51 protein-coding genes and 2 pseudogenes (2 of these 53 cut by a window edge) are annotated in these 57,671 nt (G+C 33.6%); 20 read left to right on the top strand and 33 right to left on the bottom strand.

Annotation, left to right across the window (positions count from 1 at the left end; all coding sequences use genetic code 11):
* The 4 genes in view from JZO69_RS13645 to JZO69_RS13660 are tightly spaced (at most 23 nt apart) and all read right to left on the bottom strand, a layout consistent with a single transcriptional unit that may run on beyond the window.
* Positions 1-500: the 5' portion of a beta-N-acetylhexosaminidase gene (locus JZO69_RS13645; protein ID WP_347401597.1), read on the bottom strand. The gene continues 559 nt to the left of window position 1, outside the view; 500 of the gene's 1,059 nt are visible here — the first part of the coding sequence; its start codon is at positions 498-500; its stop codon lies off the left edge, out of view.
* Positions 454-1,317 carry an ROK family protein gene (locus tag JZO69_RS13650; RefSeq protein ID WP_207113396.1) on the bottom strand — a complete coding sequence of 288 codons (864 nt, stop codon included), beginning with the start codon at positions 1,315-1,317 and terminating at the stop codon, positions 454-456. Before JZO69_RS13650 ends, JZO69_RS13645 begins: the two co-directional genes overlap by 47 nt.
* Before the next feature lie 17 nt (positions 1,318-1,334).
* On the bottom strand, positions 1,335-4,025 hold the full coding sequence (locus JZO69_RS13655) for an alpha-mannosidase (RefSeq protein ID WP_207113397.1): 2,691 nt from the start codon (positions 4,023-4,025) through the stop codon (positions 1,335-1,337).
* 23 nt (positions 4,026-4,048) lie between these two features.
* Positions 4,049-5,338: a glycoside hydrolase family 125 protein gene (locus tag JZO69_RS13660; protein WP_207113398.1), complete on the bottom strand. Its 1,290-nt coding sequence runs from the start codon at positions 5,336-5,338 to the stop codon at positions 4,049-4,051.
* A gap of 160 nt (positions 5,339-5,498) precedes the next feature.
* Between JZO69_RS13660 and JZO69_RS13665 the strand changes: the two genes are divergently transcribed.
* On the top strand, positions 5,499-6,533 hold the full coding sequence (locus JZO69_RS13665; RefSeq protein ID WP_207113399.1) for a GntR family transcriptional regulator: 1,035 nt from the start codon (positions 5,499-5,501) through the stop codon (positions 6,531-6,533).
* A gap of 3 nt (positions 6,534-6,536) precedes the next feature.
* On the top strand, positions 6,537-8,678 hold the full coding sequence (locus tag JZO69_RS13670) for a GH92 family glycosyl hydrolase (RefSeq protein WP_207113400.1): 2,142 nt from the start codon (positions 6,537-6,539) through the stop codon (positions 8,676-8,678).
* A 55-nt stretch (positions 8,679-8,733) separates the two neighbouring features.
* Here JZO69_RS13670 and JZO69_RS13675 read toward each other — a convergent pair whose 3' ends face one another.
* The 6 genes from JZO69_RS13675 to JZO69_RS13700 form a co-directional block, all read right to left on the bottom strand.
* Positions 8,734-10,230: a response regulator transcription factor gene (locus JZO69_RS13675; RefSeq protein WP_207113401.1), complete on the bottom strand. Its 1,497-nt coding sequence runs from the start codon at positions 10,228-10,230 to the stop codon at positions 8,734-8,736.
* Positions 10,231-10,277: 47 nt separating this feature from the next.
* Positions 10,278-12,008, bottom strand: coding sequence for a sensor histidine kinase (locus JZO69_RS13680; protein ID WP_207113402.1), 1,731 nt, complete (start codon positions 12,006-12,008; stop codon positions 10,278-10,280).
* Positions 12,001-12,615, bottom strand: a complete 615-nt coding sequence (locus JZO69_RS13685) for a YesL family protein (protein WP_207113403.1) — start codon at positions 12,613-12,615, stop codon at positions 12,001-12,003. Before JZO69_RS13685 ends, JZO69_RS13680 begins: the two co-directional genes overlap by 8 nt.
* 180 nt (positions 12,616-12,795) lie before the next feature.
* Entirely contained in the window at positions 12,796-14,259 is a 1,464-nt protein-coding gene (locus JZO69_RS13690) for an ABC transporter substrate-binding protein (protein ID WP_207113404.1), read from the bottom strand.
* Between the two features lie 26 nt (positions 14,260-14,285).
* Complete coding sequence (locus JZO69_RS13695; RefSeq protein ID WP_207113405.1) at positions 14,286-15,206, bottom strand: carbohydrate ABC transporter permease; 921 nt, start codon at positions 15,204-15,206, stop codon at positions 14,286-14,288.
* Between the two features lie 15 nt (positions 15,207-15,221).
* Positions 15,222-16,187: an ABC transporter permease gene (locus tag JZO69_RS13700; protein WP_430733262.1), complete on the bottom strand. Its 966-nt coding sequence runs from the start codon at positions 16,185-16,187 to the stop codon at positions 15,222-15,224.
* Between the two features lie 176 nt (positions 16,188-16,363).
* Here JZO69_RS13700 and JZO69_RS13705 point away from each other — a divergent pair, with 176 nt between their 5' ends.
* Positions 16,364-16,699 carry a RidA family protein gene (locus JZO69_RS13705; protein ID WP_207113407.1) on the top strand — a complete coding sequence of 112 codons (336 nt, stop codon included), beginning with the start codon at positions 16,364-16,366 and terminating at the stop codon, positions 16,697-16,699.
* Between the two features lie 213 nt (positions 16,700-16,912).
* Here JZO69_RS13705 and JZO69_RS13710 read toward each other — a convergent pair whose 3' ends face one another.
* The 3 genes from JZO69_RS13710 to JZO69_RS13720 form a co-directional block, all read right to left on the bottom strand.
* A complete protein-coding gene (locus JZO69_RS13710) occupies positions 16,913-17,935 on the bottom strand; it encodes a WxLIP family cell surface protein (protein ID WP_207113408.1) in 1,023 nt (340 codons plus the stop codon).
* A 135-nt stretch (positions 17,936-18,070) separates the two neighbouring features.
* Entirely contained in the window at positions 18,071-18,697 is a 627-nt protein-coding gene (locus JZO69_RS13715) for a WxL domain-containing protein (protein WP_207113409.1), read from the bottom strand.
* A gap of 98 nt (positions 18,698-18,795) precedes the next feature.
* Positions 18,796-21,900 (bottom strand): hypothetical protein, encoded by a 3,105-nt coding sequence (locus JZO69_RS13720; RefSeq protein WP_207113410.1) that lies wholly within the window; start codon positions 21,898-21,900, stop codon positions 18,796-18,798.
* A 164-nt stretch (positions 21,901-22,064) separates the two neighbouring features.
* Here JZO69_RS13720 and JZO69_RS13725 point away from each other — a divergent pair, with 164 nt between their 5' ends.
* Complete coding sequence (locus tag JZO69_RS13725; RefSeq protein ID WP_207113411.1) at positions 22,065-23,504, top strand: helix-turn-helix domain-containing protein; 1,440 nt, start codon at positions 22,065-22,067, stop codon at positions 23,502-23,504.
* A 60-nt stretch (positions 23,505-23,564) separates the two neighbouring features.
* On the opposite strand, the gene JZO69_RS13730 is transcribed toward JZO69_RS13725, so the two are convergent.
* Together JZO69_RS13730 and JZO69_RS13735 are read right to left on the bottom strand one after the other, a co-directional pair.
* Entirely contained in the window at positions 23,565-24,170 is a 606-nt protein-coding gene (locus JZO69_RS13730; protein WP_207113412.1) for a class I SAM-dependent methyltransferase, read from the bottom strand.
* Positions 24,171-24,180: 10 nt separating this feature from the next.
* Positions 24,181-24,771: a GDSL-type esterase/lipase family protein gene (locus tag JZO69_RS13735; RefSeq protein WP_207113413.1), complete on the bottom strand. Its 591-nt coding sequence runs from the start codon at positions 24,769-24,771 to the stop codon at positions 24,181-24,183.
* 268 nt (positions 24,772-25,039) lie between these two features.
* Here JZO69_RS13735 and JZO69_RS13740 point away from each other — a divergent pair, with 268 nt between their 5' ends.
* The 4 genes from JZO69_RS13740 to guaA all read left to right on the top strand — a co-directional run bounded on the left by JZO69_RS13740 (position 25,040) and on the right by guaA (position 29,614).
* Positions 25,040-25,723, top strand: coding sequence for a YiiX/YebB-like N1pC/P60 family cysteine hydrolase (locus tag JZO69_RS13740; RefSeq protein WP_242586838.1), 684 nt, complete (start codon positions 25,040-25,042; stop codon positions 25,721-25,723).
* 2 nt (positions 25,724-25,725) lie between these two features.
* Entirely contained in the window at positions 25,726-26,817 is a 1,092-nt protein-coding gene (locus JZO69_RS13745) for a hypothetical protein (RefSeq protein WP_207113414.1), read from the top strand.
* A 106-nt stretch (positions 26,818-26,923) separates the two neighbouring features.
* Complete coding sequence (gene coaA, locus JZO69_RS13750; protein WP_086315709.1) at positions 26,924-27,847, top strand: type I pantothenate kinase; 924 nt, start codon at positions 26,924-26,926, stop codon at positions 27,845-27,847.
* A 210-nt stretch (positions 27,848-28,057) separates the two neighbouring features.
* Positions 28,058-29,614, top strand: a complete 1,557-nt coding sequence (gene guaA, locus JZO69_RS13755; protein ID WP_207113415.1) for a glutamine-hydrolyzing GMP synthase — start codon at positions 28,058-28,060, stop codon at positions 29,612-29,614.
* Positions 29,615-29,732: 118 nt separating this feature from the next.
* On the opposite strand, the gene JZO69_RS13760 is transcribed toward guaA, so the two are convergent.
* Genes JZO69_RS13760 through JZO69_RS13775 form a run of 4 tightly spaced genes read right to left on the bottom strand, consistent with a single transcriptional unit; the run spans position 29,733 to position 32,215 of the window.
* Positions 29,733-29,918 (bottom strand): hypothetical protein, encoded by a 186-nt coding sequence (locus JZO69_RS13760; RefSeq protein ID WP_207113416.1) that lies wholly within the window; start codon positions 29,916-29,918, stop codon positions 29,733-29,735.
* Complete coding sequence (locus tag JZO69_RS13765; RefSeq protein ID WP_207113417.1) at positions 29,911-30,717, bottom strand: hypothetical protein; 807 nt, start codon at positions 30,715-30,717, stop codon at positions 29,911-29,913. The genes JZO69_RS13760 and JZO69_RS13765 overlap by 8 nt, the downstream gene beginning before the upstream one ends.
* Positions 30,718-31,215, bottom strand: coding sequence for a hypothetical protein (locus tag JZO69_RS13770; protein ID WP_207113418.1), 498 nt, complete (start codon positions 31,213-31,215; stop codon positions 30,718-30,720).
* Between the two features lie 13 nt (positions 31,216-31,228).
* Entirely contained in the window at positions 31,229-32,215 is a 987-nt protein-coding gene (locus JZO69_RS13775; protein WP_207113419.1) for a radical SAM protein, read from the bottom strand.
* A gap of 69 nt (positions 32,216-32,284) precedes the next feature.
* Between JZO69_RS13775 and JZO69_RS13780 the strand changes: the two genes are divergently transcribed.
* Positions 32,285-33,856: an ATP-binding cassette domain-containing protein gene (locus tag JZO69_RS13780; RefSeq protein ID WP_207113420.1), complete on the top strand. Its 1,572-nt coding sequence runs from the start codon at positions 32,285-32,287 to the stop codon at positions 33,854-33,856.
* 2 nt (positions 33,857-33,858) lie between these two features.
* Here JZO69_RS13780 and JZO69_RS13785 read toward each other — a convergent pair whose 3' ends face one another.
* Entirely contained in the window at positions 33,859-34,182 is a 324-nt protein-coding gene (locus tag JZO69_RS13785; protein ID WP_207113421.1) for a hypothetical protein, read from the bottom strand.
* Between the two features lie 108 nt (positions 34,183-34,290).
* On the opposite strand from JZO69_RS13785, the pseudogene JZO69_RS13790 reads away from it, so the two are divergent.
* Both JZO69_RS13790 and JZO69_RS16780 read left to right on the top strand, forming a co-directional pair.
* Positions 34,291-34,647 (top strand): annotated as a pseudogene (locus tag JZO69_RS13790) (GMP synthase (glutamine-hydrolyzing)); the annotation flags it as partial.
* 710 nt (positions 34,648-35,357) lie between these two features.
* Positions 35,358-35,486, top strand: coding sequence for a hypothetical protein (locus JZO69_RS16780; protein ID WP_277989637.1), 129 nt, complete (start codon positions 35,358-35,360; stop codon positions 35,484-35,486).
* A gap of 512 nt (positions 35,487-35,998) precedes the next feature.
* Here the strand turns inward: JZO69_RS16780 and JZO69_RS13795 are convergent.
* From JZO69_RS13795 to JZO69_RS13810, 4 genes are all read right to left on the bottom strand, one after another.
* A complete protein-coding gene (locus JZO69_RS13795) occupies positions 35,999-36,637 on the bottom strand; it encodes a hypothetical protein (protein ID WP_207113422.1) in 639 nt (212 codons plus the stop codon).
* Positions 36,638-36,643: 6 nt separating this feature from the next.
* Positions 36,644-37,264 carry an ATP-binding cassette domain-containing protein gene (locus JZO69_RS13800; RefSeq protein WP_207113423.1) on the bottom strand — a complete coding sequence of 207 codons (621 nt, stop codon included), beginning with the start codon at positions 37,262-37,264 and terminating at the stop codon, positions 36,644-36,646.
* A complete protein-coding gene (locus tag JZO69_RS13805) occupies positions 37,261-39,285 on the bottom strand; it encodes a hypothetical protein (RefSeq protein WP_207113424.1) in 2,025 nt (674 codons plus the stop codon). Before JZO69_RS13805 ends, JZO69_RS13800 begins: the two co-directional genes overlap by 4 nt.
* Before the next feature lie 83 nt (positions 39,286-39,368).
* Positions 39,369-39,695 (bottom strand): bacteriocin, lactococcin 972 family protein, encoded by a 327-nt coding sequence (locus JZO69_RS13810; protein WP_207113425.1) that lies wholly within the window; start codon positions 39,693-39,695, stop codon positions 39,369-39,371.
* 496 nt (positions 39,696-40,191) lie between these two features.
* Here JZO69_RS13810 and JZO69_RS13815 point away from each other — a divergent pair.
* Positions 40,192-40,401: pseudogene (locus JZO69_RS13815) on the top strand (GMP synthase (glutamine-hydrolyzing)); the annotation flags it as partial.
* Between the two features lie 443 nt (positions 40,402-40,844).
* Here the strand turns inward: JZO69_RS13815 and JZO69_RS13820 are convergent.
* The 3 genes from JZO69_RS13820 to JZO69_RS13830 all read right to left on the bottom strand — a co-directional run bounded on the left by JZO69_RS13820 (position 40,845) and on the right by JZO69_RS13830 (position 43,273).
* On the bottom strand, positions 40,845-42,644 hold the full coding sequence (locus tag JZO69_RS13820; RefSeq protein WP_207113426.1) for an NACHT domain-containing protein: 1,800 nt from the start codon (positions 42,642-42,644) through the stop codon (positions 40,845-40,847).
* A gap of 58 nt (positions 42,645-42,702) precedes the next feature.
* On the bottom strand, positions 42,703-42,945 hold the full coding sequence (locus JZO69_RS13825) for a helix-turn-helix domain-containing protein (RefSeq protein ID WP_206835359.1): 243 nt from the start codon (positions 42,943-42,945) through the stop codon (positions 42,703-42,705).
* 85 nt (positions 42,946-43,030) lie between these two features.
* Positions 43,031-43,273 carry a helix-turn-helix domain-containing protein gene (locus tag JZO69_RS13830; protein WP_086282410.1) on the bottom strand — a complete coding sequence of 81 codons (243 nt, stop codon included), beginning with the start codon at positions 43,271-43,273 and terminating at the stop codon, positions 43,031-43,033.
* Between the two features lie 141 nt (positions 43,274-43,414).
* Between JZO69_RS13830 and JZO69_RS13835 the strand changes: the two genes are divergently transcribed.
* Positions 43,415-43,642, top strand: coding sequence for a hypothetical protein (locus JZO69_RS13835; protein WP_207113427.1), 228 nt, complete (start codon positions 43,415-43,417; stop codon positions 43,640-43,642).
* 334 nt (positions 43,643-43,976) lie between these two features.
* Here the strand turns inward: JZO69_RS13835 and JZO69_RS13840 are convergent, their stop codons facing one another.
* Entirely contained in the window at positions 43,977-44,837 is an 861-nt protein-coding gene (locus tag JZO69_RS13840) for a helix-turn-helix domain-containing protein (RefSeq protein WP_207113428.1), read from the bottom strand.
* Positions 44,838-44,967: 130 nt separating this feature from the next.
* On the opposite strand from JZO69_RS13840, the gene JZO69_RS13845 reads away from it, so the two are divergent.
* From JZO69_RS13845 to JZO69_RS13865, 5 genes are read left to right on the top strand one after another with little or no spacing between them, the layout of a single operon-like run.
* Entirely contained in the window at positions 44,968-45,738 is a 771-nt protein-coding gene (locus JZO69_RS13845) for an ABC transporter ATP-binding protein (RefSeq protein ID WP_242586840.1), read from the top strand.
* Positions 45,739-45,742: 4 nt separating this feature from the next.
* Complete coding sequence (locus JZO69_RS13850; protein ID WP_207113430.1) at positions 45,743-48,082, top strand: ABC transporter permease; 2,340 nt, start codon at positions 45,743-45,745, stop codon at positions 48,080-48,082.
* A 17-nt stretch (positions 48,083-48,099) separates the two neighbouring features.
* Positions 48,100-49,350 carry a substrate-binding protein gene (locus tag JZO69_RS13855; protein ID WP_207113431.1) on the top strand — a complete coding sequence of 417 codons (1,251 nt, stop codon included), beginning with the start codon at positions 48,100-48,102 and terminating at the stop codon, positions 49,348-49,350.
* 14 nt (positions 49,351-49,364) lie between these two features.
* Positions 49,365-49,958, top strand: coding sequence for a hypothetical protein (locus JZO69_RS13860; RefSeq protein ID WP_207113432.1), 594 nt, complete (start codon positions 49,365-49,367; stop codon positions 49,956-49,958).
* A complete protein-coding gene (locus JZO69_RS13865; protein WP_207113433.1) occupies positions 49,948-50,715 on the top strand; it encodes an MBL fold metallo-hydrolase in 768 nt (255 codons plus the stop codon). Before JZO69_RS13860 ends, JZO69_RS13865 begins: the two co-directional genes overlap by 11 nt.
* Positions 50,716-51,226: 511 nt before the next feature.
* Here JZO69_RS13865 and JZO69_RS13870 read toward each other — a convergent pair.
* From JZO69_RS13870 to JZO69_RS13890, 5 genes are all read right to left on the bottom strand, one after another.
* Positions 51,227-51,910, bottom strand: a complete 684-nt coding sequence (locus JZO69_RS13870; RefSeq protein ID WP_207113434.1) for a class I SAM-dependent methyltransferase — start codon at positions 51,908-51,910, stop codon at positions 51,227-51,229.
* Positions 51,911-51,929: 19 nt separating this feature from the next.
* Positions 51,930-53,126: an MFS transporter gene (locus JZO69_RS13875; RefSeq protein WP_207113435.1), complete on the bottom strand. Its 1,197-nt coding sequence runs from the start codon at positions 53,124-53,126 to the stop codon at positions 51,930-51,932.
* Between the two features lie 442 nt (positions 53,127-53,568).
* A complete protein-coding gene (locus tag JZO69_RS13880; RefSeq protein ID WP_207113436.1) occupies positions 53,569-55,077 on the bottom strand; it encodes a DUF1846 domain-containing protein in 1,509 nt (502 codons plus the stop codon).
* A 97-nt stretch (positions 55,078-55,174) separates the two neighbouring features.
* Entirely contained in the window at positions 55,175-55,498 is a 324-nt protein-coding gene (locus JZO69_RS13885) for a hypothetical protein (protein ID WP_207113437.1), read from the bottom strand.
* 125 nt (positions 55,499-55,623) lie between these two features.
* The gene (locus JZO69_RS13890) at positions 55,624-56,892 is read right to left on the bottom strand and encodes a RidA family protein (RefSeq protein WP_207113438.1); all 1,269 of its coding nucleotides are present in this window, start codon (positions 56,890-56,892) and stop codon (positions 55,624-55,626) included.
* Between the two features lie 352 nt (positions 56,893-57,244).
* On the opposite strand from JZO69_RS13890, the gene JZO69_RS13895 reads away from it, so the two are divergent.
* Both JZO69_RS13895 and JZO69_RS13900 read left to right on the top strand, forming a co-directional pair.
* The gene (locus tag JZO69_RS13895) at positions 57,245-57,571 is read left to right on the top strand and encodes a winged helix-turn-helix transcriptional regulator (RefSeq protein ID WP_207113439.1); all 327 of its coding nucleotides are present in this window, start codon (positions 57,245-57,247) and stop codon (positions 57,569-57,571) included.
* Between the two features lie 88 nt (positions 57,572-57,659).
* Positions 57,660-57,671: the 5' end (the start) of a hypothetical protein gene (locus tag JZO69_RS13900; RefSeq protein WP_207113440.1), read on the top strand. The gene runs 597 nt beyond the window's last position; the window shows 12 of its 609 coding nt (coding positions 1-12); it begins with the start codon at positions 57,660-57,662; its stop codon lies beyond the right edge, outside the window.

The raw sequence follows: 57,671 nt of genomic DNA on the forward strand, positions 1-57,671 counted from the left end.
AGCGCCATGTATTCGTCGTATAGTGACAGTACGTATGCTACAGCCTCGTCGTTTGTGATATCTAACGCTGAAGGAACTTTACTTATTTCTCCCTGCGGTCCTTCCACTGTTAGTTGCCACTGCGGGTGTGCCTTTAAGAGCTGCTCCATATGCCCAGGTGTATCGATATCTGGAATGATTTCGATCGATAAAGATTCAGCATAACGAATTAACTCTTTTATTTCATTTTTTGTCAGAAACTTTTCTGAAACATGTTGAGGATACTTTTCTGATTCGATTCGAAACCCTGTATTTTCCGAAAAATGCAACTGTAAGAAATTGAAACCATGCGTGGCCATCCGTTCCAAAATGTTGCATATCCCTGCAAAAGAAAAATATTTTCTACCAATGTCTAACATAATGATTTGCTCAGTCAAACCTTCGTTGAATGTAGACGCGTCATTTACTTCCATCTCACGCACATTGTTCCTTTGCCAATAATAAGCACCCCATCGTTCCACTATTATCGCCTAAATCACAGCCCACAATATATTCCTCTAAAAGAGGCAACGCTACATAGCCGCCTAATTGTTGTTCTAAAGATTCTCTGATTTTCGGTAAAAGGTGCGCTTGTTTCATCACACCTCCACCTAAAATGATTTTTTCTGGTGATAAAACTAATGTGTAGCTCATCAAAGCTTGTGCCAAATAAAAAGCTTCCATCGTCCAAACATCATGATTTTCCTCAAGCAATTGTCCTTCGATCCCAGTTCGTTTTTCTAACGCAGGTCCTGCAGCAAGACCTTCCAAGCAATTTTCATGATAAGGGCAGGTACTTTCTAAAGTATCATTTGGATAGCGTTGAACAGAAATGTGCCCCATTTCAGGATGACTGAACCCTTGCAGAACAGTCCCATTCACTACTGCACCACCACCCACACCTGTGCCAACTGTTAAATAGATACAACTTTGCGTATCTTTTCCAGCGCCCAAATGCATCTCACCATACGCAGCCGCATTAACATCTGTCGTCCAAGCAATAGGGATATTATAATGCTCTTTTAACGCGCCTAAAAGATTTACATTTCTCCAACCTGGTTTAGGGGTCGAGGTAATATAGCCATACGTACTTGATTTATGATTAACATCGATTGGTCCAAACGAGCCTACCCCTAAAGCCTTTAAGTCATACGCATCAAAAAAGGTAAAAACTTGTTCCAATGTCGTTTCTGGCAACTTCGTCGGTAAACTGATTCGTTCAATGATTTTTAACTCTTCATCCGCTACAGCGCAAACAAATTTCGTTCCCCCCGCTTCAATTGAGCCATAATAAGCCATTTAAATCACGCTCCTTCTTATCGGTCAAATCCTATCGTGCGAATTTCATAAGCCTTCAAATTCCTTGTTGGGTGTTCCTGTTGTTTCTCTTCCAACAGATTCAGTAAGCTTGACTCCTTACTTCCTATTTTCTCAATCTTCACTTCAGCTGATTTTCCGCTCATATTAAACCCTCTAACAACCAACGCTTGATTATCTTCACTATTTTTCACTGCCGTTGTAGCAAATGTTTCTCCCTCGACAGTTAAATACGCATCTTTGGTTTTCAACTTTCCTGAATGTTTAGTTGTTGCTTTCACACTAAACGGAATTTGTGCTGCATAGGCTCGTTGATAAGTCGCATAACGTTGTGCTTTTTCTCCATGAAAATCAACACCATAGTTGAACGTATGCATACCTAAACATTGCGCTTCTGGTGTTGGGAAGTAGCCCCAATCCCCCATTTCTCCCACAGCTCGTAAGAGTGTTAGGGCTATCGTATTATTTTCAGGTAAAATTTCATATTCATTCAAACCAAAATTAGAAACAGTCATTCCTGAAATATCATCATGCACGTTAACAAAGGCATGTTGGTGTTGAGGATTCGTTGGATTCTCCCAACTTTTGCTGACTTGATTTGGTCGTGTTACAACCTCATAAATACTATCCGCTTCATGGGTTTCTGTTTGAATTCCTGTTGGAAATAACATCCGTAAACGATGGTCTTTCATTTGGTTATCTAATATTGTTTCAAAACGTAAATGGGCAGAATCTTTTTCCATCGTCAGTAACGTTTCAATCGTGAGTTCTTGTGATTCTTTTGAGCGCTCAGCTTTACGATAACGGAAGTCAACAACAGATTTTTGTTCTTGTTCTAATAAATCATCTGCTGATTTTGGAATCATCATACGTTGGATGATTTTTATTTGCGCCACAAATGACTCATCTTTAACCACAGAAATTTCTGCTGGACATCCACTAGATAAAATCGGGATCGTCCCTTCTGGTTGTTTAAAAATGTATTCATTGCCGATATCCCCTGTATTTTCGATCGTTAGCAACTTACTATAGGTTCTACCTGTTGCCTTGTCTAATACCTCTAAAGTTCCATCTTCATTGATTGTTACCTTCAAACAACTATTTTCCAATTCATAATTTTTTAAAGCCTTGATCATTGACGTTTTATCTACTACTTGAGATTTGGTTTCCTGCAATGCAAAAGTATTCCAAGAAAATGCTGGCATATTTGTGATTAGCATTTCAATTTCAACATATTTAGCCATATACGGGATTCTAAAACGGTCTTTTGGTAAATCATAACCAAAGCTAATTTCTGGTTTTGAAATAATAGCTGGAATGATTTCCCCGTGCATATCAATGACTTCAAATGATTGTGTGTCGCTTTCAGCAAGTTCTTCCCACAATTCGTGAGGAACGCCTTCTTTAAAAGGTTTTCTCTCGATTTCTACTTTGACTTTTACAACCTCTGATTTTTCATAGCCCGATGTATTGAACACAACAAATGGATGACTTGCCTCAGAAAAGCCTTCTGTATCGACAGCTTCAACTAAATGAGTCAATGCTTCTTCAGCTAAAAATTTCCCAACTTCATTGGCTTTTTCAAATCTCGGAATCATTTCTCGATGAACTTCATCTACTGAACAACCACAAATACTATCATGGGGATGATTTTGTAGTAATAATTTCCAAGCGTAGTCTAGCTGATCATGCGGGTATTTTCCCGTTAAATCGTACGCCATTGCAGCCAATGGTTCTGCTACATTTTCCAATTGTCTTTCGACTTTGGTATTCCATTGTTTTAAATATACTCTGGCTGAAGCGGTGTTCGCTAATGTAAACCAACCATCCGTTTCTTGACTTGTCAGCTCTCCAGTAACCGTTCCAACCGTTTCTGGCAATTCTTGGCGCATTTGTTTCAGATACTCATCAAAATTCGAATGAATAAATTCATATTCAGGAAATAGCTCATTTGCTAATGCGATTGCTTTTGTCACATCTTTTTGAACAGGTTGATGATCTACACCATTCATCATCAGCAAATGATCCGTAGAAGCAAATTTTTCAGCTTCCGCTAATTTTTGCGTCCAAAAAGCCAAAGCAGCTTCTTTTTCAGCCGGTATTTCATTGCCATTACTATACCAATTTGCAAACAGTAAGCCGAAAACTACACTACCATCTGGTCCTTGCCACCACATTTCTGAATATTGAGACGTATAATTTTCATCATCTAGCACTTCATTATTAAAGCCAACTGGTTTTACTCCACGACCAAAAGCCGCTGCATCTAAGCCAGCTTGTTTCATCATTTGCGGTGTTTGCCCCATGTTACCAAACGTATCAGGAAAATAACCTAATCTAACAGCTGGCCCCCACTTTTCACTCTCTTTCTTACCGATCAGCATGTTGCGAACATTGGATTCAGAACTAATCAAAAAATCATCTTGTAGGATATAAAATGGACCAATTTTTAGTTTTCCATCTGTTATCGCTTTTTGAACAGCCGCTTTCTGCTCCGGCCTAACTTGTAAGTAATCGTCTAAAATAATTGTTTGCCCGTCTAAATGAAAGCTATCAAAGTCCGGATCTGTTTCAGCTAGTTCCAACACATCATCCATCAGCTCAACTAAACGCATATGATGCTGCTCATAAGGCATGTACCATTCACGATCCCAATGAGAATGGGAGATGATATAAACTTTTTTCTTCATGATTTTACGCTCCAATTCATTAGTTATCTTTCCACTCGAATATCAAAATAATCCATTACCAGTTCACAAAACATCATGTTTGCCCAAGAGAACCACTCACGTGTATAGTTTTCAGGATTATCTACATCAAAACCTTCATGCATTAAATGAGTTCCGCCATCATTTGCTACTAAAGAATCCAAGATTCGGGCTTTTTCCGCCTTATCCTTTGTCGTCATTCCTTCCATCGCAAGAGCAATCGGCCAAATATAATTTTCTGGCGTGTGAGAGCTACCAATTCCTCTGGCGTATTTTCCTTCGTAAAAATAAGGATTTTCTTTGCTTAAAATCGTTTTTCGTGTTGCTTGATACGTTGAGTCATCAACTGTTGTATACCCAAGATATGGTGCTGAAAGTAAATTAGGAATGTTGCTATCATCCATAATACTGCTGTTTCCTAGCCCATCAACTTCATAGGCATAAATCGTTATTCCTTGTTGGTTATCCGTTTTTCCATACTTTTTAATCCCAGCATTGATCTCATTTTTAAGTGAATTCGCTTGTTTGACCACTTCAGAGTCAGATAATACTTCCGTGAATATTTCTTCGATATAGCCTAAAACAACTACTGCAAACATATTCGATGGCACTAAATAACCATAACGACACGCGTCATCACTAGGACGGAAACCGGACCATGTCATTCCTGTTTTACCGACTTCACTGCCCCGCCCATTATTTGTAAGCGTATCTTCTAAGCGCGTTGTCTCTCTTTCAAAAGTATAAGGCGAATTTTGATGCTCCTGCTCTGTCGTAAAGACTGTCAGAATTTTTTTAACCCCTTCAACAAAATTTTCATCAAACTGCTGCGTGCTTCCTGTATTTTTAAACAGTAGATAAGCTAGCTGAATCGGATAACAAAGTGAATCGATTTCATATTTACGTTCCCAGATCCAAGGACTCATTGCCGTGTGATCCGTTTGATGTCCAGCACTATTTGGCGTTTCATTGAATGCATTAGCATACGGATCAAGTGTGATATAGAAAAATTGACGTTGAACTAAGCCACAAATCATATCTCTCAGTTCTTCATCTTCTTTTGCGATCACTAAATAAGGACGAACCTGCGCAGTCGAATCTCTCAACCACATAGCAGGAATGTCACCTGTTAGTAAGAATGTTGTACCGTCCGCTTGTCTTTTAACCGTTGTCGTTAATGTATTAGCAAATGCTGCATTAAAGTTCTCTGCCCACCCAGCGTGAGCTTCCCCACACAATTGTGTGATTTTATCCATAAATCGTTGGACCGAATGTGGTATTTTGCTATAAGTCATAATAACCTCCCAATAGTTGATATATCATTTCACAACGAAAGTATATGCTAATGAAAGCGTTTTGTCTACTGTTTTTATTAATATTTTTAAATTGAACTCTTTTTCTTTGTATGGTAAACTAGTATCAATGATATATCATTTCACAATTAGGAGAATTATAATGTCTAAACCACTATATAAGAAAATCATCGATGATTTATTAAATGCAATCGAAACAGGTCAACTAGCAGTGAATGCTCAACTTCCGACTGAAAAAGAACTCTCTCAAACATACAATGTTAGCCGTATCACCTCTAAAAGAGCGTTGACGGAGTTGGAAAGTCAAGGACTGATTTACCGCATTCAAGGAAAAGGTAGTTACGTCCAAAAACAGAAACCTAAGAAGAAAAAAGTTTCTCGCATTTTATTTTTGATTCCATTTGTAAACGACCTTTCTCTTGGAAATTTTAATGAAGGTCTAGCCCCTGTAACAAGTCAGCATCATTATGAGGTTATCATGTCCTCTGCAGAATTTTTGATCAATAAACAGGCAGCGGATATCATCGAAGACTTTGACGGCATGATTTACTATGCACACAATACTGAAGATTTTTTGGATACCCTGTTTGAACTGTCTATTCAGCAATTTCCAGTTATTATCTTAGATAAAAAAATCCATGACCTACCTTACCCAACGGTTCAATCTGATAACTTTTCTGGTGGTGCTATGGCAACCAATTATTTAGCTGCCCAAGGACATCAGCGAATCGCTTATATTTTTGGAGAACCGACTTTGCCTCAATCAGTACGTCAGCGCTATTTAGGCTATATTCATGCAACAAAAGAACAGCACTTATCTTTTCATACAGCCTTAACAGACAAACAAGCTTTTGTAAACGCCGATGTTATGACTTATCTCAAAGAAAATGCCGTTACAGGTGTGGTCTGTGAAAATGATTTAGTTGCGATTTCACTAATGAATCAAGCAAAACGATCTGACATTGATATACCAACTCAATTGTCCGTCGTCGGCTTTGATAATATCCAAGCAGCCTCATTGATCGATCCTGCACTCACAACGATTGCTCAAGATTTTAAAGGAATGGGAAAACTTGCGGGCACGATGCTGATTGACTGGATTGAAAAACATGTGATTCCAGTAGATCAGCAAATCCCTGTAAAACAAATTATTCGCAACTCAACAAAGGAGAATTAACGAATGAAACCAACCTTAATCGATACTAGACATGGAACCGATAACCAACACTCTTTTTCAAACGGCAACTGCCTACCCTATACTGGTGTGCCGTTTGGCATGAATTATTTTGCCCCACAAACCAATGGAGAGAATGGTAGCTGGTGGTTTAACCCTCGCGACCGAGTCTTTCAAGGGTTCCGTTTAACACATCAACCCAGTCCTTGGATGGGGGACTTTAGTTATTTTGTTATGCAGCCTTTTAATGGCAAGCTAAAGGAGCAGAGTGTTTTTCATGCTCAATCTTCTTACCGACCAGATGAAAGCGTTTTTAACCCGAGCTATTTAGAAATCACTGCACAACGCTATCAACTGACAACTCGCTTGATCCCTAGTATGTACGGTGGTGTTTTAACAGTACATTACACGCAAAAAGAAGCTGGGCTCTTACTTTCATTACCTGGAAAATACCAACTAACGATTGAAGATGCTCATACCGTTTCCGGCTCGATCATAAACTATGCAGGTTGTGAGGACAAAGATTTTTCTTTTTACTTCACGTTGCGTTTCCAGCAACCTCTGACTCTGGAGAATCCTTTAGAACAAGTTGGAACAGATGGCTGTATCACTTTTTCATTCGGTGATATCAAGGAGCAAATAATTCAGTTTGGTACTTCTTTTATCAACTTAGAACAAGCCAAATTAAATTTATCCCGAGAACTTGATTGGCAACCAGAAGATTACCTTGCACAGTCAGAAGAACAATGGGCGCATTATCTAAATAAAATCGATATCCAAGATAAAAACCCGCAACGACGATCAACATTTTATCATAATTTATATCGTGCATTTTTATTTCCACAGACATTTTATGAGAAAGATTCTGATGAGCAAATTATTCATTATGATACCTTGGCTAAGGAAGTAAAACCGGGATTTCTCTATACAAATAATGGCTTTTGGGATACTTATAAAACCGTTTATCCTTTATATTCATTGATCGCTCAAGAAAAATATGCAGAAATGCTGGAAGGTTTTTTAAATAGTTATCGAGAAAGTGGCTATTTGCCTAAATGGCTTTCACCCGATGAGAGAGGTTTGATGCCGGGAACCTTGATTGATGCAGTGATCGCAGATGCGGCAGTGAAAAATATTCGACCTGATTTGATGCCTGAATTTTTAGATGCCATGATCAAAGGAGCCACGATCCAAAGTGAAAATTCAAATTACGGGAGACAAGGAACCACTGACTATTTGACCTATGGCTATGTTCCTGCTCATTATCACGAATCAGTCAACCATACTTTGGATTATTGCTACAGTGATTTTTGCATCAGCCAAGTAGCCAAGACATTAAAAGAATCGGTTATAGCTGAACATTACGGCAGACAGGCGAAGAATTATCTAACTATTTTTGATCCTAGCACTGGTTTCATGCGTGCTAAACAGACAGATGGTACATTCAAAGAGGATTTTGACAACCATCGCTGGGGTGGAGATTACGCCGAGGGGAGCGCTTGGCAAAGTAGTTTTGCTGTTTATCATGATTTTAAAGGATTGATCAAAGCTTTCGGGGGACAAGATAAGTTCCTAGAGAAATTAATTGATTTATGTAATCAACCACCTGCCTTTAACGTCGACGGATATGGTTTTGAAATCCATGAAATGAGCGAGATGGCTGCTACTGAATTTGGGCAACTTGCGATTTCTAATCAACCAAGCTTCCACCTACCTTATCTGTTCAGTTACCTTGGTAAACCTGAATTTGCCCAGCCTTTGCTAAAACAATTAATGATTCAAGAATTTAATGACAGCCCAACTGGTTTTCCTGGTGATGAAGATAATGGGAGCATGGCTAGCTGGTATATTTTTAACTCATTAGGACTTTATCCTGTTTGTCCTGGTTCAGGTGAATATGTTATCGGCATACCATTATTTGATAGAGCAGTTATTCATTTATCTAACGGGGAATCATTGACGATTACCACCAGCCCAAATCAGGAGCAGCAGCAATTTGTCGACCATATTCGTTATAATGATTCCTTACACGAAAGTCTAATTTTTGATCATGAAGCATTGATGAAAGGCGGCAAGATTGATTTTACGTTAGGCACTGTTCCTAGACCAAAAAATTACAAAGAAGAGCAACTTCCATTTAGTATTTGACTAATAAAAAAGCGAACTGGAGATAAAAAATCATCCAGTTCGTTTTTTTATTGGTCTATTCTTCTCCCACAGAATCATAATGGTGCTTATACTTTTCCCGAAACTCTTTCGGTGTTAAGTCGTTCATTTTTTTAAAAATCTGTGAGAAATAAGTACTATTGTTAAAACCGATTTTATCCGCTATTTCATTAACATTATCATCTGTATACAACAATAGGTTCTGCGCTTTTTTCATACGATATTGGTTCAAATATTGAGAAAAGCTCTTTTTGGTTTCTTTCTTAAATAACTGGCCCAAGTACATTACATTGAGATGTAATGACTGCGCCACACATTTCAAGGTTAGTTCACTGGTATACTCTGAACGAATTTTATCAATAACTTTTTGAACATTTTCTGAATAATCATAAGCTATTTTTTCCCGAGTGATTTGTTTAACAGTGGTTGATAGAATCTCGCGTAATTTATCGGCATTCGATGAGTGATTGATATCATCTAAAACTTGTTGGTATTCTCCTTCATCTAAATGATTAAAACGTCGATAGATATCCATAAAAAGCATAAATGTAATATGTCGAACATCTTCCGGGCGAGCGCCTATCTTTTGCGTCTTAGCAAAAATTTCAGCAATCGTAGTCTCAATCGTAGTAAAATCACCTACCATCAACGTTTTATTGAAATTGATGATGTCTGCTGATAGATCAAAATCATCTGAAAAAACGGAATAGAGTAGATTTTTCCCACTAGCTTCATAGAACTTGTAACGCTGCAATGTCTGATTTGCTTTTTCATAACTATCTGGAACATCTTCCCAGTCGCTAACCGTCTCACCCACACTAATTAACCAACTATTGTCTTCATCTATTTGTAAGGGATTCGCTGCTAGGAGTTGATTTAGTTGATACTTGCCGCCTTTAAAGATATGTACGAGCAAACTCTTATCTCCCAAATTCCGTGAAAAAAATAAGGATTGTTGTTGTCCTTCCAACCACTTAACAACTTGGGCTTTTTTTTCACGTGTGACTTCCACTAATAACACTGTCCAATCAGATTTTTCTGCAGTGTTGACTAGTTGATCCAGTTCTTCAAAGTTGTCTTTATCGATTTCACCATTGACCCACTGAGACAATAAAATTTCACTATACAAGCCATTTCTAGTTTCTTGTTGATTCCGATTGTCCAAACGTTTTTTTGCTTTTCTCACGCTTTTTAAAAGCTCTAGTTTATCTACAGGTTTCATCAAGTAATTGATCGCCCCAAGCTGCAGTCCACCTTTTAAAAAATCAAACTCCTGGTAACCGGAAAGAATCATAAATTCAAACTGTCTTGCTTCATTTTGAGCAGCTTCAATAAATTCTAATCCTGTCATTTCCGGCATCGTAATATCTGTTATCACAAGGTCTATTGATTCTATTTCCATCATAGTTAACGCTTCTTTTGCATTTCGGGCTGTTCCTTTAATAGAAAATCCTTCTGTTTCCCATGAAATAATCCTTTTCAAACCGTTAACGATCATGTATTCATCATCAACTAGCAAAACATTGTAATTCATCCTCTCACTCCTTTACTGTGAACTACTTAACCATTTTTATATGCGATTTAGTCTTGAGAAATAGAATCGTTGAATGAAAGCTCAATAACAATTCCTTTGATTTCATTTGGGGTAATCGTCATCAAAAAGGTCGAACCAAAATAGGCTCGCAGGCGTTCGTTCACATTTTGTAATCCGATGGAATCATGCAATTCAATTTGCTGACTCTTTAATTTATTTTCAATCACAGTTAGTTTTTGCGGAGATATTCCTTTACCATTATCACGAATCAAGATTTTCACTTGCCCATCAACTAAACGAGCTTTCACACTAATCGCATTATCATTGCGAGAAAAATCGATCCCGTGGACAAAATAATTTTCAATCAATGGCTGAATCGAAAATTTAGGTAAAACCAGTCCCTTCAAGGCTTCATCAATTTCAAAGTGATAAGCCACCCGATCTGGATACCTCATCTGATACAAATAGACATATTTTTCACAAAAACTCAGTTCTTTTTCCAATGTGGTCGTCTTAGCCTGGTCTGTGTTATTACGTAACAACGTTGAAAATGCATACACTACATCGGCTAGTTCTTCGCTACCTTCGCTTAATGCATACATGCGAATATATTCCAATGTATTGTATAAAAAATGTGGGCTGATTTGTGACTGTAACGCACGCATATGCGCATCTTGCTGCTTGATTTCTAATTTATAAATGTCCGCAATATATTGCTCAATATTATCCAGCATCGTGTTGATCCCTCTTGAAAGCTCTTTCAGTTCAAACTGAGTCTCTTGATCATTGATTCGTGTATTCAAATCTCCTTCAGAAACAAGGGCCATTGATCCCATAATAATATCGACTTGCTGAGAATACTTAGTAAATGTTCGATAAAGTAAATAGAGCAACAATAAAATCAGCACCAAACCACCCGACATCAAAATACGCAAATCAAAAAGAACATGTGTCAGAATTTTTTCTTTAGAAATTGTCACTAAAATATCAAACCTACTTGTCGTTTGCAGATGCTCTAATATATTATCTTCCATCAATTTTTGAATTGGCAATGCTGATGTTTCTTTCATTTTCTGCTGAATCAGTTGCTGATCTAAGCTGTTGTCCTTTTCAGTATACGTCAACAATTGATACCCAGTGCTAGAAAACACATAGGCTGATAATCCTTCAAACGTCGTCAAATGAGTTAAACTATCGATAATATCTTTTTGAGAGAATTCAACATAAAAACTGCCCAGCACTTCTAACGTAACAGGATTCGTAATTGGGTAAGCTAAATAGAATTTATTGTTTAAACGAGGTGTCCCACTGATTTTCTTTCCACTCTTATCCTGCGATGTAGAAAGATAATAATCATTATAATTGTTCAACACCATAATGATCGATTCGATATTATCATACATGGTATAAAAATTTTTTACTTGGCCGGGTAAAAATAAATAGTTCCCTGTTTCCAATTGTTGATCATACGAATAATTCAAATAATTTGAAATGGACGTATCCATATACCGATTTAAATTGTTAATTTTCTCTTGATTCTCTGCTAGGCCATTCAACATGGTTTTTCCTTGTAAATTCTTATCATTGATCGATCGGCTAATCGTATCTACAGCTTCTTGCACCGTAATTTCCCCTCTTCCCATCGATTGCCAGTAGGTATTCACACCGATACTGCCCATACCGATCAAGATAAGTGAAACTAAAATCAACGCATAATTTTTCAGTAATCGATTTAGTAAGGTCTTTTCACTAAAGGAAGAAGGTTTCTTTTTACGCATGAAGTTCCAATCGTTGATCGATCGTTTGCCGCCATGACTTTGTTGCTGTAAAGCTCCAAATTTGAATCATAGAAAAGGTGCCAAACAAAATCAATCCTTTGAACTTCCACGTAACAAATAAGATCAAACTTATACCGATTGCAATTTTCAAGAGATTTGTAAAATTAGATAACGTTGAAATAAACGCTAGTTTCAATAGATTTTTTAAACCGATTTCATAATAACTATCTAACAGTAACATGTATTGATACGTAACAATCCCGTAGATCATTGCAAAAACTAAAAGAAAATCGATCATCAAAAAAGCCAAGCCTTGGATTTGAACGGATAAAAACAAATTGTATGCCAATATTACTAACAACAGAATCGTTGCATAAAATAAAATATTTCCTCTGATAAAATTATTTTTAAAACTACTCCAGCCTTCTTTTAAGGTAATTTCTTTATAATTGAATTCGTGACTAGTAAATAATTCATTGACCGTTTTCAAAGCTGGACCAATCCCAGCTATAAGCAGGCCGCAACAGCTGAATAACCAAAAGAATAAATTTAATTTTACGATGACCCAAATTTTAATGAATAACGTTTCTAACGCTTTTCCAACCATCTAACTCGTCCTTTCTTCTTCTCTATTAGTATAATAAATAACTATGGCCGATATTCCAAATAAAAAACTGCTGCTTATAATAGAACTACGCAGTTTAACAAGAACATTATTTTTTTGATAAAAGAACCAAGCAAAAACGATGCATCATCGAATCACTTGGTTCCACGGATTGTACCTGTTTTATTTTTTCAAAAACTCATCGTATTGTTTTTGCATCTCAGTCATGACTTTGTCGTAACCAGCATTAACAAGCGCTTCTTTTAGTTTAGGAACAGTTTCTTCTGGATCAACGGTTCCTGTATTTAAGCCATCCAAATATTGACTCATAACATTGGCGATGTTACTCATTTCAGTTTTCACATTTGATGTTACAAAGTTGAAGCCTAAGATTGGAGATGTTTCTGCTTTAGCGATTGATTCATCACGTTCTTTAATCATTTCATCAGTAATAGTATCTTGTGTGTATAAGATTTTGTTATTTCCGGTATTCCAAGCAGGTAAGTGAGTATTGGGTTTGTAACCATCTAGCAACTTGATTTTTCCATCTTTACCAGAAATCTTTTCCCAAGCTTCGCCTTCGATACCCCAAACTAAACCATTTAGTAATTCTGGATCACTATTGATTTGACCCAATACTTCAACTGCTTTTTCTTTGTTTTTAGATGTGTTTGATACAACAAAGTTAGCCATTCTTGCTTGATCACTTGATTTAAGCGGTGTAGTAAAGGCTTTGGATACTAATTCTTGTCCAGCAGCATTACTTAAAATCGTATCACCATAATCGTAAGGACCTTGTGTTTCTTGACGAACGAACCAAGTATTTCCTTCTAATGGAAACTCCGTATTACTTGTTGCCGCATCGGATGGAATATACCCTGCTTGATACCATTTATGCATTGTTTTTAAAACTTCCATAAAATCTTTGTTTTCATATTGGTTGATGATTTTTTTAGTATCGCCATTTAAGTCGACAGCAAATGGATAACCATTTCCAATAGGAAAATCAAAATCACCTTGAGCTTTGAAGCCTTGACCAATCGCAAATGCTGCGATATTCGGTTCTTTTTCATGGAATGTTTTTAATAGGCTTTCTGCATCTTTATATGTCTTGATATTATCAATCGATAAATTGTATTTATCTAAATATTGTTTGTTGAATGTCAACACTTGTTGCGAGTATACATTGCCATTCACTGGAAATGCATACAGCTTCCCATCCACTAAATTCCCTTTGATATAGGCTTCATCCAACTGATCATAAGCATCTTTAGCAAACTTAGGTGCTAGTTCAGTTAAATCTGCATAAGCCCCCTTTTGCGCATTAGGTACATAATTATCTGCAAAGGCAATATCATAATTTTCACCAGAAGAAACAATAACACTCATTTTCTTCTCGTAATCACCCCAACCAATGTATTGGATATTTAGTTTTGTTCCTGTCTTCTCTTCGATCCTCTTGTTCGCAACTTCCATCAATGCATCATAGTTATCAGGTTTATCCCCGATTTGATACATCAATAACGTATTTTCATCCGCTTTTTTACTGCTCCCGTCAGTTTTTTCTTTACTGCCACCACATGCTGTTAACGCACCTAAAAGAACCACTGCTGTACTTAAACCGACTACTTTTTTCCACGTCTTCATTTCTCTTCGTCCTCATTTCCTATATTTTATTCCTTAACTCCGCCAATCGTTAACCCTTTGACAAAATACTTTTGGAAAAATGGATAACTGATCGCAATTGGTAACGTCGAAATAACTACGATCGCCATTCTAGCAGATTCTCCTGGTATTGCCGCCATCCCGCCAGATAATTGACTACTTGCTCCGGCATTTTGAGTCAGATATTGAATATTATTTTGAATCTTCATCAATAAATATTGTAATGGAACTAAGCTATCTTTTTGAATATATAAGAGTGCATTAAACCAATCATTCCAATAGCCTAAAGCAGCAAATAAACTAATCGTTGCAATCCCTGGCACTGCTAGCGGTAACACGATTTGAATAAAAATCCGCATCTCAGAGGCTCCGTCGATCCGTGCTGACTCAATGATTGAATCAGACACTGAGCGCTTGAAAAATGTCCGCATCACAATAATATTAAATGGACTGACCGCCATTGGCAAAATTAACGCCCAAATCGTATCTTTTAACTGAAGTAAATTCGTCATCACAATATAATTTGCGACCATTCCTGGCGAAAACAACATTGTAATCAAACAAAAAACTGTAAAAAAACGACGAAATGGAAAATTAGATCTTGAAATCACATAAGCATAAAGTGACGTCGCTGTACTATTGATCAAGGTTCCAACTACTGTAACTAACACTGTCACAAATAACGCTTGAAAAATTTTGTCCTGCATCTGATCAAATAAATAGGTATAGCCGAACAAACTAAATTCCTTAGGCCAAAAACTATAACCGTTCGCTGCTAACGCTGTTTCCTTAGTAAGTGAGATCGCCACAACAAACAAGAACGGCAAAATACAAGATAGAGCAAAAACAGCGATCAAAATATTAAAAAAGAAGTTAACTGGTTTATTAAACGAACGAATTGTTACTTTTGAAACTGGCTTTTTCCTCAATGTTTTCACTCCTCCTTAGAATAATGCCGAGTCATTGTCGAATCGACGAACGATTCCATTTGTGACCATAAGCAAGACAAAACCGACTGTTGACTGATACAACCCAGCTGCGGCTGTCATCCCGATATCTCCGGTAGCGGTCAAGCCGTTAAAGATATACGTATCCAAAACAGACGTAACCTGATACAACGAACCTGAGTTTCGCGGAACATTATAGAATAAACCAAAGTCTGCTCTAAAAATATTTCCCACAGCTAAAATCGTCAAAATCGTCATTAGAGGTAATAATTGAGGAATCGTAACATTCTTGATTTGCTGCCACTTGCTAGCACCATCCACCATCGCAGCCTCATAATAAGTAGGATCGATTCCCATAACTGAGGCGAAATAAATGATACTATTGTACCCAATTCCTTTCCACGTTCCGATAAAGACTAAGATAAACGGCCAATATTTTGCTTCACTGTACCAATTGATTGGCGTCCCTCCACGACTTGAAATCCACTGATTGAAAATTCCTTTGTCTGGACTTAAAAAGGCATACACAAAATACCCAATAATAACCCAAGATAAGAAATACGGTAAAAGAGACATTGTTTGATAAACTTTTACCAAACGCTTATTCCGCAATTCACTCATCACGATTGCAAAAAATACAGAAATGACAAGGTTTAAAATAATAAAGGTCACGTTGTACAACACTGTATTTTTAGTAATCAGAAATGCATCATTAGAAGAAAACAAAAACTTGAAATTATCCAAACCAACCCAAGGACTCGTTTTCAAACTAGCAATAAACCCATCTGGTGAAATATGAAAATCCTTAAAAGCTACCACATTGGTCAATACTGGAATATAAAAGAAAAAAATCATCCAAACCATCGCTGGAATCGCCATTAAGATCAACGCTTTATAACGCCATATATTCGTAAAGAAAAGCGAGCTCTTTGACTTTTTCTTCATTCCCCCAACTCCTTTCATCAAATTGTCTACAATAGAATTGTAGCGCTTTCAAAAAAATATAGGAATAAACAAAATATAGGTATTGTTATAGAAAATATAGATGTTAAGCAAAATGAACCAAGAAACTTATCTAACCAATAGCTTCTCTTCAAATATGATACAATTAACTTATCAACTTGAATGGAGGAAGCTACATGAAAATTTATCAAAATACAAAAATCGCTAGCAACAAGTCCCTATATATTTCAGGCCAAACTACAAGTAAAGACGGTCACACACCGCAAAATATCGAAGAGCAAACAGAGATTGTGCTAGGAAAAATTACAGATGCTTTACTTGAAAATAATTTAACCGTAGATGATTTGGTAAAAATCACGATTTATATTACCGATATTTCTTATCTACCAGGCGTTAGAAAACAATTAACAACCTTTGTGGGTGAGTCAAAACCTACTTCTACATTAGTTGTTGTTGCTGGATTGATTGATCCTGATTTTAAAATTGAAATTGATGGGATTGCAGCATTCTAAGTACTCCATCAATACACTTGATAATAGAAAAAGAAAGTGTGTGGGACAAAAGTAAAAAACACTTTTGTTTCACACACTAACTACGACTAAACGGTGTAAACAGAAGTAACCTCTTCGGAAATAAGCTGAAATTCACAAAAATTTGAAGAACAATTTTCGTGAATTCCCTCTTATTTCTCGAGGTTAAACACTTCTGTTCCATCCTCTTTCTTTTTAATTATGTTTTTTTTGATAAACAATATATCCTAGTAAGCCAACTAAGATAATGCCCATTCCAGCTACCACCCACGGCCAATAATTGGTTGGTTGTTTTACCACCTCTACAGCTTCTTTGTTAAATTTCTCCGCCTCTTTTTTCTCGACATCAAACTCTTTTGTAAATGCCCACTTCTCTTCACCACTTGTAACAATTAGCTTAAGCGTATACTCTCCAGCGCGTATTTCTTCATTTTCTAAAGAGATATTGTAATCAAATACAGAATGAGGAGCCATTGCTAATTTTTCCTTTTTTGTTGTATAAATTAGTTTATCTTTTTGATACACATTCGCTTCAACAGTAGCCTTTTTTAAGGTTGTACTTTGAACATTTCGTAGTGTCGCTAAAAAAGCTGTTCGACCATTTACCAGACCTGCCTGAACATCGCCCAATTTGACTTCTGGTTTTATTGCGTTGTCTGTTTCGCTTAACTTTACACCAATCGTATAAGAAAACCGATTTGACAATTGGACACCAGAAACACTTTTTTGTTCTTTATTCGCCTCATTTGAGTTCTCAGAAGTCTCTTTATCTTTCACTTCTTGAACAAAAAATCCACCTAAGATTTCTCCATCGAAAGAATCCTTTGGCATCTTTAAATGAAATATAATCTCTTTTTCTTCTTTCGCATTCAAGGTAACGACTTGTTTCTCCGAAACTAAATCGGTAAAACTATGTTTCATTGTTTTATCTAACACAGGATTATCAACACTATAATCGACCATTCCATTATTATTCGTGAAAGCATCTCTAGGAGTGACCGCAATAGTTGATGGTTGATCTGCGTAATTTATAAGTTTTAATTTTAACTCTTGCTCTTCTGATGGGTTCATATGTAAGTCAAAATAGCTAACATCCGACTTTTGATTCTCTGGTAAAACTGCTTGAACTGAGTAAGACATTTCTTCAGCAAAAACTGTGCTTCCACAAAATAATCCCGCAACAAAAATCACACTTAAAAATGCTATTATTTTTTTCATTATAATTATTCCTTCCTATGTTCTAACGTGACTGGTTTATGTATAGATAAATTCGAAACAAAAATCTGCTCTTTGTTTCAAATTTACCCTGCTATTTTGATAACGAACACTTGCTATGTCTAATTAGACTCTCTTTTATTCTTGTCCTGTTTCTGCATCAACTAAGTTCCAGTTAATTTCGCCTGCGTAATCTCCTGCAACAATTTTCTTATTCATTGTATAAGCAAATGTCATTATTGTATTAGAAAGCCCAATCGTATTAACTCCTAACCCTGTTGTTTCTCCGTCAGAAACAATATTAGTTCCCACTTGATCGATGATCATTGAATCATCTGACAATGTTTTAGGTGTTTCTTGACCTAGAATTTTTGTTCCTTCAATTATTGGTGATGTAAGTTTTTGTTCTTTATTTTCTGTATTCACAAACTCTGATAATTTCACATTTACTGTCCATTTTTCATTAGAACCTAGCAAGTCGACTACTTGTCCTAAAATAAGTCTATTACTTTTCTTTGAAGACTTGATTACTGAATTGATCGCTGTCATCCCCGCATCATCTGTTGTTACGACATCATTTAAATCAAAATCAAAGTTCACATTGTCTGTAAAACCTGTTAAATACAAATCCCCACCTTTAACAGATGCTTCCGCTTTTGTTGTTGCTTGTTTTGAATGTGTGTCTTCTTCTGCATGTGCTGTTACTGCAAACATACTTCCTACTGCTAATAGAATCATTCCTGCTGTTAATTTACTTGTTTTCATAATATAATTCCTCCTAATGTGTTTAACTACTTAATTATTTTAGCGATAGACATTAATAGTTCTATCGTTTTAAAACGATAATAATGAATACTTGCATCTTAAGGTACATCCATCAGATTCCAAGAGATCGTTCCTTGATAATGACCTTTCGTCATGTTTGAAGAAAGCTCAGCATAAATTTTTTGCTCACTTTTTTCTCCGAAGGTTAATTCTTTCATCCCTTTGTGACGAATGATAATTCCATCTTTCAATGATTGTTTTTGTTTGCCTTCTTCAAAAATTAACGGCAACAAATCACCTGATTCATTTTTGATTTCGCCAGAAACCTGCAGTGACCATGAGTTACTACCTACGCGTGTATCTTGAATTTTTATGCTCAAACCTTCCGCATATTTTTTGTGTGTTTCTCTTTTTATGGTCCATTCTCCAAAATTCATCTCACCCGTCACATCTGCTATGATCAGCATTTCTTTGGGTTGAACCTTAGGCATTTTGATTTCTTTTGCCACTTCGATATCTTCTTCTGTTTTGTCAGTACCAAAAGCTGACGTATGAACCGTAATCGCTTCTTTCAACTTAGAAGAATCTTTAGCAGCTGTTGCTTTTACTCGGATATGGTACTCTTCTTGAGGTAGAATATCCTTTTTAAAACGAGCGATTGCCATTCTTTGATAATTATTCTTTATCTGTTGCTCATCATTTTCAGACACGATTCCACTCTCAACCTGACTGTCTGGCAAAGGTTGATTGTTTTTATCAAGAACTTGAATTTCTTTAAGAACTAACCCTTCTTCTTCTGGAAAAATATATTGCACTTTTTTCCATGAGCCGGCTTCAGTGTCTTTATTTATCGTTGAGTTACCGATCTTTCCTTCAAAAACCAGTTCATCGTCTTCTTTGATTTCTTGATTTAGCAACTGACCATCTAAATGTGGTTTTGGAAAATTTGTAACAGTTCCTTCATTCGCTAAGCTAATTTCACTTTTCACCAGAGGCCTAGTCGAACCATCACTTTCATAGAAACTGGCTTTATTCACAATTGACGCTAGCTTTATCCCTAAACTTTCATCTTTGACAATTGCATCAAAGCTAAAAGTAACAGCCTCATTTAGAGCCGTTGCGCCCTCATAAGTAATTATCTGATTTTTAATTTGAATATTCGGTTTTGGATCTCGTTTATTTTCGATATGAATTGATTTTTCATCTAACTTCAAATACTTAGAGAATTCATTTTCCCAACGGAAGTAAATATTTTTCCCTCTATTTTCTAAATAAATCTCATAATGCAAGCGATCGCCCGGGTGAACTTTAGATAAAAGTCCGTTCGTATTTGTTACTGTAGAATCAAAAACATATTTTGTATCTTTGGAAATGATTCTAAATGTACGTGTGACTTTTTCAGATAAGTTACCATCGCTATCTTGAGCCAGAAAGGTCAGCGTGTGCTTCCCTGCCTTATATGAAGATAAATTGATTTTATCAATTGACCACTGATATTTTTCGCCTTTATTTTCATTTACGATTTCTGCAAATTTTGTATAGTCACCCTCATCAATTGCATACAGCATATTCATCGTATTGCTTCTATCCGATTCTAATGTACCACTGATTTTTTCTAAATTTTTCCCTTCAAGTAAACTAGCTGGAATATCTGACTGTAGTTTAATTTCTGGTTTGCTTATTTCATCTAAATGAATAGTATAAGACATTAGCCTAGTTTCTTGTGGTTTCACTTTTTGTTTATTCCACATCATAGCGATTGCGGAATCTGAAAAATGATCCACGATTTCACCTGGCTGACCATTTTTATCTTCCAGACCATGAACCTCACCGCCAATGATTGAATGGTTCTTAAAGAAATCACCTGGTTCTGCATAACGATACCACCAGTGAATACCAATGCTTAAATCCAAGTAAGTTCCTTTAGCAGCTCCCCATTTATCTGGATTTGTCCCTGCGCTATTCTCTTCATTCACTTTAAATAGAACTTTATATGGATCATTTTCAATTGAAAGCCCACGATTATTTCCGATATAAGTGACATCTGCACTGTCTCGGCCATTTAACTTGGTATCGACTATTTCGGAAAAACCAACATTCATCGGTTGTGGATCACCTAGTAGAGGTTTGTCAACACGTTTGATTCCGATTTGCTTTTGGATATCTCCAGTTGTCGGATTTGAACTTAAGGTCACCCGCACCACAACTTTATAAGAGTAGATTAGATTATGATCAAGTGTGAATTCTCCATAGCCTCTGATTTGGTTATCTTTGATCGAAACTGCACTCAACGCTACCTTCTCTATAGCTGAATATTCCCCAGCTTTTTCAAAGGAGTACAAACGAATTCCTCTACTATTAGACGAATTACTTTCATTACGGTAGTCTACTCGCTGACCATCTTTGTCAGTTAAAAATACATTCGTTAAAAATAAATCATCTTCTGCCGCAAAGCCGTAAGAAACTTGGCTGCCTGATGAGAGAGGTGTTGATAAAAGACTTTGCTTATCCAGTTGAATTTTCCAACCCGCATCTCGATCTGCGGAAATTTCGCTCATCAAGTCGCCTGATCTTGTCTCTGGAGTATGTGTATTTTTTTTTGTTGATGCTGCACTTTCTGACGTCGCAGTTACTTCAGCTTCAGTGTTAGTACTACTATCCAGTCCTGAACTTGTTTCAGTTTCCATCAGCTCCTTCGTTCCACTTGTCTCAACGATTGAAGATGTTTCTGAGCTTTCTTGATTTGTTTCCTCTGTTTCATTGCTATGTGATTCTATGGAACTCGTTTCAGTGAAGCTTTCGTCCAACTGTAATTGGTAGGTAGTGACTTCTCTGTTTTGCTCGACTGTAAGTTCTTGCTCGGTTACTTGATCAACTTCAAAATATAATTCAAAAGGGGCGACTCCTTCGTATCTAAATGAAACACTTCGCTTGTCTTCATTAGTACTTAAATTTAGAATCGATGGTTCCTGCTCTAACGCCGTAACATCTATTGACGTTTCAGCCTTGATTGTTACCTGTTGTCCCGAAATGATTTGTGGTAACATGACCACTGCTTGTTCTTTTTCATTTTTATGTATTTTTAAATAGGTAGCCTGCTCATTTAGTGTTTCAGCGAATACATGCATCGTACTTGGACTCAAAGGACTGACGACTAAAAAAAGAATAACCATCCATAAATTAAATCGTTTAACGAATCTCACTAAACCACCTCTTATTTATCAAATTTGTTCTGCTTACAAAATATAAAAGAATCCCATATCAAATTCAAGATATTCTCGTATTACAATAATTTGCTTATTTTTAATTTTTTAATATGAAAAATATTTAAACTTGTTTATAATGACTATATAAAGGTGGGGTTGGTATGTTAATGACTAAATTAATCAAAAAAAATGAACAGATAAAATTAGATTTATTTACCAGGATCGTAAATAGTCCCATGATCGAAAGTGAGATTTTACAAGTACAATTGTCTCTATCTAAAAACCGCCTGTATCATTTTGTACTTCAACTAAATAGAGATTTGGCTGTTTATCAAATCCCAATAACAATCAATTACAAAGAAAATAAATATATAGCAGAAAGAGTGGAAGATGGTCATCATCCTTCGCTGTTGATTTATGAACTGATTCAACATTATTTAAACGCTTCTGCGATGTTTCAATTGACCTATCTTTTTTTGCATGAGGAGCAAATCCCCATTACGGATGTTGCACAAAAATTACTATTTTCTCAGTCACACACCTATTATGTGATTCGTCAGGTCAATCCTTTTTTGAAGCAATTCAGTTTAGAATTGACGGTTGCGAATAAGACCGTTTTTCTGAAAGGGCGCGCTTCTGATATTTTTATCTTTCGCTTTTTAGTCTTTAGTTTCCTATTCTTTTATCGTTCACCGTATCCTACAATAGAATTAGAACGTCAAAAAAGTATAGAGAACGAGAAAACGCTCCCTTATGCAAAAGAAATGACTTATTCTGAGCTTCACAGTCTAAATTCTTTTTTCTATGTTCTAGAGCATACACCCACCGATTTAGGTCGGTTAACAACAGAGATTCAATCATCCTCTGTCTTTCCATTAACAACCATTTTTGAAGCAAAAGAAAATGAGCTTGATCATGCTTTTTTACTATTTTTCTTACGGATCTTTATTCCTAGACTGTGTACCTTTGATGAAATGATTCGCTTAGGTGAACATTTAGAAAATATGATCGATTTTGATTTAGCGATGCTCGCTAAACAGATGTTAGATGCTGTATTCGATACTTTTACATTGGAATCCTTACCACGTCTTTATAAAAACTATTACGCTAGCCTTTATATTTTGACCTTGCATCTAAGTTATATTCAGTTTTTTGGTCATGATTTAAAAAATATCTTTTATTCACAAGCGCTGACTACTGAAAGTATCCAAACTCACGCAGCCTTGTATGAGCAATTGGTTAATTTCTATGACCAATTTCAACCAGCAATTCCTTGGTCTAAAAAAGAAGAAAGTAAGCAAGTCTTGATCGATACGCTTTATTTGATCGTTCTAGGTGAACATCAGCAAAAAGTCATGATTTATATCGACTTTGGTGGGAATATCGTTGCTGAATTGGCATTAAAACGAAAACTGATGAAAATCCTCAACCCCGATACCTTCATTTTCACAACAGATGACACGATTGCGAATGTGATCATTGCAAATTATGTGGCACCGATTGAAAGACCCGACACCGCTTTTTTACTCGTGGAAAACTTTAATGAAGCAGGAACTTGGAAAGCTATTTATACTCAACTTTTACAGCTGGTTAAAGAATAATACGCAAAAAATCGAGACAATCATTTCGACTGTCTCGATTTTTTATTTTTCTATTCAACACTACGCTTCTTTAACACTTTTTAAAATATAATAGCCTTTGTCTTTTGTCACAATTTCTACATTACCAAAAACTTCTGCCATTTTTTTCTCAGCACTTGGTGCACCTTGTTTTTTTTGGATCACGACTGTCAGGGTTCCGCCGACTAAAAGTCTTGGATAAGCTTCACTTAAAATTTCGTGAACGACTTTTTTCCCCGCTCGAATCGGCGGATTGCTAATAATTGCAGCGTATTCCTTTTCATGAACATCGGCATAAATATTTGAGGTATGGATATCGACATTTTTTACGTGGTTTTTCTTCGCGTTTTCTTGCGCTAAGGCTACTGCACGTTGATTCACATCGATCATTTCTACTGTTCTACCGCTTAGCGCTGCTATGGTTAAACCAATTGGACCATAACCGCAACCAACATCTAACAGCTTTCCTTCTGGTAACTCTTCCCAGTCAAAAGCATCGATCAACACACGAGAGCCAAAGTCCACTGTATTACGGGAAAATACTCCACTATCTGTTAAAAATTGAAACTCCTTCCCTCTTAATTCAAACGACCACTGCTCTAAATCATGAGCTAAATCTGGATTTTCTGTATAATAATGATTATTCATTTTCTTCTTCCTAACTATTTTCTTTTGTCATCAGTCTACCTTTTATTTCACGAACAATCAAGGCAGCGAGTAAGTCATAACCCGTTTTAGAAAAGTGTAGTCCATCTGCTTGTAAAAATTCATCTGTGCCGGGGTAAACAACCATTGCTTTGTATACATCGATGACAGGAATTTCATATTTTGCTCCGATCACTTTTACTCGTTCTACGTATTCCCGAATGCGGTCATCATCCCGAGTGGGTTTTCTAGCACAATCCACATATGGTGGTGTGAGTAGAATAATTTTTTCTTTTCCGATTTTAGTGATCATTGTTTCGATATTTTCTGCGTATTGCTCTAAAGGAACTAAGTTATCCGCGTTTGTGTCATTAGCGCCGAAAAAGATTGTTACAATATCCGCTTGTTCTGCTAATACTTCCTTTTCCAAACGTTTCATGGCATCTTGTGTCGTGTCTCCTGGCATCCCAGCATTTACGATCATGACTTCTTCATAGTTTTGCGCTGCTAGGTCTTCTGTAATTAGGTTTTGTAAAATCGGTGTGATAGCTTCATCACCATATCCTGCTGTGATGCTATCTCCAAATAAAACGATTTTTTTCATTACGTATTTTCCTTTCTCGACTTGTTTTCTTTGTTTATCATACCATTGAAAAGGGCCTTTTGCCGAGGCAAAGAATTATTTTAGAGTAGTTCCAATTAAAATGAGAATTCTTAATTCTATTTATTTTTAGCAGAATTAAAAACCATAACTTAAAGTTTTATATTTCAGACAAAAACAAATTAAAAACCACTAATAAGTTTGACATAATAAATACATTATTATATAATCAAATTCAACATTAGTAAAAAATATAATAGGTGGTTAAAATATGAAAAAAAGAAATTGGTTATTTGTTGGTACCGCTATACTTTCTGTACACATTTTTTCTGCTACACAAGCTCTTGCAGTTGAAGATTCTGAAATCAGTACAACTTCAGAAGTGAATAATTTAAATGATTTGAATTCGATTTTTCCAGAAAGCGAACAATGGGAAGAAGATATGAAAAATGAAGCAAATAACGCTCCAATTGAAATAGACCCGAAGGCTATTGGACGTGCTAGAGCTGGATCATGGTCATGGCGCGACGGTGTCATTTGTATAACAGATTCATATGCTTCTAGTCCCCTTTTTAATAATGGTCATACGGGAATCATGGGTGCTAGTCGCTGGTATACAACTGTTGAAGCCAACCCTAATGACGGAGTACAATTTAAAAGCGGTGACTGGCCTTCTCGTTTTGGTGGCCAAGTATGGCAAGTTGGCGTAAAAAGTACGTCAGTTGCACAAGATAAAAAAGCTGCCTTATGGGCTGAAAAACAGGTTGGAAAAAAATACAATAACAATTTTTTGAATAGAGGTACCAGAAGTACTTTCTATTGCTCTCAGCTGGTTTGGGCAGCATATAAAGACACAGCTAACGTTGACTTAGACACATGGCGTTATGCATCTGCTGTACATCCATTTGAACTTCATCAAACAGACAAAACAACTTTGATTTATAGGAAGAAATAAATATGAATAAAAACGTTTTACGAAAAATAGGGCTAACCTCCCTATTTTTCTTACTTATGCTTGGCGGATGCCAAAAGACAACTGCATTAAAAACAAAAGAATACGATCTAGCTATTATTGATTCAAAAAACATCACAACCTTTCTTGAAAAAGACGATAAACTAGAAAAAGTGGAACAACTTAAACGAACAGACGGAAATCTAAATTTTTGGCGCAACAATTTCTGGGAAATGGATAATCATTACTACACAAAAACCTCTGAAAATCCCAAACTTGAAGTTTCCTTAGCAAAAATTGGTCGTGACTTATCCATTGATCTTGTCAAAGCAGAAGGAAATGATGCCTATACTTCAAATGTAGATGGAGAATTTTTTTATACTACCGCCTGTTTTAGTGATCGAACAGAATTTTATAAGTATGATAAGAACTTGAAACTTCAGCTGAAAAAGGAACTCCGTAAAAAGGAAAGTATCCTAACCAATCAACTAATTCCTCTAGGAGATTATCTTTATGTTTTATGTGGCTATACTAATCCTGACGATGGATCAAGTAAAAATATGTTAGTGAAAATGACGAAAGAATTTGAAGTGGTCGAAGAAACTGACCTAGGTGATGAAACAAGTGCATACATGAGAATGGTTCATTTTCAAAATAAACTTTATATTACAGAAGCCAATAGTGGCATGGGTACAACTGGTGAACCAGGAGAAGCAAATCGAGTACTTGTATATGATCTAGCAACAAAAAATAAAGAGTATCTCACTTTGACTTATCCTTATCCAATGGAAATATATGTAGACGAGCCAAACGAAAACCTGATCATTCGCCACTATGAGCTATATGTAAAAAGCTATACATGGACCGTTTATAGCTTGAAAGAACAATCTGAATCGTTCATTCATTTTCCTGAATATGAAAAATTGGAACAAGAAAAACATATAAATCCTCCATTTTTCACTCAAGATAGTGCTTATTACTATTTTATGTTCGATGATCAACTCACTAAATATGATCCTAAAACGAATACACCTATAAAACTAGACTTGTCAGCCTATGACTTTGAAGATACCAGTGCTTTGATTATGAATAAATAAGAATACACAACAAAACTCTACTTTAACCACTCAGTAGGGTTTTGTTGTTTTATGAAAGATGCTATAATAAGCACAGAAATAAATGTTGGCTTTGGTGGAGGAACCGATGGACGATAAAATGAATTATTACCCCATTTCACGGAAGGAATGGCAGGGCTTCTATCATAACGGCAAAGCGCCGCTGACAGAAGAAGAATTAGAAGATATTAAAGGCTTCAATGATCAAATTTCATTGCAGGATGTGCAGGACATTTACGTGCCGCTGACCCATCTGATTCACTTATATATGAAAGAATTTGAGTCTTTAACTGTTAGCAAAGGGCTGTTTTTGCATGAATATGTACCTGTTCCGCCTTTCATCATCGGGATTGCTGGTAGTGTAGCTGTTGGAAAAAGTACCACCGCTCGTTTACTGCAGCTGATTTTATCCAGAACCTTTAAACGCCGCAATGTCCAACTGATTACGACGGATGGCTTTTTATATCCAAATAAAGTGTTGGAAGCAAAAGGCATCATGGATCGTAAAGGATTTCCTGAAAGCTATGACATGGAAAAGTTAATCGACTTTTTAAACCAAGTCAAAAATAGCCAAGAAGAAATCAAAGCACCACTTTATTCTCACAGCGTATATGATATTGTGGAAGGCGAATATGAAGTGATTCAACAACCAGATATTCTGATCGTTGAAGGAATCAATACACTGCAATTGCCAGCCAATCAGCAAATTTACGTCAGTGACTTCTTTGACTTTTCGGTCTTTGTAGATGCAGAACCGAAGCTGATCGAAAAATGGTACCTTGAACGTTTTGGTGCCTTACTCGATACAGCCTTTCTTGATCCAGATAATTACTATTATCAATATGCGATCGGCAATCGTGAAGATGCCTTTGCGATGGCTAAAGAAGTTTGGAAAACAGTGAATTTGAAGAACTTAGAGGAATATATCTTGCCAACTCGAGGCAGAGCGGATATTATACTTCATAAGACTGAAAATCATATTATTGATGAGATATTTATGCGGAAGTATTAAAAGAAAGGCTGAGCGAACTCGTTCAGTGCTGACAGAAAAATAGGGAAAAATGATTGTGACGCTTTTTGTCACTAGCCTTTTTCATCTTTTTTCCGAAGCACTAGTTCGTGAAGCTAGATCACAAAACAACACTTAACTTGATTCTAAAAAGGTCAAAAAATTCTTTTTGACCTTTTATTAGATAAATCTAAATGGATAGGGGTAATAAATGTGACCAATGTTGCCGATTTGACAACTGTCGAAAAAATTATTGTTTTAGACTTTGGTAGTCAATATAACCAATTGATTACTCGACGTATTCGTGAATTTGGCGTGTTCTCAGAATTATTGAGCCACCGAATCACAGCGGATGAAATTCGCGAAATGGCACCAAAAGGAATTATTTTCTCTGGTGGCCCAAATAGTGTTTATGATGAAAATGCGTTTAGTATCGATCCTGAAATTTATGAATTAGGCATTCCAATTCTAGGGATTTGTTACGGTATGCAACTAATGATGCATAATCTAGGTGGAAAAGTTGAGCCTGCTGGCAACCGTGAATACGGCAAGTCAGAGCTATCACTTTTGATTCCTGATTCACCTATCTTTAAAGGAACACCTGAAAAGCAAATCGCTTGGATGAGTCATGGTGACCTAGTCGCTGCTATCCCTGATAGCTTTGAAACTGTGGCAACTAGTGCAGATTGTCCGTTTGCAGCTGTTCAAGATACAGCTCGCAACCTTTACGGTGTGCAATTCCATCCAGAAGTACGTCATTCTGAGTATGGTAACGACTTATTACGTCACTTTACTTTTGATATTTGTCATTGCGAAGGCGACTGGACAATGGGCAACTTCATCGAAATGGAAATCAACAAAATCCGTGAACAAGTCGGCGATAAAAAAGTCCTTCTTGGTCTTTCAGGCGGCGTGGATTCAAGCGTTGTTGGTGTGCTTTTACAAAAAGCTATCGGCGACCAATTGACATGTATCTTTGTAGATCATGGTTTATTGCGCAAAGGTGAAGCAGAACAAGTAATGGATAGTTTAGCTGGTAAATTCGGCTTAAACATCATTAAAGTAGATGCGAAAAAACGTTTCTTAGATAAATTAACGGGTGTTTCTGACCCAGAAGAAAAACGTAAAATCATTGGAAATGAATTTGTGTATGTTTTCGATGATGAAGCGACAAAACTTGACGGCATCGACTTCCTAGCACAAGGTACCCTTTATACAGATATCGTAGAAAGCGGAACTGAAACAGCGCAAACGATCAAATCTCACCATAACGTGGGCGGATTGCCAGAAGATATGCAATTTGAATTGATCGAACCGTTGAATACTTTATTTAAAGATGAAGTTCGTGCATTAGGAATCGAATTAGGCATGCCTGAAGCGCTAGTTTGGCGCCAACCATTCCCTGGTCCTGGTTTAGGGATTCGTGTACTTGGTGAAATTACCGAAGATAAATTAGAAATCGTGCGTAACTCTGATGCGATTTTACGTGAAGAGATCGCCAATGCTGGTTTAGATCGTGATATTTGGCAGTACTTTACTGTGTTACCTGGCATCCGTAGTGTGGGCGTGATGGGTGATGGCCGTACGTATGATTATACTGTGGGGATTCGTGCAGTGACTTCGATTGATGGAATGACGGCTGATTTTGCTAGAATTCCTTGGGATGTGTTGCAGAAGATTTCTGTGAGGATCGTGAATGAAGTGGATCATGTGAATCGGATTGTTTATGATATTACGAGTAAGCCACCTGCTACTGTTGAGTGGGAATAATTAAAAAGAACCGTATAACTCTTTTACTGTAAAGAGTCGTACGGTTCTTTTTTCTATTGTAACCAATAAATAGATTTGTAAATCATTAAATCAGATACATCATTTACTATTGACTATGTTATCTCCAACCAATAATAGTGTTATTATTCACAGCATTCGTATTTGTATTAATATTAATATTAATCGCATAAGTGAGTATTAGCACTACTCCTACAGCTAAATAAACAGCCAAATATCTTGGAGATACATCCTGCCCTCCTTGACTAACACTATTTATCGAAGCTCCTACATTTGCATCATACATCAACAACATCTCCATTCTCATTTAATTCTAGTATTGAAATATTGCAACTTTCTTTTCCGTTCTCATATTTTAAAATTCCACAATATGATGTCCGAAAACCATTTTTTCCTTGTATATGATTATCTGATTTAATAACTACCTTACTAGATTTTTTTATACTTTTCTTGAAAAATAGATTCGTATAAATATTTATTACATTATACATTCTTGAAAACATTTTTTGTTCAATGACATTATTATTAGAAAAAACTGCTATTAATTCAAAACTATCAATATCTTCTAAATGCTTGAAAATCACTACAGTTATTATCGAGTCATTTTTCTCAACTACTGAAAACATCTTATTTGCGGTAAAAGAAGAATAGAATAAACTGTCTAAAAAGCTTTTTTCTCTATAGTAAAAATTTTTGCTTTTGCATTGAAGTTCATTATCAAAAATTTCTTTTTTTGTATAAGCCCCAAACGGATCTACAGTGGTATCATCCGAATTCAGAAATCTTTTTAATAGATAGCCCGTTTCATCATCTTCTAAATATTCCCTTAAACACTGTAACTGGAACAAAAATAAATCAACTTGCTCCATTATTAACTTTTCATTTTTAGTATTAGACTTCGAAAGTATTGATTGGTAAATATTCTCTATATCTTTCTTTTGGGCTAATTCATCAATAATTATTTGAGCATTATCATTTATCTCTAAATAATTATCTTCCAAAGAACAAGATTTTAGAATGTATTTACTGTCATTTTTAACTAAAACACTATTTTCTTTTAACAAAGGAATATATTCTTTATTCATTTATGCATCGCCTCCTGCCTCTTTGAATATTGCATAATAATACTCTTTATTTTTTAAAGGGATCATTACTTCAAATTCACCATTAATATTTTTTTTTAATATATTTTCTCCACATTCATTTGCTCTAATGCTGATTTTTGTAATTTCTGTGGGTAAATTACTGAATAAATAACTATATTCACAATTATTTTTATCAAAATTTTTCTCGAATCCAGCAAAAAGCAAAACCGATGCAGTCGATTCTAACAGGACATTAGGGTTCGATATCAAAAGTAATCCCATTACTTTTTCATCTAAATAAATTATGAACCAATTTTTATCTTTTGAAAATAGTATATGTCTAACCACTCTTGGAGAAAAAACTTTTTCTAAATCATAATTGTAAGAATCTAATGCTTCGTAATATCCAAAATGAGTACTGCCATAAGAACCCAATATTTTCAAAAAATTATTGATTTGAGAAAAATCATGTTCTTCCGCCTTTTTTAAAGTATACATATAATTCTCCTCTCTAAATCAAATTATATAAATAAACATTTTCTTCTTTATAAACATGTGGTAAATCCAATTCTCTCAACGAAAGAGAATCCACTGTAGTCAATTCATTCAAAGTATCGGTTAAAACGTCTAAGTTCAACATCTTCTTTAAACAATCTGAGGCAAGGTACTCTCCTAAAGTATTGTTCCGTAGATTCCAAACAACAAATGGTAAATATGGAGATACTAATATTTCTCCATACGCATTTATATTCAAATATGGCAAATCTTCTTCTTCTTGTATCATAAAAAAATGATCCATAGGGTCTCCCCATTCAATTTTGAAATTACTTCCTCTCTTTCTAATCTCCCTTTCCTTATTATCAATTAATTCTTTTAAATATTCATACTCATCTTTTGACAAAGTTATTTCTTCTTTATTTTCTAAGCCCCTACCTATCGGCATAAATGGTTGAAATCTAACTTCAAATATATTACACATTTCACAAAAATCTATTATTTTTTCTATTTCATCTATATTCTTTTTATGTGGTAAAACAGCCACTCCAACAGTAAAACCTTCTCTTACAGCAATTTTTATAGCTTGTTTCACCTTGTAAAGTTTTCCCTTTGAGTTTCTTACAAAATCATAACTTTCATCAGTAAAACCATCCAAACTAAATTGAATTAGGCTAATACCTGCTTCTTTTAATCCACGAGCCTTTTCTTCATCAAATAAAATGCCATTACTAACCATATTAATTGATGTAACAGGAGAAATTTTTTTTATTTTAGGAACAACATTTTTTATAAAGTCAAATTCAAGAAGCGTTTCTCCCCCACATAAACAAATTGAACTTACATTTAATTTTGCAATATCCAATAATATTTTTTCTTTTTCCTCATGAGTCAATACTTGCTGATGATAACATGGTGATAGATCACCACTGGAATTAAAGCAATGTTTACACTTCAAGTTACACTTGTACGTTAAGTCAAATGATGCAGATGTAATGTTCATAAATTTTCACTCCTAATCTGAATTTTATGTTAAAATTAATTTATTGATTGTAAGAATGGGGGAAAGAAAATGGATGTTATAAAATTTATCAAAAATTTCAAAAAAGGAAATTCTATTAAACTACTTATCTTCATCGTAATAAACGTATTTTTGGCACTATTAACAAATATTATTCCATTAATTTCAGGAAATTTTATCGACTCTCTTTTAAAAATAGGCACAATGACAATCATTTACGATTTTGTGAAAATATTAACAATAGTAATTACTATACAACTACTTCTAAGTTTTTATTTACAAATCATTGAATCAAAAATCTCTACTAATATCGCTTATAATATTGTCGTAGCACTTGAGTTACATCTAAACAAAGTTGATTTTTTAACAATTGACAACTTAGACACTAAAGATGCAAGCCAACGAATCTATACAGATTCACAAAATGTATCCGCATTCATTTTAGAAACTTACGGAATGATCATTATGAAAAGCTTAAGCTTCTTATCCGCACTATTTCTATTATTTACATTTGATAAGAATTTAGCATTAATGTTAACGCTTTTAATCATTGTATATATAGTTTATATCAACTTGTTAAAAAAGTCACTATATATTAAGCAGATGAACACAAAAAATGCAAGTTCAAAATACTTTTCCGTTGTCCAAAATAATTTAAATATTATTAAGTACAGTAACCTATATAGATTGATCGGGCGCATAAAAAGAAGCACCTACGATGGTTATAAAAATCTTCAACATTCGTTGATTAACTTTAAAATTTTTTCTTTTACTTTTATAATCGGAGATAATCTATTGTTTCTTTTAGCACAGATCGGAATTTTTATTGTCGGTGGCAATGCTGTTATAAAGGGAACATTATCAATTGGCGATTTTTCAATTATGATTTCCTATTTTAATATCCTACTAGAATCAGTAAAATATTTTTCGAAATTCATTTCAACTTACACTGAAGCAAAAGTTTCCGTATCTCGATTAAACAACTTCTTTGAACTACCAACTAGTAGTAACGGAGGTGCTACTCCTAATAAAATTTCAATTTTAGAATTAGAAAATATTTTTTTCACATATCCCACAAATTTTTTACCTGTCATATCAAATTTTTCTCAAACATTTAAAAAAGGAGAAATCTATTGTTTGATTGGCCCAAATGGATGTGGTAAAAGTTCTATATTAAATATCGTAGCTGCATTATATACAAATTTAAACGGTGAGTATAAAATAAATCAAATGGATTTTCAAGATTTAGATAAAGAGTATTTTTACGAAAATATTCTTTCATATACCATGCAAAAAAATATTTTTATCAGCGACGAGTACTTATCAGATATCATTACGGATGAAACTAGTATGTTTTTTACAGATAAATTTGATTTGGCAATGAAGATGAATATCCCTTTAAGTCAACTCTCAGAAGGAGAGTTAAAAAAAGTAAATCTGATACAGTCATTTAGTAAAAATAATGAGATTCTAATATTAGATGAACCGACTAATCATCTTGATTCTCGTTCAAAACAAATAATTATTGACTATTTATTAAATAGTAAAAAAGATAAAATTATCATTATTGCTACTCACGATGAAGATTTAATAAACATTGCTGATGTGCTCATTAAATTATAATACTATTTTTTTTTACTATTTTGATAAACTAAAATAGCTATGATAAAAATAATACCTATAATTTTGACAAATACATTACTGTAAAAAAGAAGAAACAACGGAATAAGTATTAAGACTACTCTATATGTCCATTTTACAAAAAGCTTGCCAGCTTTCCTTTCACTCTCGTTCTCTGGCGTTGCTTCATAACTATTTGCATCAAATGGATTCCTAGCTAAAAATAATCCGTTTGACTTATCTATAAGTAGTGCCAATAAAAAAACTATCAAACTAAACACTATCAAAAATAGCAATACTTGGTCTGTTGAAGAAAAAATAGTTTCCATTTCAACCTCTCCTTACTAAATGTTTTTAATTACTTACATTTTAACAAAAATGTTCCAAAATATCAAAGAGTAATAATTTAAAAATGTTTAGTTCAATATACTTTTGAACTAGACATTCACGTACTTTACGATATTACTGAAGATAAATTAGAAATCGTTCGTAACTCTGCTGTGATTTTACGTGAAGAGATCGCTAATGCTGGTTTAGATCGTGATATTTGGCAGTACTTTACTGTGTTACCTGGCATCCGTAGTGTGGGTGTGATGGGTGATGGCCGTACGTATGATTATACTGTGGGCATTCGTGCAGTGACTTCGATTGATGGGATGACAGCTGATTTTGCTCGAATTCCTTGGGATGTGTTGCAGAAGATTTCTGTGAGAATCGTGAATGAAGTGGATCATGTGAATCGGATTGTTTATGATATTACGAGTAAGCCACCTGCTACTGTTGAGTGGGAATAAAGAGCCAACATAATAAGGATGGGGAATGCCGATAAATCAACGTTTTTCAACTTATGAAATGCTTGATTTTCATTGAAAATGATATGGTTCCCTACCATTTTCCCTACCAAAAACCCCTGTCAAGATAACGCTTGACAGGGGTTTATTTTTTTATGAACCTACTTTTTATAGCATCCTCAAATTGTTTTCTTTATCTAGCTCTAATATTTTCAAAACACAAGACATACCCTGCAAAATCTCCCCAGCGTTTTCTATCTTCTGACGAGCCAAGTTTTTCTTCCCTAGAAAAATAGTTCCAATTAATTCTCATATTGGAATACACTATAGCTGAATCTATGACTTCTTTCCATAGCTCATGTAAATATTCATCTTTGCATTCCAATACATTAAAAACAGACTTGTAAATTTCAAATGATTCTTCGAAAAATATTTAATCATTTTTGTAAGTAAGCATTTATAATCAAACATTCTATCATCCCCCTCTTATAATATATACCATATGATTGATTTTGTATTTTTTTCAAGTTATTTTTTATACTTCCGTTTTAATTACAGTTATGTGGAAAATACTCTTTAAACAAATGAGAAAACATTTGTAGTCTTTCAAAGCTCTAAGTCAACCATTCCTCACTGTATTTGTTTAGTAGCTTATTTTTAATACGATTTATTTTCGTAAAAATGTAGTATGATTAAGAAACAGAAGGATTTTTATGAGAAAATATAAAGTCGTAAATACAATTTTTTTAATAGCAATTATTGGTCTTTTGGCTGGAGTTATTTTTGATTACAATCAAAATAAAGTAATTCCAAACTTTTTTTCTTGGATAAATTTGGAGTAGGTTTAATTCTTTCACAACCAAAAAAATGTACATTCTGGATGAATTAACTTCAGGTTTAGACTATGAAAAAAGACAAGTAAAAGTACAGTTATACAAATATTACATTATTTTGAAGAAACTGAAAACTGGGCTACAAACAAAAATTATGGTACTGAATATGGGTAAACTTATGTATTATGGGTTCAGTTGACGTGTTTTATAAAATGTTTAATCATGATTCTGTATTTAAAATAGATGATCTAGAAAAAGAAAAATTTTCTAAGGAATTGTCATTTTTTATTGAAGATGAAAATATTATCGAACGAGTATTTATATACTAGTAATCAAAATTCATTACGAAGAAATATTGATAGTAATCTCTCTAACGGAGATAATCAAAATGTTTATTCCAATGTTAGTAGTTAATGGAACAGTAGCTATATCAAACTTACAAAGCAGCCATTGCATCCATCGATACAATAGCTACTTTAGTTAATCAGGATTATGAGAGCTATAAAGTCAAATAACGCTTTTTATTCTATTTTTTCGAAATTTAACGTAATATCTAAATATGAAGATTTTATTGTTAGAAATTCTCCGTGTTTTAATTCGAGAGTTTCTCGTGTATTATTTTCATTTAATATAACCTGTCTATGCTTTTTTTTATTAGAAACAATCAATTGCACTTTCATCTCATTGTCAGTACTATGATCCGCCTTATTCATTAGCGTTACATAGTACTCTCCAGGATATATCTCAGCACCAATAAAATACTTCCCCAAAGCATTTAAACTAAAGTTTTCATTTTTTCCTAGATTATCAAATGAAACAGGGACAAATTTAACGGTAACCCCACTTGGTATTTCAAACGATTGATTTTTTTCAATATAAATACCTGTAAATTTAGAGTTGATAGGTGGAATAACAGGATCTTCTATAGCTATTTTTGATTCTTCATCCCCTTCTGTGATAATTTCATATATTCCAGAATGATCAATCGTCATATTTTTGCTCTCTTTATTAGCGTTAGATAGTATTTGTTCTTTAGCAGGGTTATTTAAATTTTTATATATTTTTTCTGCAGGATCTGTAGAACGAATAAAATACATAACTGCTAGAATGCTAATGATAAAAAATAAAAAGACTGCTACTCCTATTAATTTTTTTTTCATATCTTCTCACTCCTCACTATAATCTTTTAAATCAATCACTTCGTCAACTTTATTGTAGACATTAGGATCATGAGTAGCGATAATAACATACGTATCTGCATTGGCCAAATTCAGTAGTAAGGAGATAATTTCATTCCCTGTTTCTTGGTCTAAAGCGCCAGTCGGTTCATCTGCTAGTATAATAGATGGCTTTTTTAATAGCATTCTAGCTAAAGACACTCTTTGTGCTTGTCCACCTGAAAGTTCATAAATTTTCGCCTTTAAAAGATTACGGTCTAAGTCAACAGCAACCAATACTTTTTCTTGCTCTTCTTTGTTTTTATTAATTAAAGACAAATTGTAAGCAACACTTTTTTCATCAATTAAAGCATAATTTTGAAAAACATACCCTAAAGTATTTTTAAAAAATTTTTGTTCATTTATTTGAAAGATATCTGTTCCGTTTAGCAAGATTTTCCCACTAGTCGGCTTTTCTATGCGAGCAATAGCATTCAAAAGAGTGGTTTTACCAGAACCAGATGCTCCTATCAAGGCGTATGTTTTGTTAGATTCAAATTCCAACGAGATATCATTAAAAACACTTTTTGATTTATAAGATTTAGATAAATTCTCTACTCTAATACTCAAAGTTCAAAATCTCCTTTCAAAACATTCATAGCATTCTTTCGAATAATATATTTTACTAGAAATAATGTTAATACAATTTCTAAGATGTTAATTAGTAAGAACCATCCTTTAACTTGCTGATTTATTGTAAGGATAAATGAGCTAGTCAAAGCTATTCCAATTATAACTAAATACCATATAAATGCTTTCAAAATTAATCCATTCAAATTCAAACCTAAAATTCTTTTAATACTAATGGTACGAATTTTTTGCCTAGCTATATTCAAGAAGAATTGATTTACGACATAAATTTGAATGATCATTAAAGAAAATAATGAAAAAATAGCCGATTTAATACGTGTTTCAAGTCGATTAATTTTCAATTTAATCGAGCTATATGGATTAATAATTTCATTTATATTTTGAGTAATCTCTGGATTTCTGGACAATTTAGAAATACCATCAACTAAAAACAATCCTTTCATCAGATTAGAATACGTTGTTACAGCGGAATCCGTACTCAAAACTGAATCCATATTTAAAACAACTACGATTTCATCAGTAGCCGTTTGGACTCTACTGTCATCAAAGCCATAAAGATCAGCTCCGTTATAATCAAACAAAAATGTTTTCTCACCATTAGGAACAACTATTTTTTCGAAAGATTCTCTTTTTATGCTTGAATATTGGAAAAATTCCATGTAAGTAGCATTTATCACAGACTCTAATTGTTTTTCATATTTAGCTGGTACTAGTATTGTTGCTGGAACAGTTGTTGCTATTTCTTGATACTTATTTTTAAAAATTTTATTGCTTAAATAATAAGTATTTTTATTCATATAAATCACATTTTCCATTATTTTAGGATCAATGTTATCCTTAGCATACTGCTGTTCTAACTCTATCTTTGTCTCCTCTGGTAGTAATTCAGGTACATAAACACCTGATTTTTGAGTAAAAATGTATTCATCATGATTAAAATAGCTCATGAATTGTTTCCCAAATTCTAAATCTCCACTAACATCTATTTGATTATTCGTATTATTTTCATCCATAAAACTAGGCATATTTACAGAAACTAAGCGATAAGCATCTAATTGTGACCATGGATTCAAATTATCTACTTGCTGTTTTAAAATAGTTTGATTTTGAGTGATTTGATTTAAAATAATTGGCATAATTAATAAAGTCCCTATAATTCCTATAAAGTAAATAGTATTTAATAAGAATGGATTATTTTTCCCTTTTAATGCTGTTAATATGTTCCCATATCGAATCAGTAAACTATAAATGTATCGAACCACACCAATTAGTAAGGTAAATAACACTAGATTACTTATTAATATAGAAAGATAGGCCAATGATCCAATGGAAGAAAATGGATTTTTAAAAAGAAAAAAATAGGTAAAATACAAACAGATAGAGGCTGATAAAAGAACACACATATCAATTAAGTATTGCCGCACATGGTACTTTCGAATAGTGCCTAAAAATCTAACCACATAATTTTCTTTTTTATAAAGATTTAGAATTGAAAAATAAGCCAGTAACATAGAAAAAACTAAACACCATAAACCAACTGCACGAATTCCACTCGTCCAAAAAACAACACCTGCGATGTACCACTGTAATTCAAGCGATGTGGTTTTAATCCCCATTGTTTTAAGCCTATCTATCAGTTCATTTGTAAGTGGTTTATCACTATAATACATAGCTTGAAAAGAACTGTCTTTTAATTCACGAATGTCATTAGAATATTGAATGCTGGTTGGTTTTTCTTTAGAAAAAGAAAAATCTATTTCATCTCCTTGCTTGTTAATATAACTTCTAAATATTTTTTGGTTGTTTTCTTTGCTAGTTTTCGATAATAATTCATAAACTTTATTAGAATTTACATTAGAGTTAGAAGAATCAACTTTTGATAATTTAATCCCATATCTTGCTGGAAATTGTATATCATCTGATATTTCTAGAACTTGAGAAATACCGATAAAACCAAAAATAATCGTAACAACAAATAACATAAGGGTTCTTATTTTCATAGTATATATATCCATTCTTTTTTATTATTAAAGGAGGGGTATCAAAAAAAGTTTTTTACTTTAAACAAAATTTAAACAAATCTTTAAAAAGAATACCAGCCATAAAACGCATCTAAGCGTATATCGTTCCAAGATTTTGTGGCATCTGATCTAGCCTGACCATAATTTTTAGCATCACTAGCTTTAACAGTTCCATAGATATTTTTAACAGCAGATGATGAACCTAATCTAACATTAGCTTTTAAATAATAATACGACCAGCCATGGTTACCACTTCGACCGTAGTTCCATTCATCAGCGTAGGTAGGATGAGGATAAGCAATTGTTGCTTCAGATTTTATTGCACCAACCCCACCCAAAAATAATGTCACTCCAAACAATAAGACAATCTTTTTTTTCAAATTTTTCAAAAAAACCACTCCTTATAATTTATACCCCTCCTAATGAAATTTTAACACAACTCTAAGATTAATTACAACAACTTTTTAAAATATAAATATATCTTTTAGAAAGTATTATTTTTTATATTAAAGCGGTTTCAGTATGTCAATTGGTGAAATAATAATCGTTTAACCAATCGCAATACCAAGACATGGTAAAAGATAACTATTGGTAACATGACGAAATCTATTAATACAAAAATAACTTATATCTTATTTTTAGGATGCGTTTTTTGTATCAGCCAACCAAGAATACAATATGCGAAGATTAGATCAGCTCCCATATTTGAACGAAACTATAAAGCTTTAAAGAAAAAATATTATGATATGGATTGGTTACTTGCAACAGGTTCACATACCCAGGTTTTCATAAATACTTAAGGAGTATCTTTTGAGATTTCAAAGGGTACTATTTTTATCTCTTAGATCAAAGGAAAATCAGTTATAGTAACCTTTTAGGTTCTATGGCGTCCTTAGTGTGGGTGTGATGGGTGATGGCCGTACGTATGATTTTACTGTGAAAATTCATGTAGTGACTTCAACAGCGGACTTTACGAGAACTCCTTAGGATGTGTTGCAGAAGATTTCTGTGAGGATTGTAAATGAAGTGGATCATGTGAATCGGATTGTTTATGATATTACGAGTAAGTCACTTGCTACTGTTGAGTGGGAGTAACCTATAGAAAAACAAGAATTTTCAATACTTTGTAATAACTCTGTTTTTAGCTTTTATTTATGTCAAACAGCATCAATAGTTATCAACCTTGGGCATTTTAAATGGAATTAAAATCGGGAGCAATATTAAAGAGCTAGCCTTTAAATGTGGTTAGCTCTTTTCATTGAGAGTAGTTAAATCTGCATTTAACGGAGTGGGAGGCATCTTACTTTCTATTATTAAACTAGAACCAGAAACTATAGTCAACAGCTCCATCTTGAATTGTATAATTACTTATATATGCCTATACTCTAAATCTACCAGTTTGTATACTAATGTCTTTAGCAACATCTAGAAATTGATTATAGTAATCAATATTACCTTATCCATATATATACACTTATTTTACAGAATTTCTAATCTTTGCTTTCAATTTAGCTAATCTTCTCAGTAAGCATTTTCATCTACCATTCAAAAATATGCTCATATATAGATGTATCTTTACGTTGTGAATAATAATCAGAAAGCCATTTCCGTAAATACTCTATTTCACAATCTACAATTTTAATAAATATTTCTTTAAATTTATCAAACTCCGATTCAGAAATTTCAAAAATATTAAATTCGTTATTAGCATATTGATTTCTAGTTTCAGAAATATCCTCTACACTAGAAAAATCAATAACTTCTTTATTAATATCTAATACCTCTTCTCTGGCAGTAGAATACTTGGCTGCTTCATAGATAACATAGTATTGTTGAATACTATGTTTACCTAAATCGATAACATCTATATTATCTCTAATGAAGTCTACCTTTTCAGTATAACTATCATATATTACTACTAGGTCTTCTATTATGGGAGAAATCGCAGTATATAAATATTTTTTCTCATTCAACATTCTTAAATAGTGCAAGACTCCTCCTCTTACTATAAAAATTATATTATTATCTACACTGAAGAAATTCTTCTGCATATCATCATCTAAACTTAGGATGAATTTAGCTGCATAAAACTCCTGAAATGTCCTATGAATAAAGTCATAGTGTGTTCCTTCTTCAATAAGAAAGCATAATAAATGTGTCAAATCTCTTTGAATATTTTCTCGTGTTAAATCATCAAATTCTCCTTCTTGTTCAACAAGAAATTTAGTTATCGCATCATCAATATAATAATTTATTTCACTTAAATCAAACGAATATTGTTCATCTATATAAGTTTTAAAACAAAATATCTCAAAAAAACGTTCTAATTTTGCATGGGATAAATTAGTTGCTATCCCTCTGTCAAAGCCTTCTTCTTTTTCCTTGTCGTGTGTAACTAACATCGTTTGATAAACCTTAGAATAAAAATTTGCAGAATTTATCGGTAATTCCCCGTTATAATCAAATGTCAATATTAGTATTGCTAAAACTAACGGATGTCCTACTAATTCTTCATGTTTTTTAAAGTAATTTGGTTCTAATATTTTTTCAAGAAGTTCTTCTCTATTTGTAGCAAATGGTAATTTTTCTATATATTCCTTCACTTGCTTTTTGCTCATTCTCTGCATTCTATATTGTTTAAAATCTGGAAGAGTATTAGAGACACTTTCAGGTCTGGTACTCATTATTATGGAGGTTTTTTGATATTTTTTGATAAAATTTTCTAATTCTCTCATAAACTTATTTTTCTCGTTAAACTTCAATTCATCTAACCCATCAAATTGAAGTATAATATTTCCTCTGTCCAAAAACAATTCTACTAAATCAGCCTCAAACTTAACATTCATTTCAGAAAAATAGGTCAAAATATATTTTTGAAGAAAACTCTCATCATTGATTTTAAGTGATTTCAATCTTATTAAAATAGGTATAAAGAAGTGATCACTATCACAATTTACTATAAAATCTAAAAATAATTTTTTCATTAGTATACTTTTTCCACTTCCACCAATTCCATAAACTAATATATGATTTGCAGAAATAATCTCTTTAGAATATCCATCACTTATGAGTTTTATTAAACTTTTAGAATTAACTTCTTCTTTACTAGATTTTAATGGGATGTCTACATAAACGTCATTAATATATCGGCCACTTTCTCTATATAAAAGAGATTTCATGTAGTAATTAAACTTGCTTTTTTCTAAATATAATTCCATTTGTGTTTCTAAAAAATTTACATCATCAATCTTTTGACTTTCTAACTTCTCTACGATACTTTTCTCAACATAGTCTCTAAATTTTTCAAGATATGGTTTTACAAAAACATCTGTTAACACTTTTTCATCTCCTTAATTTCTAATTATTTATCAAAAATCGTAACTTCTTTCAAAATATTTATTCATCCTCAAATATAGTATTATTCATCTCTGGAAAATCCAACAATTCAGAAACTGTCATATCAAGTCCTGCAGCTAATTTATGTAACGTTTTCAACTTAGGGTTTTTCGTCTTCCCTTTCATAATATTATCCACAGTAGACTGCGTTATACCTGATAAAGTTGCAAGTTTATTGATTGATATATTTTTTTCAGCACATAAATTTTTAAGCCGCAATCTAATTACATCAGAATAAGTCATAGTTTCCTCCATTAACCTTGTATAGTTAACTCAAGTATAGCGAATGAAAATATACAATATTAACGTTACAAGGTTATACTTAGTATTACTCATCATCAAAAAGCGTTTCATTCATTTCTGGAAAATCTAACAGTTCAGAAACCGTCATATCTAATCCCATTGCTAATTTATGTAAAGTCTTTAGTTTAGGATTTTTAGTATTCCCCTTCATAATGTTATCTAGCGTAGATTGAGTCATTCCTGATAACGTTGCAAGCTTGTTTATTGAAATTCCTTTTTGTTCACATAATTTCTTAAGTCTAAAAACAATAATTTCTGAATATGTCATAATATCCTCCGTTAACCTTGTACAGTTAACTGAAGTATATAATATTTCCATACAACAAATTAACCGTACAAGGTTGACACCTGATAATTCTTGTGACAAATTAACCTTATAAGGTTAAAAAATATCATTAGGAGGTTCAACATGGCTCACCCAGTAAAAATGATCACCTATCAAGACCTACACAAACTAAATCATTCAATCCAACAATTAAAGAACTGGCACAAAACATTCAGTTCACTAAGAAACAACATCCATAATCATTCTATTCCTGATAACCTCTTTTATGAGCATGAGCGAATACTAAAAACATTAGCTCAAGAAACACAAAAACTTAAAAGCAAAGAGAAATTGAAAAACATTTTGATTTAAAATCCTAGCTGCAAAATGGGATTTTAAAGTTCATCAGTATTAGCCGAACTGATACTGATGAGCGATATATAAAGCTAAGTAATTGAACAGGCAACTACTTAGCTTTTATTTTAATCTTTAATCGTTCAAAAAGCCCTGCCAAGATTTTTTCTTAGCAGAGCTTTCACTATTAAAAAAATTATTCAATTTATCTAACACTATTGTTTATACTGAAAATTTCCCATATATAAAACATCGTAATTCCTCCTCAACTTAAATAAAAATTCTATCTCATAATTTCATGTGAAGCGCATGAGTTTTACTATAGTATAAAATATACAAAATCGACTTTTTTCTATATAGTCTTTTTCAAAAATCGTTCAAGATATTTTTGATGGCTTTCATGAATATCTTGTAATTCAAGAACTTTTAATACTTTCAATACTTGATTTGCTTTTTCAATTCCTGCACTTCTTTCTCCTTCTGCGATTAGAAGAATTCCTTTCAAAAAATTCAATTTATTTTTCTCATAAATTTGCTCTGGTTTGTCCAATAAACTTTCTACTTTAACAATAAATTTTTTTGCTTGCTTGTACCCTTCATTTTCTATAAAAAAGATAATAAGATTGAGCAGCAAGAGTAACAATTCATTGGTATTTCTAAATATATGTAGTTCTGTTTCAAGTCTTTTTTGCGCACCTTTCACCAATAAGCTTACTTGCTCTACACTGAAGCAAAAAAATACATTGTTAAAAAGTGACACATCATAATCAAACCACACATCAATATTGATTAAGTAATTCCAGAGAGAGTCAACGATTTTTCTAGAATACTCTTTTTGTTCTATTCTTTCTATGTGTAACTTACAAATACTTATATTATGTGCATGTCGAGTAATGTAATTGGTCTTATACTTTTTTTCTTCTGATTTGATGAGTGTATCCAATTCAATGACACTAGCACCACGGACAGCACTTTTCAATTCCTTTAAAAATTGACGTTGACAATTATCTTCCGATTTATCTTTCATGCTAAGAAATTCTTGATAACTCACACTTAACTTATTTAATAAATCATACAACTTTTGAGAAGATATATCCGAGTTACCTCTTTCAAACTTAGATATAAATGAAACAGATATCGTATCATCTGATAAGTCTGCTAAGGAAAGATTTCTTGATTTTCTAATATACCGAATTATATTTCCATTCTCCATAAATAACCCCTTTTCAGATTTTTTTTACACTATAGTGAAAAATACCAACTAAAGGAAATAAATACCTCTACTATTATAAAAGTACCTTGAATTAGGTGACTTGGCAACTAAAATTTAAAAGAAATGAGGAATGGATTTGCAAAAAATCATTACAGCAGAGCAACTTTGTAAGGAGTATAACAATGGTTCAAATACCGTAAAAGTATTAAAAAATATTGATTTGAAAATTTATGAAGGTGATTTTACCGTAATAATGGGAAGTTCGGGTTCAGGCAAATCAACTTTATTATATTGTCTAAGTGCTATGGACAGTATTTCATCTGGAGAAGTGAAGTATCAAAATCAAAGAGTGGATAACATGAAAGAGGTTGAGATTTCAAAAATTCGGAGAACAGAGATGGGATTTGTATTTCAACAAATGAATCTCATTAGTACCCTTTCTCTCTTTGAAAATATTATTATCTCTGGTTATTTAAAAAATGATTCGAAAAAAAAGGTTCACTCCCATGCAATGAGTCTGCTAGCGCAAGTAGGGCTAGATTCATTTGCAAAAAGGCTTCCGTCTGAGATTTCAGGTGGTCAACAACAGCGAGTTGCTATCGCTAGAGCACTTATTAATAGTCCAAAGATATTATTTGCAGACGAGCCTACAGGTGCTTTAAATTCAAAATCAGGTAAAAATATATTAGACACTCTTTCTCACTATAACAATAATGACAATCAGACTATTCTTATGGTCACACATGATCTAAAAGCATCATTAAGAGCAAACAGAATTATTTATCTTAATGATGGAGAAATTGAAGGAGAATTAGCATTAGATAAATACGCTGCTGAAAATATAGATATTGTAGAGCGTGAAAAAAATGTATTGAATTGGTTACAAGGAATGGGGTGGTAAGAGTATGCGTACATTTTTGCTACTACTTAGAAAAAATCTATTCAAAAGAAAAGCCTTTGCATTTTCGATAGTAGCGTTATCAGCCATTGCTATTATTTTTTTATTGACAACACTAGGTTCTTTGTCTGAGAATGGCAAAACTTATGACACTTCTTATGAAGCTTCCAAATCGCCAGACTTACTTTTTAGCTTTTCCCAAAATAATTATCGGAAGAGTTATACAAGTGAACTAAAAAAAATGGACAATATTAAAAACATTGAAACAATCGAAACATACTCTGGATTATTAGAAGATGAAAAAAATGGGGATACAAACGTTCTACTTCGTTCACAAGGAATTAACACTTTTCGAGTAGAGGATGGCGGGAATGGTACATTAAACGTCAATGAGACCTATGTCCCTATCTATTTAAAGGATTCCCTCTCTCTTAAAAAGAATGACACTATTGATGTTAAGCTCAATTCCCAAATTATTCAATTAAAAATTGTAGGCTTCTTTGAAGACACGGTGTTTGGCTCACCAATAATGAGATATAATCAAGTTCTTATTAATGATGGAACTTATGATCAGATTTCAAAAATGGATACAAGTGAGAACATTATAAAAAACTTCTTCATCCAAGTGAATTTCAATAAACCACCACTTGACGAAGACTTCACAGCTTATGTTACGAATAAAATGGAAAATTTTGAAGGAACAGAAATAGCAGATTTTATCTATGATAAAACATTTACTAAAAAAGCCTATGTGATGATTCCAACAGTTCTCTCTTTAGTTCTTTTACTTGCAACAGCCTTTATTGTTTTTGTTAGTTTTTTCGTTTTAAGATACGCAATCTTAACTTCATTAGAATCTGACTATACTCAAATCGGTGTTATGAAAGCATTAGGCTTTACCAATAGAAAAATAAAGTATCAATTTATGATCCAATTTCACGTATTAATACTTTTGGGAGGAATTTTGGGACTACTAGTATCTACACAAGCCATCCCAAGATTAACGAGTGTATTTTTAAATTCAAATGGTATTATCGGAGATAATTCCGTTCCATGGGGACAAATGATTGTATTACTAGCTGTCTTTATTTTATTAAATTCACTCATCATACTATTTAGCTTAAGAAAATTAAAAAATATTACTCCTGTTAAAGCACTTAGAATGGGTCAACTTTCAGATGGAGATAAAGGAAAGAAGAGTATCTCTTTAGATCGTCTAAGTATTTTACCGCTATCTATTAGCATTTCTATCAAACAATTATCTACAAGGTTTAAACAATATACATCACTAATGCTCGTTGCATTTTTCTTTAGCTTTTTATTACTAAGTGTTCTAACATTATCCAAAGCTTTTGAAAAAGAGAATGAAGTATTCAAACTTCTTGGCATGCCCAAAAATGATGTAGTATTACAGATTGCTGAAACTACAGAGGATAAAGAGGAAACAATAAGACAATTAGTTAAACAAATTGATGAAAAATATCCAGTCAATTCCTACAGTTCTTTTTTTCAGACAAGTTTAAAAGTAGAAAAACAATCAATGGTTGCTCTTGTATATGGTGATCTTAAAAACAAAGTTGATTTAAGTGCGGGGCGTTATCCTAAAGCTGAAAATGAGATTCTTATTACAAGTAACGTGAGCGAACAATTTAATAAGAATGTTAATGATACTTTAAAGGTATCAACTAAAAAAGAAAATTCAGAGAATTTCAAAATAGTTGGAATATATCAAAGCGTTAACAACGTTGGACTTAATATTCATATGCTAGATACGGGGTATTCTAAGCTAAATAAAAATTATTCTTCTGTTCAATATGTCGTTGATTTAGAAAATGATTCAGATATATCAAAAACAATTAAACAATTTTCTACAAATAAGGACAATATTAATATAACAGATGGTTTAAAAAGTAATAAAAACTTGATTGAAACAATACAAACGGGTTTGTTATTAATGACACTGGTTGTATTGATTTTAAGTTTCTCTATTTCGTCCGTGATCATTCTCCTCTTGAGCACAATTTCAATTAATAGGGAATCATTAGAATTGGGGATCATGAAATCATTGGGCTATACATCGGCTCAATTACGTTGTCAATTTGCTACCAGATTTGTTATGGCGACAACATTTGGAACAACATTTGGAATCATTTCAGCCTTGCTTGGCGGAAACAAAATGTTTTCTACGCTTCTTTCAATGGCAGGTTTAACTAGTTTAGATCTAAAATTTTCAATTGGAAATTTAGTTTTTGTAGTATCGTTTTTCGTATTTGTTAGCTTCTTATTTAGTTATGTTTCCTCACGAAAAATAAAAAATGTAAATGTAAAAAATTTATTAGTAGATTAAAGGAGAGAATTTGGGTTATGTTGGGTTATTTAAAAAGTTTTTATACAAGGTTAGCATTTATAATGGGAGTAGTAATGTATGTTTCATATGCTTTGCCAACAGGTAATTGGCAAAATACATATTTAATATTTGTTTCATTATTCGTTGCAATTTTCCTACCATTTTTTACTAAAATAAGTGAGAAATTAGAACGATTTGCAGTGTTACGAACTGGAAGTATGTTTTTAGGTAAAGTCATTCGCTTTCTATGGCAATATGCATTTAATTACTTTGCTTTGACCATGGTTATTATTGGCGGTATTGTAGATACTGCTAACCTACAATTTGTTGGAGGATTGTATGGTGCTATTGCACTAACTTCATTTGCTTCTCAAGGATTACAGTATGTAATGTTAGCATTAGCAAATAAAAATATTGGTGATCGCTATTTGAATATTACACTTGCCTTGAGTTTTAATGTCTGTATTAGTGCCATTGCGTCATTAGGATATATTCCAGTTCAACTATTTTTTGTGGTTACAGGTATTCTCTTAGGAATAATTGGTGCAGTATACAGTTTGGTTACAGATTTAAAAGGTATTTTTTCAAAAAAATCTGGAGTTGGTGTTTTCTTTGGAACGTTCAATCCTGCTCATGTTTCACATATGAAAATTATAGAACAATTTATTCAAGCGAGAAACTTAGAGAAGGTTTATGTACATCCAACTATCGTTCCAAAGCTTCACCAAGCATTATTGGATGAAGGGATTATTAGAATAGCTAAAATGAAAGATGGTATGAGAATTTATGAAAAAACTGAAAAAGCTGATTTTCATATTGATTACTTTCCAACTGGAAATATTTTCTTTGAAGCAGAAAATAGAATTGCTATGTTGCGAAGTGCTGTCTCAGATGCAAATCTAGAAAATAAAGTTGAAGTTTTAGCTATGCCTGATCTATATATTGATAAAGGTTTTCATGGAATTATTAAGCACATTAAAGATAAACATAAAGGCAAAAGAATTTATGGTCTTCATGGTAGTGATTACGGTGGAATGTTGGTGAGAACTATTTATGATGAAACATTCTTAACACCGTATACAATAGTGCGAAAAGACACTATTTCAGCTACAGCAATTAGAAATGGTGCCCAGGGTATGACTTCCAAGACAGTAACTGAGATACTGAATATTCTAAAGGATGATTCTCATGCAAATGATGGCGATATATTTGAATTTTCAGGTGTACGATATATTTATTCAGCTTCAAAATTGATTGAGTTAGACTAGCTATGGAGGAAAAAATGACTACAACTAAAGAAATACTTCTACCAAATAATTACACACTAAAATTATATAAAAGAAAATATTTACCTCAAATTTCTGACTTCGTAGCAAACATTTATTTTACTCAACATCATTATCAATTTGATGAAGATATCGAAACCTTAACAAATGAATTACGAACTCAAGATGAAGAACTCAGTAAGCAGTCAACAATCTGTTGTATTTACAATATAGAAAAAGATATTTGTTGTACTGGACGACTTGTCAAAAGAATTCAACAATTACCATTTGAAATAGAATTTGACATTAACTTAGACTTGTTTCAAGATAAATACTCTGACATCTATGAGTTTGCAAGGTTAGCAAGTGGAGAAAAATCTTCATTTAGACTTGTTAAGATTCTTACAACGCAGCTATTTAGCAGTGTTGATCCAAATAGTACTATGGTTGTTGCTAGTTTAGATCAACTGGTTTATAAAAAGTTATTACGATTAAAGTATCCTGTGTTTAAGTTAGGAAAAGAGAGATATTATATGGGATCAGTAACTGTCCCAGTAGGATTTGATTTGTCAAAAATTAAAATGATGGAGCGAAGTAGATATGAAAATTGATTTATTCCATGTAGGAATTGCAACCTGCATATTGAGCATAAATAATCAGGTTAAAATTGCCATTGATCCTGCTCTATTTAAGAAGGGTACCAAATTAAAATTTAAATCTTTTGAATCTGAGCGCTTGGAAAATCCAAATTTTGATAGTGATACTTTTGAGGATATTGATATTTGGTTGATTAGTCATTTTCATGAAGACCACATAGATATACTTGGAAAAGAAAAAATATCCCAAGACTCTTTGGTTCTTAGCAATAAAGATTCACTAACATTTTTAGCAGATAAAAATGTTAAAAAAATTGGTTGGAAAGAAAAACATGTTTTTTCTAAAGATAATATCACTGTAGAAATTCAGGCTATCCCTGCGTATCATGCTAACTCATTTTTAATGAGAAAATTAGTTGGTAAAGTCAATGGGTATCTATTAACTGTTACCATTGATAGTGTCGTACAAAAAATTTATTTCACTTCTGACACTGTATTTCATAAAGACATTATCAAAGCTCTTCCTCAAAGTATTGATATATTAATTGCAAATTTAGGAAATGTACAAGCAAACAAGACCGGAGGCCCTCTGACTATGAATATTTCAATGCTTGATAAATTTGTTGATATTCTTAGTCCCTCTGTCATTGTTCCTGTTCATATAAATGATCTATCCCACTACGAAACACAAGAAGTAAGTGTCACAGAAGCAGGGTACAAGGTACTTGAAACTGGAAAATGGCACACGCTGCTCAATCAATATCCTATTTGATAAACAATTATTTCACCCATAATCTGTTCAAAAAAGTATTTATATTTTTTATTATTGCTAACAATGCTTTGTATTGTTTATCCGTTACTATTAATTTATTTCCTCAACAATTTTAAGATGTAATATATAAACAATCGTATGAACTTAAAGTTACGTTCATACGATTGTTTTTGGTACAATTAATATCGTTTATTCAGTTGATTTTTCGATTTGAACTAATTTCTAGCAAAGTATTTTGTTTTACTTTCTTTCTCAGAAAATATATTTCCTTCTGTTTCTTCCCTATTTGACATATACTAGACTTTCTTCTCTGCGCACACTTTCAAGTTCGTAATGGATTTTTACCTTAACTTCCTTTTCCTTAATCTGTGAAAGCCGATTTGTTAAATCTACCTCAGTCTCAGAGTCTAAAATCGTAATCATATCTTTGGTATCATTTTTAATTAACCATTTCAGTCCTTGAAACTTCATACATCTGAGTAAAATTCCTCAGATACTTAAAATCTAAACCCTATCGTTTTTTAGCAAGTACACACCACGTAGTATATCTAAATGGATTAAACTCCCAAAACTCCTCTACTTTCGATACATAATTCACTACCTGCTCAGCAAGAATTACCATTTCCCACTGGTCATCAGGAAAAAGTTGTTTTATCCCCTCTTCATCAAAGTAATGATGAGGAACCCCCTCTTCTTTTCCTACCGCTAAAATAAATGTATCCTTCTCAATTTCTTTCCCTTTCCCATACAAATCTGCTTTTGTGGATTTGATCGTTCCTAAAAAATAGCCACCTATAATCAGCGACTCATGTATACAATTAATTGATTCGACTATTTTATCTAATGTATTATGCTGTAGAACAGCCCAACTAAGAACACCATGTAAAAACTCTTTCTCCTGCCACGGATAGTTTTCCATGGAAGACAAGGCATCCGTATAGCGAATCTTATTATCATCTAGTTTTTCTTTTGTTAATTCTATTGCTTTCACAGAATGATCGCTGATAAAAACTTCACAGCCCATTTTGCCGATTGCAATACTATGACGTCCAGCACCACAACCTAAATCCCAAACTTTTTTCTCTTGCTCATTCGGAAATTCTTTTGCTAAAAGTTCTACAAATTTAACGACTTCTGCTTCAGGAGCCATTTCTATATTCTTTTTATCATAAATTAAAGTATTCCAATCTGCCATCTTCTTTCCCACCAATTGCCTACTCATCTAGCAATTTCCTTTTATTTCTCGCTATAAATGCAACCACAAATAATAGTATTCCTGAAAGGACAAAAACAATATTCACGCCTAACATATCTGCCACAGCCCCCATCAACAGTGACGATAAAGAAAAAGTTGCAGTATTTAATATACCTGTTGCAGCATACATGGATGTTAATTTATTTCTATCGACTTTCTGTTGTAAGATCGTCGCTTGAGGGATATTCTTAATTTGCAAAAAGACACCTATCAGAATTGAATACACTAAAATAAAAAATGGATTTCCTCCTAAAGCAACGAGTAATGTAATGACTCCACCTAAAACTGAACTGATGACTATTACTTTAGATTTATTCTTATCCACCATTACATTTAAATAAAATACAATCATACTTCCCAGAGCAGCACCAAGAAAATAAGTGGCATTAATGTAGCCCCACCAGTTCTCTGAAACATGTAAAACATCTTTCACGAAGACCAAGACAACGGCTGAAATCCACGCTGTGTTTGCAATACTCTCAAGGATATCCATACTCACAATTGTAAATATAATCGGTTGTTTGCGTATTTCTTGCCATCCTGAAATCAGGTCTTTCCATCTATCTCCATCAGCGTTATCAGTCATAGAAACTGTTGGTAAATGCCAAAAAGCTAACGTAGCAATAGCAAAGATACCGACATTGATCCAAATTAGTCCTGACATAGAAAAGAGTATCAATAAAGAAGAGCCCACTGCCCAACCGCCAATACTGACAATTTGAAGCATTGTACTAAAAATGCTATTGGCACGGATCAAATAAGTCTTTGCAGCGTAATGAGGTATCAGTGCCCTGCTTATTGGCTCAGCGCAACCATCTAAAAAAGAAATACTGAAGATAAATGTATATAAAAAGAAAAGATTTTCATTATTTACTTTTAAGTTTAAATACACAGCCAATCCTATTAATATAAATGTTTTAAATAATTGAGTTTTTCGTAAAATATCTGTCAATGTAGCATAATTAATTAATACGGGCGTTAGCAATCCTGAAAATACTGTCCCAATAGTCATAATAACGGGTGCTAAAGAAGCTGCTAACGCAGAGTTTGTTAGTGTAAAAACAGAACTCACGACAGCAATTGTGTAAATAATATCGCCAATATTCGCAAACATTTGACCGATAACAAGCTTTCTGAACGCTCTATTCTTTTCCATTTTTTTCTCACCTTTACTTATCAAGAAACAGAAATTTGTCTCTTTGATTTTTTCTTAATTCTTTCAAAGTAAAGTCATTTTAAATGTTCATAAGTAGATTCTCCTCTATACTGGTACGACACCACTGATCGTACCATTGTGTATAATTTACTACCATAGCTCTTAGCTTCATAGTAATAATTTAGTTCGAATAAACTGGAAACAAGTTTTTTTGCCATCATTACCACATTTATTCCTAATAAACCTAAATTAATAATAGCACATAGGTAAGCAATGTAAACTTTTTTTTGCGCATAGTATCACAATTACTGAAAAAATTAGCATCGAACTTATAAAAAAAGACAAGTAGTCGGATACTCGACTATTTGTCTTTTTATTAAGTACGGGTAATATAAATTATCATACCGTTACTTCTATTTAATACTTAACTCTCACAACCAACCTAAATATAATACAAATTCTCAGACGGATAAACCGCATCACTCGTAACATCCAATCCTAACTCTCTTAACGTTTGCTCGTCATTCTTACTCAACATCACAGTAGAATGTGCTTGTACATCATTTAATTCAGATAACTTATCATAAGCTAATTGTGCTGTCGGGTTCGTAACGGCACTAATCGCTAAGGCAATCAAAATTTCATTGGCTTTTAAAGCCGTTATTTTACTGTGAAGATCTTTTCGTTTCATCGTTTGAATGGTTTCAAGAATGACTGGAGAGAGTAATAAAATTTCATCAGATATATTGGCTAATGTTTTAATCGAATTCAAAATAGCCGATGAACAAGAATCCATTAAACTACTTGTTCTACCTGTTACAATTCTGCCATCTGTCAACTCAAAGGCAATAACTGCAGGTGTATCATTACTTTGAGTTTGTTCTCTTAATCGTTCAGAATACTCTCTAGCTGGAAGCACCGCTTTGCGGTCTTCTTTTTTAAGCTCGACTTCTTCCATAATCAACTTAATACGATTAACTGTCTCTTCATCGATCAGACCTTTTTTAAAGTCACATTCTGTGGCAAAACAACGGCGAATAATTTCTTGCTTAGAGGCTTCTTTCACCACATCATCGTCAATGATCCCAAAGCCAACACGATTAACACCCATATCCGTTGGTGATTGATAAACGGACTCTTCACCTGTGATTTTTTCAATGATTCGTTTGATTACAGGGAATGTCTCCACATCGCGATTATAGTTAACTGCTACTTTTTGGTATTTATCAAAGTGGAATGAATCGATCATATTGACATCTTTTAAATCCACTGTTGCTGCTTCATACGCAATATTTAAAGGATGTTTCAATGGAACATTCCAAACTGGGAAGGTTTCAAATTTTGAATAACCAGCAGTCTTACCGTTACGGCTCTCATGATAAAGTTGATTCAAACAAGTGGCTAATTTCCCACTACCAGGACCAGGTGCTGTAACGACTACGATTGGTTTTGTTGTTGGAATATAATCATTTTTACCAAAGCCTTCTTCACTGACGATTTTTTCAAGATTGGATGGATAATCTTCGATCGCTGCATGTTTATAGACTTTGATATCTCTTCGTTCCAACTTGTTAATGAACATTTTTGTAGAAGGCTGTCCGCTATATCGTGTAATAACTACACTATTAACTGCTAAGCCATACTCTCTTAATTCATCGATCTGGCGTAAAATATCCATATCATAGGTGATCCCATAATCGCCACGAATTTTATTCCGCTCGATATCACCTGCGTAAACGCAAATTAAAATCTCAGCTTGATCTTTTAATTTCTGTAATAGTTTAATTTTTGCGTCTGCATCAAAGCCTGGCAAAACGCGTTTGGCATGCATATCCCCGATTAATTTGCCACCAAATTCTAAATATAATTTATCATAGTGATCAACTCTTTCAAGGATATATTTTGATTGTTCTTCGATGTACTTTTGTGGATCAAAACCCATTTTTTTCACGTGAGAACCCTCCGATATTTGTATACTGCCATCTATTATAAACTTATTTACTGCTTATTACGATAAAGAATTTCAATTTAATTTTAAAAAAAGCCCACTATCTTGTCAGATATTTTCGATATATAAAACTTCCCACTAGAAACAAGATGGCCAACAGCTTAGATACAACACCACTATACAAAAACAAACAAACTGGAATCACAACACTGACTCCATAATAAACCCATTTAACAAATAACTTACCTGCACGTCTTTCTGCCTTATTTTCTGGAGAACCTTCATAGCTTTTAGTATCTAGTGGATTTCTTGCTAAAAATAAGCCGTTCGACTTCTCAATAAGTATTGCAAATAACAAAACTAACAAACTAAATACAATTATAAATAATAAGACTTGGTCCTTTGAAGAAAACAGTCTGTCCATCTTGAACCTCCTTTAACCTACATCTATTTTTACATTATTATACAGCAAAATAAACCTATGTACCTTTACTAGCAAAGGTGGCACAGGTTTATTTTATGATCGGACTTTTTACACTTTATTCCCTACTATACAATGGGAGGTGTTCCTTCCGCGTTCCCAACAATGGCATCAATTTGAATCAACGCATCCTTCGGTAACTCAGATACCCCAACCACTCTTCGTGCAGGATCTCCATCTGGGAAAAATTTTGCATACACTTCATCTACAGCAGCCATATCCTCAATATTTTTCACAAAAATATTGACTTTCACTACATCAGCCAGTACATGATCTACACTTTCGATGATCGCTTTGATATTTTCCAAACATTGTCCTGTTTGTTCTTTGATACCACCTGAAACAACTGCATTTGTCTTAGGATCGATCGGCAATTGAGCTGATAGATTATTGTAATGAGAAAAAGCAACAGTCTGGGTTGAAAATGGACATTTTGGTGCCTTTTCAGTATTATTCGCCTCGATAATCAACCCATGTCGATCTTCGATTGCTTGGGGCGGCGTACCATCTCCGTGTGAAACGACTGCTTCAATTTGTACATCAGCGCCCATGGGTAAATCTTTTACCGACACAACTGTCCTAGCGGGGAGATATCCTACTGTTCGAGCAATCGCTGAATCTGGGAAAAAGGTTGTATAAACCTTATTCACAGCATCCATTTTAGACAAATCTTTAAGGAAGATATTGATTTTAACAATGTCATCCAAAGGAACATCAATACTTTCTAAAATTGCTTTGATATTTTTTAAACATCGTCCTGTTTGCTTTTTCACACACCCCGCTACCACTCTACCTGTTTTTGGATCGATCGGTAATTGAGCTGAAAGATTGTTATAGTGAGAAAATGAAACGGTCTGTGTTGCTAATGAACTACTCGGTGCATTCAGTGTATGGTTCGTCAATTTGATCAAATCACCTGCTTGTGGTGCATTTGGAATCGTTCCTTCACCATTTGAAACAAGTGCTTCAATTTGAACTAAAGCGCCCATTGGTAAAGCATCTACCGCCACAACAGTTCTTGAAGGTTGATAGTGTGTGAAAAATGATGCGTACACTTCATCTACCGCATCAACATCTGTAATGTACTTAACAAATACGGTGATCCGAACAATATCACTCATTACATGATCGATGCTGTCTACAATAGCTTTGATATTTTTAAAACACTGATTGGCCTGTTCCTTAATACCACCTGCAATCAATCGACCAGATGCTGGATCGATCGGTAATTGGGCCGAAAAGTTATTATAGTGAGAAAAAGCGACGGTTTGTGAGGCTAGTGGATGTTGCGGTGCATTTTTTGTATTTCTTGCTAGTACTGCGTTGTCATTACTCATATTCTTATTCCCCTTTTCTTTTCATTACATTCAAATAAAAACGATTCTACTTACACTAAAATGTTTACGCTTTCAATTATAAAGACATCAATCGCTAATTTTTATAAGTGTACTATTTTTACTATCCTGCTTGCATTATAAAAAAATGACAAATCGACAAAAATGATATCACTTATTTCAGTCTACAATAATAGCGCTAACATTTCAATAACGTATTTTGAACTTTAGAGCGTCATAACTCTTACTTTTTTAATGAAGGTTGATTTTCAGCCTTAAAAATGCAACAATTCTTCTATAATCAAAGTCACAGCTAAAAACTGACTCATTTTAAAATGTTAGGAGCAACTTCTGAATGATAAAAAAAGAAGACATGCCGCTTTGCGATGTAGCAACGACGGTTCAATTAATAGGCAGCAAGTGGAAAACATTGATTATCCGAGATCTAATAACAGGTCCAAAAAGAAATTCTGAATTAAAGCGATCTTTAACGGGAGTCTCACAAAAAGTGTTGATTGAAAGTCTGAACTCAATGATACTAGATGGCATTGTGGAACGAATAGATTTCCAAAAAGTGCCTCCTCACGTTGAGTACCAATTAACACCATTAGGCGAAAGCTTACTACCTGTCATTGAATCAATGAGACAGTGGGGACAATTTTATAAACAACAGCTTAGCTAGATAGTTACAAATTAGTGCCTACTTAACATTTTTTCAAAAGTTGTCTATACTTTTATGAAAGAGAAAAACGATTAAGGAGGATTTTTGAATGAATAATGAA

Source organism: Candidatus Enterococcus ikei (genome assembly GCF_017316105.1).
Classification (GTDB): domain Bacteria; phylum Bacillota; class Bacilli; order Lactobacillales; family Enterococcaceae; genus Enterococcus_L; species Enterococcus_L ikei.

What these genes read in the sequence shown, in the direction of transcription:
- JZO69_RS13650 (WP_207113396.1), bottom strand. Translation starts at nt 1,317, where the DNA reads ATGGCTTATTATGGCTCAATTGAAGCGGGGGGAACGAAATTTGTTTGC.
- JZO69_RS13655 (WP_207113397.1), bottom strand. Translation starts at nt 4,025, where the DNA reads ATGAAGAAAAAAGTTTATATCATCTCCCATTCTCATTGGGATCGTGAA.
- JZO69_RS13660 (WP_207113398.1), bottom strand. Translation starts at nt 5,338, where the DNA reads ATGACTTATAGCAAAATACCACATTCGGTCCAACGATTTATGGATAAA.
- JZO69_RS13665 (WP_207113399.1), top strand. Translation starts at nt 5,499, where the DNA reads ATGTCTAAACCACTATATAAGAAAATCATCGATGATTTATTAAATGCA.
- JZO69_RS13670 (WP_207113400.1), top strand. Translation starts at nt 6,537, where the DNA reads ATGAAACCAACCTTAATCGATACTAGACATGGAACCGATAACCAACAC.
- JZO69_RS13675 (WP_207113401.1), bottom strand. Translation starts at nt 10,230, where the DNA reads ATGAATTACAATGTTTTGCTAGTTGATGATGAATACATGATCGTTAAC.
- JZO69_RS13680 (WP_207113402.1), bottom strand. Translation starts at nt 12,008, where the DNA reads ATGCGTAAAAAGAAACCTTCTTCCTTTAGTGAAAAGACCTTACTAAAT.
- JZO69_RS13685 (WP_207113403.1), bottom strand. Translation starts at nt 12,615, where the DNA reads ATGGTTGGAAAAGCGTTAGAAACGTTATTCATTAAAATTTGGGTCATC.
- JZO69_RS13690 (WP_207113404.1), bottom strand. Translation starts at nt 14,259, where the DNA reads ATGAAGACGTGGAAAAAAGTAGTCGGTTTAAGTACAGCAGTGGTTCTT.
- JZO69_RS13700 (WP_430733262.1), bottom strand. Translation starts at nt 16,187, where the DNA reads ATGAAAGGAGTTGGGGGAATGAAGAAAAAGTCAAAGAGCTCGCTTTTC.
- JZO69_RS13705 (WP_207113407.1), top strand. Translation starts at nt 16,364, where the DNA reads ATGAAAATTTATCAAAATACAAAAATCGCTAGCAACAAGTCCCTATAT.
- JZO69_RS13710 (WP_207113408.1), bottom strand. Translation starts at nt 17,935, where the DNA reads ATGAAAAAAATAATAGCATTTTTAAGTGTGATTTTTGTTGCGGGATTA.
- JZO69_RS13715 (WP_207113409.1), bottom strand. Translation starts at nt 18,697, where the DNA reads ATGAAAACAAGTAAATTAACAGCAGGAATGATTCTATTAGCAGTAGGA.
- JZO69_RS13725 (WP_207113411.1), top strand. Translation starts at nt 22,065, where the DNA reads ATGTTAATGACTAAATTAATCAAAAAAAATGAACAGATAAAATTAGAT.
- JZO69_RS13730 (WP_207113412.1), bottom strand. Translation starts at nt 24,170, where the DNA reads ATGAATAATCATTATTATACAGAAAATCCAGATTTAGCTCATGATTTA.
- JZO69_RS13735 (WP_207113413.1), bottom strand. Translation starts at nt 24,771, where the DNA reads ATGAAAAAAATCGTTTTATTTGGAGATAGCATCACAGCAGGATATGGT.
- JZO69_RS13740 (WP_242586838.1), top strand. Translation starts at nt 25,040, where the DNA reads ATGAAAAAAAGAAATTGGTTATTTGTTGGTACCGCTATACTTTCTGTA.
- JZO69_RS13745 (WP_207113414.1), top strand. Translation starts at nt 25,726, where the DNA reads ATGAATAAAAACGTTTTACGAAAAATAGGGCTAACCTCCCTATTTTTC.
- coaA (WP_086315709.1), top strand. Translation starts at nt 26,924, where the DNA reads ATGGACGATAAAATGAATTATTACCCCATTTCACGGAAGGAATGGCAG.
- JZO69_RS13760 (WP_207113416.1), bottom strand. Translation starts at nt 29,918, where the DNA reads ATGTATGATGCAAATGTAGGAGCTTCGATAAATAGTGTTAGTCAAGGA.
- JZO69_RS13765 (WP_207113417.1), bottom strand. Translation starts at nt 30,717, where the DNA reads ATGAATAAAGAATATATTCCTTTGTTAAAAGAAAATAGTGTTTTAGTT.
- JZO69_RS13770 (WP_207113418.1), bottom strand. Translation starts at nt 31,215, where the DNA reads ATGTATACTTTAAAAAAGGCGGAAGAACATGATTTTTCTCAAATCAAT.
- JZO69_RS13775 (WP_207113419.1), bottom strand. Translation starts at nt 32,215, where the DNA reads ATGAACATTACATCTGCATCATTTGACTTAACGTACAAGTGTAACTTG.
- JZO69_RS13780 (WP_207113420.1), top strand. Translation starts at nt 32,285, where the DNA reads ATGGATGTTATAAAATTTATCAAAAATTTCAAAAAAGGAAATTCTATT.
- JZO69_RS13785 (WP_207113421.1), bottom strand. Translation starts at nt 34,182, where the DNA reads ATGGAAACTATTTTTTCTTCAACAGACCAAGTATTGCTATTTTTGATA.
- JZO69_RS16780 (WP_277989637.1), top strand. Translation starts at nt 35,358, where the DNA reads ATGAGAAAATATAAAGTCGTAAATACAATTTTTTTAATAGCAATTATT.
- JZO69_RS13795 (WP_207113422.1), bottom strand. Translation starts at nt 36,637, where the DNA reads ATGAAAAAAAAATTAATAGGAGTAGCAGTCTTTTTATTTTTTATCATT.
- JZO69_RS13805 (WP_207113424.1), bottom strand. Translation starts at nt 39,285, where the DNA reads ATGAAAATAAGAACCCTTATGTTATTTGTTGTTACGATTATTTTTGGT.
- JZO69_RS13825 (WP_206835359.1), bottom strand. Translation starts at nt 42,945, where the DNA reads ATGACTTATTCTGATGTAATTAGATTGCGGCTTAAAAATTTATGTGCT.
- JZO69_RS13830 (WP_086282410.1), bottom strand. Translation starts at nt 43,273, where the DNA reads ATGACATATTCAGAAATTATTGTTTTTAGACTTAAGAAATTATGTGAA.
- JZO69_RS13835 (WP_207113427.1), top strand. Translation starts at nt 43,415, where the DNA reads ATGGCTCACCCAGTAAAAATGATCACCTATCAAGACCTACACAAACTA.
- JZO69_RS13840 (WP_207113428.1), bottom strand. Translation starts at nt 44,837, where the DNA reads ATGGAGAATGGAAATATAATTCGGTATATTAGAAAATCAAGAAATCTT.
- JZO69_RS13845 (WP_242586840.1), top strand. Translation starts at nt 44,968, where the DNA reads ATGGATTTGCAAAAAATCATTACAGCAGAGCAACTTTGTAAGGAGTAT.
- JZO69_RS13850 (WP_207113430.1), top strand. Translation starts at nt 45,743, where the DNA reads ATGCGTACATTTTTGCTACTACTTAGAAAAAATCTATTCAAAAGAAAA.
- JZO69_RS13855 (WP_207113431.1), top strand. Translation starts at nt 48,100, where the DNA reads ATGTTGGGTTATTTAAAAAGTTTTTATACAAGGTTAGCATTTATAATG.
- JZO69_RS13860 (WP_207113432.1), top strand. Translation starts at nt 49,365, where the DNA reads ATGACTACAACTAAAGAAATACTTCTACCAAATAATTACACACTAAAA.
- JZO69_RS13865 (WP_207113433.1), top strand. Translation starts at nt 49,948, where the DNA reads ATGAAAATTGATTTATTCCATGTAGGAATTGCAACCTGCATATTGAGC.
- JZO69_RS13870 (WP_207113434.1), bottom strand. Translation starts at nt 51,910, where the DNA reads ATGGCAGATTGGAATACTTTAATTTATGATAAAAAGAATATAGAAATG.
- JZO69_RS13875 (WP_207113435.1), bottom strand. Translation starts at nt 53,126, where the DNA reads ATGGAAAAGAATAGAGCGTTCAGAAAGCTTGTTATCGGTCAAATGTTT.
- JZO69_RS13885 (WP_207113437.1), bottom strand. Translation starts at nt 55,498, where the DNA reads ATGGACAGACTGTTTTCTTCAAAGGACCAAGTCTTATTATTTATAATT.
- JZO69_RS13890 (WP_207113438.1), bottom strand. Translation starts at nt 56,892, where the DNA reads ATGAGTAATGACAACGCAGTACTAGCAAGAAATACAAAAAATGCACCG.
- JZO69_RS13895 (WP_207113439.1), top strand. Translation starts at nt 57,245, where the DNA reads ATGATAAAAAAAGAAGACATGCCGCTTTGCGATGTAGCAACGACGGTT.